This is a genomic window from Streptomyces sp. S186 (assembly GCF_051603415.1).
Lineage (GTDB): Bacteria > Actinomycetota > Actinomycetes > Streptomycetales > Streptomycetaceae > Streptomyces.
The window spans coordinates 1,818,583-1,875,750 of sequence record NZ_CP193932.1 but is presented as its reverse complement, the minus strand read 5'-3'; the positions used below and the strand labels follow the sequence as shown (position 1 = coordinate 1,875,750).

At 72.2% G+C, this 57,168-nt stretch carries 51 protein-coding genes and 3 pseudogenes (2 of these 54 cut by a window edge); 32 read left to right on the top strand and 22 right to left on the bottom strand.

The annotated features are described in order from the left end of the window. Positions 1-909 carry the 5' portion of an MFS transporter gene (locus tag ACRAS8_RS08050; protein WP_438485209.1) on the bottom strand. The gene continues 594 nt to the left of window position 1, outside the view, so only the first 909 of its 1,503 coding nucleotides appear in the window; it begins with the start codon at positions 907-909; the stop codon falls past the left edge of the window. Positions 910-1,000: 91 nt separating this feature from the next. Between ACRAS8_RS08050 and ACRAS8_RS08045 the strand changes: the two genes are divergently transcribed. Together ACRAS8_RS08045 and mgtA are read left to right on the top strand one after the other, a co-directional pair. Beyond that, positions 1,001-1,531 carry a winged helix-turn-helix transcriptional regulator gene (locus tag ACRAS8_RS08045; protein WP_438485207.1) on the top strand — a complete coding sequence of 177 codons (531 nt, stop codon included), beginning with the start codon at positions 1,001-1,003 and terminating at the stop codon, positions 1,529-1,531. A gap of 575 nt (positions 1,532-2,106) precedes the next feature. Then, positions 2,107-4,947, top strand: a complete 2,841-nt coding sequence (gene mgtA / locus ACRAS8_RS08040; protein WP_438485205.1) for a magnesium-translocating P-type ATPase — start codon at positions 2,107-2,109, stop codon at positions 4,945-4,947. Between the two features lie 46 nt (positions 4,948-4,993). On the opposite strand, the gene ACRAS8_RS08035 is transcribed toward mgtA, so the two are convergent. Next, complete coding sequence (locus ACRAS8_RS08035; RefSeq protein ID WP_438485203.1) at positions 4,994-5,581, bottom strand: GNAT family N-acetyltransferase; 588 nt, start codon at positions 5,579-5,581, stop codon at positions 4,994-4,996. Positions 5,582-5,793: 212 nt separating this feature from the next. Here ACRAS8_RS08035 and ACRAS8_RS08030 point away from each other — a divergent pair, with 212 nt between their 5' ends. Next, complete coding sequence (locus ACRAS8_RS08030) at positions 5,794-7,335, top strand: AMP-binding protein (protein WP_438485201.1); 1,542 nt, start codon at positions 5,794-5,796, stop codon at positions 7,333-7,335. A 46-nt stretch (positions 7,336-7,381) separates the two neighbouring features. Here the strand turns inward: ACRAS8_RS08030 and ACRAS8_RS08025 are convergent, their stop codons facing one another. Beyond that, positions 7,382-7,834: a winged helix-turn-helix transcriptional regulator gene (locus tag ACRAS8_RS08025; RefSeq protein ID WP_438490381.1), complete on the bottom strand. Its 453-nt coding sequence runs from the start codon at positions 7,832-7,834 to the stop codon at positions 7,382-7,384. A gap of 143 nt (positions 7,835-7,977) precedes the next feature. Between ACRAS8_RS08025 and ACRAS8_RS08020 the strand changes: the two genes are divergently transcribed. Continuing rightward, positions 7,978-9,255, top strand: a complete 1,278-nt coding sequence (locus ACRAS8_RS08020) for an MFS transporter (protein ID WP_438485199.1) — start codon at positions 7,978-7,980, stop codon at positions 9,253-9,255. 45 nt (positions 9,256-9,300) lie between these two features. Here the strand turns inward: ACRAS8_RS08020 and ACRAS8_RS08015 are convergent, their stop codons facing one another. Then, positions 9,301-9,708, bottom strand: coding sequence for a nuclear transport factor 2 family protein (locus ACRAS8_RS08015; protein WP_438485197.1), 408 nt, complete (start codon positions 9,706-9,708; stop codon positions 9,301-9,303). A gap of 538 nt (positions 9,709-10,246) precedes the next feature. Here ACRAS8_RS08015 and ACRAS8_RS08010 point away from each other — a divergent pair. Further along, positions 10,247-11,983: an AMP-binding protein gene (locus tag ACRAS8_RS08010; protein WP_438485195.1), complete on the top strand. Its 1,737-nt coding sequence runs from the start codon at positions 10,247-10,249 to the stop codon at positions 11,981-11,983. A gap of 247 nt (positions 11,984-12,230) precedes the next feature. Next, positions 12,231-12,908 carry a hypothetical protein gene (locus ACRAS8_RS08005; RefSeq protein ID WP_438485193.1) on the top strand — a complete coding sequence of 226 codons (678 nt, stop codon included), beginning with the start codon at positions 12,231-12,233 and terminating at the stop codon, positions 12,906-12,908. A gap of 18 nt (positions 12,909-12,926) precedes the next feature. Here the strand turns inward: ACRAS8_RS08005 and ACRAS8_RS08000 are convergent, their stop codons facing one another. The 7 genes from ACRAS8_RS08000 to ACRAS8_RS07970 all read right to left on the bottom strand — a co-directional run bounded on the left by ACRAS8_RS08000 (position 12,927) and on the right by ACRAS8_RS07970 (position 19,774). Beyond that, positions 12,927-13,304, bottom strand: a complete 378-nt coding sequence (locus ACRAS8_RS08000) for an MmcQ/YjbR family DNA-binding protein (protein WP_438485191.1) — start codon at positions 13,302-13,304, stop codon at positions 12,927-12,929. Beyond that, positions 13,301-13,852: a GNAT family N-acetyltransferase gene (locus ACRAS8_RS07995; RefSeq protein WP_438485189.1), complete on the bottom strand. Its 552-nt coding sequence runs from the start codon at positions 13,850-13,852 to the stop codon at positions 13,301-13,303. Before ACRAS8_RS07995 ends, ACRAS8_RS08000 begins: the two co-directional genes overlap by 4 nt. 76 nt (positions 13,853-13,928) lie before the next feature. Further along, the gene (locus ACRAS8_RS07990; RefSeq protein WP_438490380.1) at positions 13,929-14,678 is read right to left on the bottom strand and encodes a hypothetical protein; all 750 of its coding nucleotides are present in this window, start codon (positions 14,676-14,678) and stop codon (positions 13,929-13,931) included. 440 nt (positions 14,679-15,118) lie between these two features. Continuing rightward, the gene (locus ACRAS8_RS07985) at positions 15,119-16,591 is read right to left on the bottom strand and encodes a catalase (RefSeq protein ID WP_438485188.1); all 1,473 of its coding nucleotides are present in this window, start codon (positions 16,589-16,591) and stop codon (positions 15,119-15,121) included. 176 nt (positions 16,592-16,767) lie between these two features. Continuing rightward, positions 16,768-17,931 carry a thiamine pyrophosphate-binding protein gene (locus ACRAS8_RS07980; RefSeq protein WP_438485186.1) on the bottom strand — a complete coding sequence of 388 codons (1,164 nt, stop codon included), beginning with the start codon at positions 17,929-17,931 and terminating at the stop codon, positions 16,768-16,770. 10 nt (positions 17,932-17,941) lie between these two features. Next, the gene (locus tag ACRAS8_RS07975) at positions 17,942-18,838 is read right to left on the bottom strand and encodes a 2-hydroxy-3-oxopropionate reductase (RefSeq protein WP_438485184.1); all 897 of its coding nucleotides are present in this window, start codon (positions 18,836-18,838) and stop codon (positions 17,942-17,944) included. Between the two features lie 96 nt (positions 18,839-18,934). Further along, entirely contained in the window at positions 18,935-19,774 is an 840-nt protein-coding gene (locus ACRAS8_RS07970; RefSeq protein WP_438485182.1) for a TIM barrel protein, read from the bottom strand. Between the two features lie 136 nt (positions 19,775-19,910). Between ACRAS8_RS07970 and ACRAS8_RS07965 the strand changes: the two genes are divergently transcribed. From ACRAS8_RS07965 to ACRAS8_RS07930, 8 genes and pseudogenes are all read left to right on the top strand, one after another. Further along, complete coding sequence (locus tag ACRAS8_RS07965) at positions 19,911-20,195, top strand: thiamine-binding protein (RefSeq protein ID WP_438485181.1); 285 nt, start codon at positions 19,911-19,913, stop codon at positions 20,193-20,195. After that, positions 20,192-20,572, top strand: a complete 381-nt coding sequence (locus ACRAS8_RS07960) for a helix-turn-helix domain-containing protein (protein ID WP_438485180.1) — start codon at positions 20,192-20,194, stop codon at positions 20,570-20,572. The genes ACRAS8_RS07965 and ACRAS8_RS07960 overlap by 4 nt, the downstream gene beginning before the upstream one ends. A gap of 171 nt (positions 20,573-20,743) precedes the next feature. Further along, positions 20,744-21,256: a 2-oxo-4-hydroxy-4-carboxy-5-ureidoimidazoline decarboxylase gene (gene uraD / locus ACRAS8_RS07955; protein WP_438485179.1), complete on the top strand. Its 513-nt coding sequence runs from the start codon at positions 20,744-20,746 to the stop codon at positions 21,254-21,256. Next, positions 21,253-21,681, top strand: coding sequence for a hydroxyisourate hydrolase (uraH, locus tag ACRAS8_RS07950; RefSeq protein WP_438485178.1), 429 nt, complete (start codon positions 21,253-21,255; stop codon positions 21,679-21,681). The genes uraD and uraH overlap by 4 nt, the downstream gene beginning before the upstream one ends. Before the next feature lie 7 nt (positions 21,682-21,688). Beyond that, positions 21,689-22,507 (top strand): annotated as a pseudogene (pucL, locus tag ACRAS8_RS07945) (factor-independent urate hydroxylase); the annotation flags it as partial. Between the two features lie 30 nt (positions 22,508-22,537). Beyond that, a pseudogene (locus tag ACRAS8_RS07940) lies at positions 22,538-23,412 on the top strand (solute carrier family 23 protein); the annotation flags it as partial. A gap of 45 nt (positions 23,413-23,457) precedes the next feature. Continuing rightward, positions 23,458-24,566, top strand: a pseudogene (locus ACRAS8_RS07935) (amidohydrolase family protein). Between the two features lie 287 nt (positions 24,567-24,853). Continuing rightward, on the top strand, positions 24,854-26,287 hold the full coding sequence (locus ACRAS8_RS07930; RefSeq protein ID WP_438485177.1) for a nucleobase:cation symporter-2 family protein: 1,434 nt from the start codon (positions 24,854-24,856) through the stop codon (positions 26,285-26,287). 101 nt (positions 26,288-26,388) lie between these two features. Here ACRAS8_RS07930 and ACRAS8_RS07925 read toward each other — a convergent pair whose 3' ends face one another. Further along, positions 26,389-27,264 (bottom strand): chitosanase, encoded by an 876-nt coding sequence (locus ACRAS8_RS07925; protein WP_438485176.1) that lies wholly within the window; start codon positions 27,262-27,264, stop codon positions 26,389-26,391. A 346-nt stretch (positions 27,265-27,610) separates the two neighbouring features. On the opposite strand from ACRAS8_RS07925, the gene ACRAS8_RS07920 reads away from it, so the two are divergent. Continuing rightward, complete coding sequence (locus ACRAS8_RS07920; protein ID WP_438485174.1) at positions 27,611-29,140, top strand: YfcC family protein; 1,530 nt, start codon at positions 27,611-27,613, stop codon at positions 29,138-29,140. Between the two features lie 95 nt (positions 29,141-29,235). Continuing rightward, entirely contained in the window at positions 29,236-31,344 is a 2,109-nt protein-coding gene (locus ACRAS8_RS07915) for a tetratricopeptide repeat protein (RefSeq protein ID WP_438485172.1), read from the top strand. 52 nt (positions 31,345-31,396) lie between these two features. Here ACRAS8_RS07915 and ACRAS8_RS07910 read toward each other — a convergent pair whose 3' ends face one another. The 4 genes from ACRAS8_RS07910 to ACRAS8_RS07895 form a co-directional block, all read right to left on the bottom strand. After that, positions 31,397-33,070, bottom strand: a complete 1,674-nt coding sequence (locus ACRAS8_RS07910) for a translation initiation factor 2 (protein WP_438490379.1) — start codon at positions 33,068-33,070, stop codon at positions 31,397-31,399. Between the two features lie 274 nt (positions 33,071-33,344). Continuing rightward, entirely contained in the window at positions 33,345-34,985 is a 1,641-nt protein-coding gene (gene aceB, locus ACRAS8_RS07905; protein WP_438485171.1) for a malate synthase A, read from the bottom strand. Positions 34,986-35,301: 316 nt separating this feature from the next. After that, entirely contained in the window at positions 35,302-35,880 is a 579-nt protein-coding gene (locus tag ACRAS8_RS07900; protein ID WP_438490378.1) for a nucleotidyltransferase family protein, read from the bottom strand. A 138-nt stretch (positions 35,881-36,018) separates the two neighbouring features. Next, positions 36,019-36,252, bottom strand: coding sequence for a hypothetical protein (locus ACRAS8_RS07895; protein WP_438485169.1), 234 nt, complete (start codon positions 36,250-36,252; stop codon positions 36,019-36,021). A gap of 490 nt (positions 36,253-36,742) precedes the next feature. Here ACRAS8_RS07895 and ACRAS8_RS07890 point away from each other — a divergent pair, with 490 nt between their 5' ends. Further along, entirely contained in the window at positions 36,743-37,030 is a 288-nt protein-coding gene (locus ACRAS8_RS07890; RefSeq protein WP_438485168.1) for a DUF5955 family protein, read from the top strand. A 28-nt stretch (positions 37,031-37,058) separates the two neighbouring features. On the opposite strand, the gene ACRAS8_RS07885 is transcribed toward ACRAS8_RS07890, so the two are convergent. Beyond that, positions 37,059-37,862: an IclR family transcriptional regulator gene (locus tag ACRAS8_RS07885; RefSeq protein ID WP_438485167.1), complete on the bottom strand. Its 804-nt coding sequence runs from the start codon at positions 37,860-37,862 to the stop codon at positions 37,059-37,061. Positions 37,863-38,297: 435 nt separating this feature from the next. On the opposite strand from ACRAS8_RS07885, the gene allB reads away from it, so the two are divergent. Together allB and alc are read left to right on the top strand one after the other, a co-directional pair. Next, on the top strand, positions 38,298-39,638 hold the full coding sequence (allB, locus tag ACRAS8_RS07880; protein WP_438485166.1) for an allantoinase AllB: 1,341 nt from the start codon (positions 38,298-38,300) through the stop codon (positions 39,636-39,638). Continuing rightward, positions 39,635-40,765 (top strand): allantoicase, encoded by a 1,131-nt coding sequence (alc, locus tag ACRAS8_RS07875; RefSeq protein ID WP_438485165.1) that lies wholly within the window; start codon positions 39,635-39,637, stop codon positions 40,763-40,765. Before allB ends, alc begins: the two co-directional genes overlap by 4 nt. 39 nt (positions 40,766-40,804) lie before the next feature. Here the strand turns inward: alc and ACRAS8_RS07870 are convergent, their stop codons facing one another. From ACRAS8_RS07870 to ACRAS8_RS07860, 3 genes are all read right to left on the bottom strand, one after another. Further along, on the bottom strand, positions 40,805-42,730 hold the full coding sequence (locus tag ACRAS8_RS07870) for a beta-N-acetylglucosaminidase domain-containing protein (RefSeq protein WP_438485163.1): 1,926 nt from the start codon (positions 42,728-42,730) through the stop codon (positions 40,805-40,807). A 165-nt stretch (positions 42,731-42,895) separates the two neighbouring features. Further along, positions 42,896-43,087, bottom strand: coding sequence for a DUF6126 family protein (locus ACRAS8_RS07865; protein WP_438485161.1), 192 nt, complete (start codon positions 43,085-43,087; stop codon positions 42,896-42,898). A gap of 100 nt (positions 43,088-43,187) precedes the next feature. Next, positions 43,188-43,817: a helix-turn-helix domain-containing protein gene (locus ACRAS8_RS07860; RefSeq protein ID WP_438485159.1), complete on the bottom strand. Its 630-nt coding sequence runs from the start codon at positions 43,815-43,817 to the stop codon at positions 43,188-43,190. 201 nt (positions 43,818-44,018) lie between these two features. Between ACRAS8_RS07860 and ACRAS8_RS07855 the strand changes: the two genes are divergently transcribed. The 3 genes from ACRAS8_RS07855 (at position 44,019) to ACRAS8_RS07845 (ending at position 46,410) form a co-directional block, all read left to right on the top strand. After that, positions 44,019-44,450 carry a ribonuclease domain-containing protein gene (locus ACRAS8_RS07855; RefSeq protein WP_438485158.1) on the top strand — a complete coding sequence of 144 codons (432 nt, stop codon included), beginning with the start codon at positions 44,019-44,021 and terminating at the stop codon, positions 44,448-44,450. A gap of 343 nt (positions 44,451-44,793) precedes the next feature. After that, complete coding sequence (locus tag ACRAS8_RS07850) at positions 44,794-45,459, top strand: bifunctional 4-hydroxy-2-oxoglutarate aldolase/2-dehydro-3-deoxy-phosphogluconate aldolase (RefSeq protein ID WP_438485157.1); 666 nt, start codon at positions 44,794-44,796, stop codon at positions 45,457-45,459. Between the two features lie 108 nt (positions 45,460-45,567). Beyond that, positions 45,568-46,410 (top strand): transporter substrate-binding domain-containing protein, encoded by an 843-nt coding sequence (locus tag ACRAS8_RS07845; RefSeq protein ID WP_438485155.1) that lies wholly within the window; start codon positions 45,568-45,570, stop codon positions 46,408-46,410. A gap of 23 nt (positions 46,411-46,433) precedes the next feature. Here the strand turns inward: ACRAS8_RS07845 and ACRAS8_RS07840 are convergent, their stop codons facing one another. After that, positions 46,434-46,820, bottom strand: coding sequence for a VOC family protein (locus ACRAS8_RS07840; protein WP_438485154.1), 387 nt, complete (start codon positions 46,818-46,820; stop codon positions 46,434-46,436). 388 nt (positions 46,821-47,208) lie between these two features. On the opposite strand from ACRAS8_RS07840, the gene ACRAS8_RS07835 reads away from it, so the two are divergent. The 10 genes from ACRAS8_RS07835 (at position 47,209) to ACRAS8_RS07790 (ending at position 56,654) form a co-directional block, all read left to right on the top strand. Further along, positions 47,209-47,982, top strand: coding sequence for a GntR family transcriptional regulator (locus ACRAS8_RS07835; protein WP_438485152.1), 774 nt, complete (start codon positions 47,209-47,211; stop codon positions 47,980-47,982). 449 nt (positions 47,983-48,431) lie between these two features. Next, positions 48,432-49,406 carry a sugar ABC transporter substrate-binding protein gene (locus ACRAS8_RS07830; RefSeq protein WP_438490377.1) on the top strand — a complete coding sequence of 325 codons (975 nt, stop codon included), beginning with the start codon at positions 48,432-48,434 and terminating at the stop codon, positions 49,404-49,406. Then, on the top strand, positions 49,403-50,470 hold the full coding sequence (locus ACRAS8_RS07825) for an ABC transporter permease (RefSeq protein ID WP_438485150.1): 1,068 nt from the start codon (positions 49,403-49,405) through the stop codon (positions 50,468-50,470). Before ACRAS8_RS07830 ends, ACRAS8_RS07825 begins: the two co-directional genes overlap by 4 nt. Then, positions 50,467-51,279: an ATP-binding cassette domain-containing protein gene (locus ACRAS8_RS07820; protein ID WP_438485148.1), complete on the top strand. Its 813-nt coding sequence runs from the start codon at positions 50,467-50,469 to the stop codon at positions 51,277-51,279. The genes ACRAS8_RS07825 and ACRAS8_RS07820 overlap by 4 nt, the downstream gene beginning before the upstream one ends. A gap of 253 nt (positions 51,280-51,532) precedes the next feature. Next, the gene (locus tag ACRAS8_RS07815; protein WP_438485146.1) at positions 51,533-52,654 is read left to right on the top strand and encodes an ROK family glucokinase; all 1,122 of its coding nucleotides are present in this window, start codon (positions 51,533-51,535) and stop codon (positions 52,652-52,654) included. Beyond that, the gene (locus ACRAS8_RS07810; RefSeq protein ID WP_438485144.1) at positions 52,651-53,223 is read left to right on the top strand and encodes a hypothetical protein; all 573 of its coding nucleotides are present in this window, start codon (positions 52,651-52,653) and stop codon (positions 53,221-53,223) included. The genes ACRAS8_RS07815 and ACRAS8_RS07810 overlap by 4 nt, the downstream gene beginning before the upstream one ends. Before the next feature lie 76 nt (positions 53,224-53,299). Further along, complete coding sequence (gene pcaDC / locus ACRAS8_RS07805; RefSeq protein WP_438485143.1) at positions 53,300-54,571, top strand: bifunctional 3-oxoadipate enol-lactonase/4-carboxymuconolactone decarboxylase PcaDC; 1,272 nt, start codon at positions 53,300-53,302, stop codon at positions 54,569-54,571. A 77-nt stretch (positions 54,572-54,648) separates the two neighbouring features. Further along, complete coding sequence (locus ACRAS8_RS07800; RefSeq protein ID WP_438485142.1) at positions 54,649-55,290, top strand: MBL fold metallo-hydrolase; 642 nt, start codon at positions 54,649-54,651, stop codon at positions 55,288-55,290. Between the two features lie 30 nt (positions 55,291-55,320). Next, the gene (locus tag ACRAS8_RS07795) at positions 55,321-56,100 is read left to right on the top strand and encodes an exodeoxyribonuclease III (protein ID WP_438485140.1); all 780 of its coding nucleotides are present in this window, start codon (positions 55,321-55,323) and stop codon (positions 56,098-56,100) included. A gap of 113 nt (positions 56,101-56,213) precedes the next feature. Further along, positions 56,214-56,654, top strand: coding sequence for a DUF6278 family protein (locus tag ACRAS8_RS07790; RefSeq protein ID WP_438485138.1), 441 nt, complete (start codon positions 56,214-56,216; stop codon positions 56,652-56,654). Between the two features lie 182 nt (positions 56,655-56,836). Here the strand turns inward: ACRAS8_RS07790 and ACRAS8_RS07785 are convergent, their stop codons facing one another. Then, positions 56,837-57,168, bottom strand: the 3' portion of a protein-coding gene (locus tag ACRAS8_RS07785; RefSeq protein ID WP_438485137.1) for a pyridoxamine 5'-phosphate oxidase family protein. It continues 124 nt past the right edge of the window; only the last 332 of its 456 coding nucleotides appear in the window; its start codon lies off the right edge, out of view; the stop codon is at positions 56,837-56,839.

The window sequence follows — 57,168 nt, the reverse complement described above, 5'->3', positions numbered from 1 at the left end:
CGCGTAACTGGTCCGCTCGGCCGACCAGCCGCGCAGCTCCTGGAAGTAGAGCACCGCGACGAACTGGAAGCCGAAGAACCCCGCGGTGAAGAGCAGCGCCGTCACGTTCGCCCGCACCAGCGGCCAGGAGCGCAGCAGACCCAGCCGGACCAGCGGCGCCGCGGACCGCCGCTCGATCAAAACGAACGCGGTCAGCAGCGCCGCCCCCGTGGCCAGCACCGCCACGGTGCGCACCACGGGTGCGTGCGCGGCCTGTTCGACGGCCAGGACGAGCAGCAGCGCGGCGCCGGTCACGGTCAGCGCACCGGCCAGGTCGACCGACGGCCGGGCACCGCCGCGCACCGCGTCCCGCGGCACCAGGCGGCATCCGGCGACCAGCACCAGCAGCGCCGGCACCATCGGGGCGAAGAACACCCAGCGCCAGTCGACCGCGGTCAGCAGTCCGCCCGCGATCAGCCCGGCGGAGAACCCGCCGCCGGAGGTACCGGAGTAGATCAGCAGCGCCCGGTCGCGGCGCGGCCCGGCCGGGAAGCTCGTGGTGATGATCGACAGCCCGGCGGGGGCCATGAACGCCGCGCACACCCCGGTCACGAAGCGCGCCCCGATCAGCGTCCACCCCTCGGTCGCCAGCCCGCCCAGCCCCGAGAACACCACGAACACCGCGAGCGGCGCCAGGAACATCCGGCGCCGCCCGAACAGGTCCGCGGCCCGCCCGCCCAGCAGCATGAACCCGCCGTAGCCCAGCACATACGCGCTCATCACCCACGTCAACGCGCCGGTGGAAAGCCCCAGTTCGGCGCGGATCGGCGGCAGTGCGACATTCAGCATCCCGATGTCGATGCCCTCCAGGAAGATCGCCCCGCACAGGACGAGCAGCAGCGGCCAGGACGCTGCCGGGGACCGGGACACAGCGGTGCTCCTCACAAGACCTCACAAGACTCACAAGACCACGACGGTTACCTCTTGTTACTGACCGCATCGTGCGGCACCGTGAAGGATCATGGAAGAAGGCACTGTGAAGTCACCCGGTCACTTCGGGGGAACCATGCACGAGGAACGGACCACCGCCCCTGCCGGCGACATCGGCGGCGCCGGCGGCACTGATGGCGGCGCGGCCGACGCCGACTGCGACTACGACGCCCGCCAGTGGGACGTCCGGGAGGGCTGCGAGGTCCGGCAGATCCTCGACCGGGTGGCCGACAAGTGGTCGCTGCTGGTCATCGCCCTGCTCGACCGGCGGGTGCTGCGCTTCACCGAACTCCGCCGGGAGGTCGACGGCATCAGCCAGCGGATGCTGACCGTCACCCTGCGCCAGTTGGAGCGCGACGGCCTGGTCCGCCGCACCGTCCATCCGGTCGTCCCGCCGCGGGTGGACTACGAACTCACGCCGCTGGGCGCGACGTTGCACGACACCATTCAGTCCCTGGTGACCTGGACCGAGGAACATCAAAACGAAATCGCGACGGCCCGCGCCGCCTATGACGCGCGCCTCGCCCGCGAGCAGCGCGACGCACCTCACACCCCGCAATGACGGAATAGGCCGAAAGAATGACGGGCGAGCGGTGAACGTATGGCAGGATGGGGCAGCGAGGGAGCCCTTCCAAGGGGGTTCCCGGCGATGTCCGCGCGAGCAAGGAGGTGATCGGGATGAGTCCCGAAGGAAGTCCTTGCCGCAGCGCTGCCGCCGGCTGATCGCGCCGTTCTCCGCGTGACCGCGGCTTTTTCCCGCACTGCTGTGTGCTCTCACCGGTGAATCCCGGGCGCTTCGCGCTGCCCGTCGGACCCGGACCCGGACCGTCCACGCCGCGTGCCGGTCGTCCCGCGTTCCGTGTTCCGCACGTTTTCCGACGGTCCCACCGAGGGGCCCGGTTCACCGAAGAATGCCCTTACCGGTAATTTTCCATCATTCTCAGCGCCCGCGCGCACCGGATTTTCGGCCTGCCCGAAAACATTTCACGCCAGCGGTCCCAGGCTCTTTTTCGCATTCCGCCGTGGGGATTTTCTCGCGTTTCCTCGCGTATTTCTGCGGATCTCTGTGGATCCCTGCGGCTCTTTTCGGTGGCGGTCGGTTCCGGCCTGCCCGCGTGCGCGTCAGGAGGTTTCGCCATGACCACGATGACCCCGACCAGCCCGCCCACGAAGGGCACGCTCGCTCCGCCGGGCCGCCGCCCCCGCCGCGAGCGCCGGGCCGCCGAGCTGGAAGCCCGTACCCGGCGCGTCGCCGGCCGGCTCGCCGAGTACAGCGCCCGCCCCGCCGAGCAGGTCCTGTGCGACCTCGCCGCCACCCCGGCCGGCCTCTCCCACCGCGAGGCGGCGCTGCGCCGGGAGCGGGACGGCGCCAACGCCATCGCCCAGGAGCGCCCGGCCCGTTGGTACGTACAGCTCGCCAAGGCGTTCTGGAATCCGTTCATCCTGGTGCTCGCGGTGCTGGTCGTCGTGATGTACGGGCAGTGGCTGCAGGTCGCCGACACCGAGCCGTTCGACCCGAAGATCGCCATCCTCGGCGCGATGGTGCTGATCAGCGCCGGGCTGCGGTTCTGGCAGGAGTACCGCTCCGGGGCCGCGGCCGCCGCGCTGCGCGCCCTGGTCACCACGACCACCGCGGTGCGGCGCCGGGCGGGCCGCGGCCGGCTGCCGGCCACCGTGGAGGTGCCCATGGCCGACGTGGTCACCGGCGACGTCGTCAAGCTGGCCGCCGGCGACCTCGTCCCGGCCGATCTGCGGCTGCTGGACGCCAAGGACCTGATGGTCAGTCAGGCCGCGCTGTCCGGCGAGTCGCTGCCGGTCGCCAAGGACGACACCCGGCTGGCCACCGACCGTGGCCAGGACACCACCGCCGACCCGGTCGAGGCCGGCAACCTCGTGCTGACCGGCACCTCCGTCACCTCCGGCAGCGCCACCGGCGTCGTCGTCGCCACCGGCTCGGACACCTACCTCGGCTCGATGGCCGGCGCGCTGGTCGGCGAGCGCCCGGAGACCGGCTTCGACATCGGCGTCAAGAAGGTCAGCTTCCTGCTGATCCGCTTCATGATGGTGATGGTCCCGGTGGTGTTCCTCATCAACGGCCTCACCAAGGGCGACTGGGCGGAGGCGTTCACCTTCGCGGTGGCCGTCGCCGTCGGCCTCACCCCCGAGATGCTGCCGATGGTCGTCACCACCAACCTGGCACGCGGCGCGGTCGCCCTCTCCCGCCGCAAGGTCGTCGTCAAGCAGCTCAACGCCATCCAGAACCTCGGCGCCATGGACGTGCTGTGCACCGACAAGACCGGCACCCTCACCGAGGACCGGATCGTCCTGGACCGCTACCTCGACGTGCACGGCCGGCCCGACACCGAGGTCCTCGAACTCGCCTACCTCAACAGCCACTTCCAGACCGGGCTGCGCAACCTGATGGACCAGGCCGTCATCGACCGGATGCACGAGGCCGAGGAGGTTGTCGTCGACGCCCGCTTCACGCTGGTCGACGAGATCCCCTTCGACTTCGCGCGCCGGCGGATGTCGGTGGTACTGCGCCGCAACGACCTCGACGGGCCCGCCGCCGAGCACCTCCTGATCACCAAGGGTGCGGTGGAGGAGGTCCTCGACCGCTGCGACCGGGCGGTGTACACCGGTAACCCCGTCGAACTCACCGGCGCGCTGCGGGACATGGTGCTGCGCACCGCCGAGGACCACGCCCGCCAGGGGCTGCGGGTGCTGGCCGTGGCGACCCGCACCCTGCCCGTCACCGTCCCGGACGCCCCGGACGCCCCGGACGCCCCGGACGCCCCGGACGGCCCCGCTGGCACGGAAGGCATCCCCGCCGCCCCGGACGGCACCCCCGCCGGCTACACCGTCGCGGACGAGGACGGCCTGACCCTCATCGGCTTCCTCGCCTTCCTCGACCCGCCGAAGCGGGACGCCGCCGAGGCGCTCCGGGCGCTCGCCGACAACGGCGTCGCCGTCAAGGTCGTCACCGGCGACGGCGAACTGGTCGCCGCCCGGGTCTGCGCGCAGGTCGGCATCGACCCCGGCACGCCCGTCACCGGCGCCGAGATCGACACCCTCGACGACCTGGAGCTCCTCGACCGGGCGCGCACCGCGACCCTGTTCGCCAAGGTCAACCCCGTCCAGAAGGCCCGGATCGTGCGTGCCCTCCAGGCCGACGGGCACACCGTCGGGTTCCTCGGCGACGGCATCAACGACGCCGCCGCGCTGCGCGACGCCGATGTCGGCATCTCCGTCGACACCGCCGTCGACATCGCCAAGGAGTCCGCCGACATCATCCTGCTGGAGAAGGACCTCACCGTCCTCGGCCAGGGCGTGCTGCGCGGCCGGCTGACCTTCGGCAACACCATCAAGTACCTGAAGCTGACCGCCTCGTCGAACTTCGGGAACGTCTTCTCGGTGCTCGCCGCGTCCGCGTTCATCCCGTTCCAGCCGATGCTGGCGCTCCAGCTGTTGGTGCAGAACCTCCTGTACGACATCTCCCAACTGGCCACGCCCTGGGACCGGATGGACGCCGACTACCTGCGCACCCCGCGCAAGTGGGACGCCCGGGGCATCCGCCGCTTCATGCTCGTCCTCGGTCCGACCAGCTCCGTCTTCGACCTCACCACCTTCGCGCTGATGTGGTACGTCTTCGGCGCGAACAGCGAGGCGCACCAGGCGCTGTTCCAGTCGGGCTGGTTCGTGGAGGGCCTGCTCACCCAGACCCTGGTCGTCCATATGCTGCGGACCCGCCGGATCCCGTTCGTCCAGTCCCGGGCCGCCTGGCCGGTACTGCTGATGACTGCACTGGTCATGGCCGTCGGCCTGTGGCTGCCGTTCTCGCCGCTGGCCGGGGCGCTGGGCATGCAGGCGCTGCCGGCGGCGTACTTCCCGTGGCTGGCCGCGACCCTGGCGGCGTACTGCCTGCTCACGCAGGGCGTCAAGCGCTGGTACATCCGCCGGTTCGGCGAGTGGCTGTGAGGTGACCCGGGGACGGCCGGGCGTGGCTGGGGGTGCCTGGGGACGACTACTGGGTCGTGCGGGCCGGTCCCGACGGCCGCAGTGCCGCCATCAGCAGGACGTCGTGCCAGGCACCGTCCCAGTACAGCGCCTCGCGCATCCGGCCCTCCAGGGCGAAGCCGCACGCCTCGTAGGCGCGCCGGGCCCGCTCGTTGTAGGAGTAGACCTCCAGCTGGACGCGGTGCAGGCCGATCCGGTCGAAGGCGTGGCCGAGCAGCAGCCGGATCGCCTCCGGGCCCAGGCCGCGGCCGGTGGCGGCGGGGACCAGCGCGATCCGGAAGGAGCCGTGGGCGTTGTGCCGGTCGATGCCGCTCAGCGCCAGGTCGCCCAGATAGGCGCCGGTCTCCCGGTCCTCGATGGCCAGATCCAGCCGGTCGGTGCGCTCCGCGCACCGCGCGACCCAGGCCCCGATCTCGGCCCGCGTCCAGTCGTGGTGGGTGCCGGTCAGGCGCCTGGTCCCGGGGTCCTGGAAGGTGGCGTGGAAGGCGTCCGCGTGCCGTTCGGACAGCGGCACCAGCCGGATCCGGTCGCCTTCGAGGACCGGCTTCTCGGCGAGCGCGGTGGCATCGATCACGGAGGGATGATGTCCGATCATGGAGGGATGATGTCCGCGCCGCCGCCGGCGCGGCAAGGGATTTGACCGCCCGCCGGCAATGACGGGCAATGACGGCTGACCGCATGACGATTGCGGCCGCAAGAGCTGCCGGCGGCCGCGCCAACTGCCACACTCACTTCCACCTGCACACCTGACGCACTGCCACCTGCACACGTGATTGTCCCGGGCACGACCAGCACAGGAGAGAACGCATGCGGACACCGATGACGATCGCCGACTTCCTCGACCGGGCCGAGTTGGGGTTCCGCGACAGCCCCGGCGTCGTCGACGAGCCGCGGCAACCCGCCCCGCCGGTGCCCGAGGCGACCTATGGACGGTTCGCCGAACGCGTCCGCGCCTGGCAGGCGGGCCTGGACGCCCTCGGAGTCGGCGAGGGCGAACGCGTGGCAGTGGCCGCCCACAACTCCGCACGTCTGCTGGAGCTACTGTTCGCGGTCCCGATGAGCGGCCGCATCTGCGTCCCGATCAACTTCCGTCTCAAGCCCGAAGAGGTCGCCTACCTGGTGGAGCAGAGCGGCTCGTCCGTCCTCCTCGTCGACCCCGAACTGGACGACGCCCTCTCCGACATCAAGGTGCGCCACCGCTTCGTCCTCGGCGACCAGACCGAGACGGACCTGATGCGGTTCGGTATCGCCCCCCGCCCGTGGTCCCGTCCCGACGAGGACGCCACCGCCACGATCAACTACACCTCCGGCACCACCGCCCGCCCCAAGGGCGTCCAGCTCACCCACCGCAACATCTGGGTCAACGGCATGACCTTCGGCCTGCACACCCGTGTCTGGGAGCGCGACGTCTACCTGCACACCCTCCCGATGTTCCACTGCAACGGCTGGGGCATGCCGTATGTGATGGCGGGCCTGGGGGTGAAGCAGGTGGTCCTGCGCAAGGTCGACGGAGCCGAGATCCTCCGGCGCGTCGACGAACACGGCGTCACCGTCATGTGCGGCGCCCCCGCCGTCTGGAACATGGTGCTCGACGCCGCGACGACCTGGCAGGGCGAGATCCCGGGCCGCGACCGCGTCCGCGTCATCTGCGCCGGCGCCCCGCCGCCCACCAGGACCATCCAGCGGATCGAGGAGGAGCTGGGCTGGGAGTTCACCCAGCTCTACGGCCTGACCGAGACCTCCCCCCTCCTCACCTTCAACCGCACCCGCCCCGCCGACGTGGACCTCCCCGCCGAGGAAAGGGCCCGCAGGCTCTCCCGCGCGGGCGTCCCCGCACTCGGCGTCAAACTCAGGATCTCAGCGGCCGGCGAGGTCCTGGCCCGCTCGAACACGGTCCTCGACGGCTACTGGGAAAAGCCGGAGGAGACGGCACAGGCTCTGGAAGACGGCTGGTTCCACACCGGCGACGGCGGCACCCTCGACGAGAACGACGGCCACCTGACGATCTCCGACCGCAAGAAGGACGTCATCATCACCGGCGGCGAGAACGTCTCCTCCATCGAGGTCGAGGACACCATCTTCAGCCACCCGGCCGTCGCCGAGGTCGCCGTCATCGGCGTCCCCCACGAGAAGTGGGGCGAGACCATCAAGGCCCTGGTCGTCCTCGCCGAGGGCGCGACGGCCGGGGAATCCGACATCATCGCCCACTGCAAGCGGCACATGGCCGGCTACAAGGCCCCCACCTCGGTCGAGTTCCGCGACTCCATCCCCCGCACCGCCACCGGCAAGATCCAGAAGTTCAAACTCCGCCGGCCGTACTGGTCCGGCCTGGACCGAGGCGTCAACTGAGCGGACTTCAGCTCCTGGTTGGCCGTCGCCGTCCCGAGTGCTCGGGTCAGGGGGCGGAGACCTTGTGGACGGTGGTGTCGTCGGGGTCGAGTCGTTGCCCGTCGGCGGACAGTACTTCCAGGGTGCGCAGGGGGTGTCCCCGGCGGCGGTCGACCAGTTCCGAGTGCGGTTCGCCGGGGGCGAAGAAGTGCTGTTCGCCCCACTGTCGTAGTGCCACGATGACGGGGAAGAGCGCCCTGCCCTTCGGGGTCAGTACGTACTCGCGGTAGGCGCTGCCGTCCGAGGCGGGGACGGATTCGAGGACACCGCCGGCAACGAGGGTGCGCAGGCGCGCGGTGAGGATGTTCTTCGCCACGCCGAGGCTGCGCTGGAACTCCCCGAAGCGCCGGCTTCCGTCGAAGGCGTCCCGGACGATCAGCAGGGACCACCAGTCGCCGATCGCGTCCACGGACCGGGCGACGGGACATTCGCTGTCGTCGAAGCGGGTTCTGGTCACCATGGCGTCACTCACTCTCACGATGCTCACGATCTCGCGATGGTTGCAACATGCTACCAGGAGAGCTTACTGTCACGCTGGTTTCAAATTGAAACCGAGTGTCGAGACCTCCGACGAGTAAGTCGGTGGGGGAGTGGGGAGTGCTGATGCCCGGCAATCGTGCGGCCGTGACGCGAAGGACTGAGGCCCGGGGCGGGGAGGGGCCCGGGTTCGTCCTGTCCCGTGGCGTCGTCATACTCTTCGCCGTCGCCTGCGGGGCGGCGGTGGCCAACGTCTACTTCTCGCAGCCGCTCCTGGTGACCATGGGCCACGACCTCGCCATGAGCCCGGCACTCGTCGGCAGCGTGGTCACCCTCACGCACGTCGGATACGGGCTCGGGCTGTTCTTCCTGGTGCCGCTGGGTGATGTGGCCAACCGCAGACGGCTCATCGTGGCCCAACTGCTGCTTCTGGTCGTGGCGTTGGCCGTGGTGGCCGCCGCCCGTACGGCGGCGGTCCTGCTCGCCGGCATGGCCGCGACGGGGCTACTCGCGGTCGTCACACAGACGTTGGTGGCCTTCGCGGCATCCCTGGCGCCGCCCGCCGGGCGCGGACGGGTCGTCGGTCTGGTCACCAGCGGCGTGGTCACCGGCATCCTGCTCGCCCGGACCGCGTCCGGCCTCATCGCCGATCTCGCGGGCTGGCGCTCCGTCTACCTCGCCTCGGCGTCGCTCACCGCGCTGCTCGCCCTGGTCCTGTACCGCGTGCTGCCGCGGCACAGCGAGGCTCCGCCGACGACCCTGCGCTACGGACAACTCCTGCGCTCCACGCTCAGCCTGTTCGCGCGGGAACGGCTGCTGCGGCTCCGGGCCCTGTTCTGCCTGCTGATCTTCGCCGCCTTCAGCACCCTGTGGAGCAGTATCGCGCTGCCGCTCAGCGAGGCCCCGTACTTCCTGTCGCACAGCGCGATCGGGGCGCTGGGGCTGATCGGTGTCGCCGGCGCCCTGGCCGCGACCGTGGCGGGCCGCCTGAACGACCGCGGCCTCTCCCGGCGGACCACCGGCATCGCCCTGGCGCTGCTCGCCGTCTCATGGCTGCCCCTGGCCTACACCCGCAGCTCGCTGTGGGCCCTCTTCGCCGGGGTGATCCTGCTCGACCTCGCCGTGCAGGCGGTGCACGTCACCAACCAGACCCTGATCTACGCGCTGCACCCGGACGCGGGCAGCCGGCTGATCGGCGGCTACATGGTCTTCTACTCGGTCGGCAGCGCCACCGGCGCCATCGCCGCGACCTCCCTCTACACGGTGGCCGGCTGGGGCGCCGTCTGCGCCCTGGGCGCGACGTTCAGCTGCCTCGGGCTGGTGCTGTGGGCGTTCACCCGGCACAGCACGCCGGGCCCCGCCGCCGGGGCGACCCCCGGCGGCGAGGACGCCGTACGGGGCTGAGCGGCACGTCGGCGGCGGGCCGGGTCACGAGAGTGCCCGGCCCGTTCAGCCGGTCTGCGCTCCGGCCGGCTCGGGGGACGCCAGCGCGGCCTGCATCGCCACCCCGTCCACGTAGGAGTGCTTCTCCTTCACCGCGCCGTCCTCGACCAGTACGAAGTCCGCGAGATCGACCTCGAACGGGGCGCCGGCCGCGGACGTGCCGGTCAGCTTGAACTGGACGGCCCAGAAGTCCTCGCCGGTGCGGAGTGAGACGAACGCGAAGGCCAGGTCCGGGACGAGCGCGAACATCCCGGCCGCCGCCTCGCGAACGGCCGCGCGTCCCCGTGCCGGAGCCTGGCCGGAGTGCAGGTGGAACACCGAATCGGCGGTGTGGAGTTCGGCGATCCGGTCGGGGTCGCGGGCCTCCCAACAGGCGTGGTAGCGCTCGAACAGCTCACGGGTCGCAGCGGTCACGGCGGTTCTCCGTCTCGGGGGAGGGGAAGGACGCGGGTACACCGCATGCAACGTCCTGTGCGGTCCCGCGTCAAGGTCATTCAGCCACAAGTTCCCCGACGGAGCTAGCTGTTCGCCGGCGTCGGCAGCCGCACGAGCAACGGGCCGACGGCACACGCCTGTTGGCGACCGGGGTCACCATTCCGGGTGAGATCCCGCGGGTGGTCCGGTGCGGCGCCGGCGTCGGTGCGTGTTTCCGCGCGGGCGGCCGTCGCTCCGGCCGTCGCTTCGGTCGTCGGGCCAGTGGTCGGGCCGGTCGTCGCGGCGGCTGTGGTGTCCCGCGGCCGACCGGCTTCTGCTGAACGGATGACGCCTGGGCGAAGGTGGGAGCCGCACAGTGGCCGGGCATCGCGTCGGACCCCGGCGGACGCCATGCTGGGCAGGGCACGAACGGGATGTTCGTGGGAAGCCGTCTCCGGCGAGATCCGCCGTACCGCCCCGCGCGAGCGCACCGCGCGGGGCGGTACGGCGGTGCCGAGTACTGGGAGGAGAACCACCGTTGACCAGTCAGTCGCACACCGAACTGTCGTATGCGAGCGGGGCGGCGGACCGGCCGCTGCTCGGCCACACCATCGGCGCCGACCTGGCCCGCACCATCGCCCGCTTCGGCGACCGGGAGGCGCTCGTCGAGGTGGCCGGCGGCCGCCGCTGGACCTACGCCGAACTGGGCCGCGCCGTCGAGGAGGTGGCGCTCGGGCTGCTCGCCAAGGGCGTCGGCAAGGGCGACCGGGTCGGCATCTGGGCGCCGAACTGCGCCGAGTGGGTCCTCGTCCAGTACGCCACCGCCCGGATCGGCGCGATCCTCGTCAACGTCAACCCCGCCTACCGGGTCCACGAGCTGGCGTACGTCCTGAAGCAGGCCGGGGTGACCGTGCTGGTCTCCGCCATCGCCCACAAGACCAGCGACTACCGGCGGATGATCGAGCAGGTGCGGGCCGACTGCCCGGCGCTGCGCGACGTGGTCTACATCGGCGACCCGACCTGGGGCGGGCTGCTGGCCGCCGGCGCCGCCGTGCCGCACACCCGGCTCGCCGAGTGCGAGAAGGCCCTGACCGCCGACGACCCGGTCAACATCCAGTACACCTCGGGCACCACCGGCTTCCCCAAGGGCGCCACCCTCTCCCACCACAACATCCTCAACAACGGCTACTGGGTGGCCGAGACGCTCGGCTACACCGAGCACGACCGGGTGTGCCTGCCGGTGCCCTTCTACCACTGCTTCGGCATGGTGATGGGCAACCTCGGCATCACCTCGCACGGCGCCTGCATCGTCGTCCCGGGGCCCGCCTTCGAGCCGGCCGCCACCCTCCGGGCCGTCCAGGACGAGCGCTGCACCTCGCTCTACGGCGTGCCCACCATGTTCATCGCCGAGCTGAACCTCCCGGACTTCGCCGGCTACGACCTCTCCTCGCTGCGCACCGGCATCATGGCCGGCTCGCCCTGCCCGGAGGAGGTGATGAAGCGGGTGATGTCCGAGATGCACATGGCCGAGGTCGCCATCTGCTACGGCATGACCGAGACTTCGCCGGTCTCCACCCAGACCCGGCGGGACGACGACCTGGAGCACCGCACCGCGACCGTCGGCCGGGTGCTGCCGCACATCGAGGTCAAGGTCGTGGACCCGTCGAGCGGGGTGACCGTGCCCCGTGGCACCCCCGGCGAGCTGTGCACCCGCGGCTACAGCGTGATGCTCGGCTACTGGGAGGACCCGGAGCGCACCGCCGAGGCCGTCGACCCGGCCCGCTGGATGCACACCGGCGACCTGGCGGTGATGAACGACGACGGTTACGTGCGGATCGTCGGCCGCATCAAGGACATGATCATCAGGGGTGGGGAGAACGTCTACCCGCGGGAGATCGAGGAGTTCCTCTACTCCCATCCCAAGATCGCCGATGTGCAGGTCGTCGGGGTCCCGGACGCCAAGTACGGCGAGGAGATCGCCGCCTGTGTGATCCTCCGCGATCCCGCCGACACCCTGACCCGCGACGAGCTGGCCCGCTTCTGCCGCTCGCGGCTCGCGCACTACAAGGTGCCGCGCTATCTGGAGATCACCGACGCCTTCCCCATGACCGTCAGCGGCAAGGTCCGCAAGATCGAGCTCCGCGAGCGGCTCGCGGCGCAGTGGGGGACGCCGGCGCCGGGGGCGGCGGAGAACCGGGCGGAGACCTCGGCGGAGCGGCCGGGAAAACCCGTCGGGGCGGCGACGGCCCGCGAGGACAGTCTGGGGGCGGTGTGACGGGCTGAATCCTTTCCGGTGGGCGCGGTGGGGAGCCGGGGGAGCGCCCCCGGCAGGCGGGCCACGGCGGCGACACCCGGCCCCCGCGACCGGGTCGCCGTCGGTTCCCGCCCGCCCGGCCGATAGGGTCCTGAACCGGCCCGTTCTCCGTCGTCGGGAACGGGTGAAAGGCCGTCAACCAGGCCGAGCAGTACGGCCGTTAACCAGGCCGGAAATCCCGCGGGATTCCCGCCAAGAGGGGACATTCATGACCCGTATCGCACGTTGGGCGACCACTGCCGCCGCCGTGGCCGCCGCCCTGGGGAGCTTCGCCGCCCCCGCCTACGCCGACGTCGTCCAGCCCGGCACTCCGGACGGTCCCACCCGCGAGGTGCTCACCGCCGGCTGCGCGAGCGGCGAGGACGCGGCGACCGTGGCGCCGACCGTGGTGGACGCCGACAGCGCCGCGCGCTTCTACCGCTGCGACCCGGTCACCCACCGCGTCGCGACCGAGGACGGGCACGCGACCTGCACCCCCGGTGGTCTCTTCGACTGGAACCGGGGCCTGTGCGAACCGGCCGCCACGGTGCCCGAGATGGCGACCCGGCTGACCGCCGGCAAGGCCACGCTGTCCACCAGGCCGCTGAAGGTCGTCGGGCTGCACGCCACCCTGGTGCGGGCCCGCGCCGCCGGTCCGCAGGACGCCATCTGGAACGCCACCATCACCTTCAAGGACACCACCGGCAAGGTGCTGTGCGTGGCCCGGACGGACATCGCAGGCCAGGCGTCCTGTGACGCCGTGCGGCCGCGCTCCGGCGCCGAGGTGCTGCGCGGCGGCTACACCGCCGAGTACGCCGGCAACGGCGCGGTGAACGGCGGTTACGACACCGTCGCGCCGGCCACCGCACAGGGCGGCATCCGCGCCGTCCTGCCGCCGCAGGGCTGACCGCCGGCCCGGCGGGGGTCAGTGGCGCCCGCCGGGCCAGTCCAGGAGGAGTCGCCGGGCGCGCGGAAGCGAGGCGACGACCAGGTCGTAGGAGTCCTCGATCATCTCCCGGACCAGGCGGTCGGGCAGGCCGCCGGTCAGTGAAACGGTGTTCCAGTGGCGCTTGTTGAGGTGGTAGCCGGGCACCACCTCGGGGTGCGCCGCGCGCAGCCGTTGAGCCAGCTCGGGGTCGCACTTGAGGCTGACCGTCAGCGGCGTGGCGTCCAGCGACGTCAGCGCGAAGATCTTGCCGCCCACCTTGAACGTCGAGACCTCCGGGTGCCGGGGAAAGGGGTTCTCCTCGGTCGCGCCGTTGAATCCCAGGCAGGCGGCACGGAGGGCGTTGGCATCGATCACCGGCACATTATGTGTCGTACCGAGCGGCTTCGCCCGTGTGCTCCCGCCTCGCGGCGCATGCAGACCCGGGGCCAGCGGTCCAGTCCCAGCTCCGCCTCGTGCGCGCGGATCGCCCGCAGGCCCGGCGTCAGCGTGTCCGCGGCCAGCCGGCGGAAGCCGAGCCGGGCGTAGTACGGGGCGTTCCACGGCACGTCGGCGAAGGTGGTCAGGGTCAGCGCCGGCAGCCCGCTCGCCCGCTCCGCGCGGTCGATCAGGGTCCGGCCGATGCCGCGGCGGGCCCGCTCCGGGTGGACCGAGACCTGCTCGATATGGGCGCAGCCGTCGACCCGGTCCCACAGGAGGTAGCCGCGGGGCGGCTCGCCGGGCCGGTCGGTGTCGTAGGCGGCGAGGGCCCGGCCCGCCTGCTGATACTCCGTCAGCAACGCTGGCGACGGCGGCTCGTCGTCCGCGACCGGTGCCATGCCGAGGGCTCGGAAACCCTCTCCGGCGGCGCGTTCGAGGGCGCGCAGGGCGGGCAGGTCGGCGGGGTCCGGGACGCGGATGAGCATGCGGTCAGTGTCGTCGCCCGGGTGCCTCGGGGCGAACGGTTTTCGGGCGCCGGGCCCGGTCCGTCGGGCGGCGGGCTCAGCCGGTCGGCCGGTCCCCCGGGCCGATCAGCTCGTCGGCCGCGTCGTTGACCGGCTGCGGGGTGCCGGTGAGGTCCATGACGAACAGCGGGACGTGCAGGTCGTCGGCGCGCGAACGGGCGTCGCGGGCGTAGCCGGCCAGCGAGAAGAAGACCGCGACCGCGGAATCGGCCAGGCCGTTGAGCCAGAGGCACTCGATGTCGCGGAGGGTGGTGGCCCGGGTCGTCGGGTCGACCTGAGCCACCACGCCGGTGCCGCGCAGGTCCACGCCGGCGGCGGTCCGCTCCTGGGACCGGGCCACGTCGGCGAAGCCCAGCCACTTCAGGTACTGCGCGGCCGCGCTGACGCAGTCCCGCGCGGTCCGGATCGTCACCGGGCGGAACACCGGCCGCTGCGGCGGCGGTTCGGCGTCCGGCCCGGACCCCGGACGCGCGGCGGGAGAGGGGCGCGGGCCGGTGGGCGGTGTGGGCGCGGCCGGCGCCACGGGCGGCGGGTCGACCGGCACCCGGACGACGGTGCCGCAGGCGCAGCCGCTCTCCGGCGCCGGCCAGGCGTCCTGCCGTCCGCACACCTCGCACCGGACCTCCACCCAGGACGCCTCCCAGGTGCGGTGCAGTATCTCGACCGGCACCCCGCCGCGCAGCACCGGCAGGGTCAGCGGGGCACCGCAGGCGCAGGGGAAGGTCGGCGGGGTGAAGGCGTTCTCGCGGCGGCACGTGGGGCACCGCACCGGCACGCTGTCGGCCATGGTCGGCTCCGGGCAGGTCGGGCAGGCGGTCGGTCGGCTCTGCTGGGCGTCCATGGTGCCTCCAAACGCGCCCGTGCGGGGCGGGAATGCGCCGAGAGCCGCCGGTCGCAAGGGGGCACGGGGGAGCGCGGGCACGGCACAGGGCCCGGCGCGCGTGACCGTACGCGTACCGGGCCCTGTGAGTGGTTCCGTCCGGCGGTGCGGGAGATGGGCGCGACGGGACATCACACCGCCGGACGGCGCAGGAGGGGAGGGGTTTGTGGTGGGTGGCAGCAGGCGGGCTCCGCGGTGGGGAGGCGGCCCGCCCTCCTTGACGGGCGGGCCTGCCACCGCACTGGAATCTCCCCGCGTCCCGCGGAGCTCCGCGCTGCCTCCCCGTACCGGCCGACCACCCCTCAACGGGCCGGCCGGTACGGGAGCGCGGGGATGCCGACCTCCCGTCAGTCCTCGCGCAGCTCACGGACGCGCGCCTCGACGCGCTTGCCGTAGTCCGGGTCGGCGGCGTGGAAGTGCGCGAGGTTCTTCTCGATCACGTCGTCCCGGCCGACCTGGGAGAGGCCGCCGGCGATGTTCTCCACCAGGCGCTTCTTCTCGTCCTCGGACATCAGGCGGTACAGCTCACCGGCCTGGAAGAAGTCGTCGTCCTTGGTGTGGGCCGCGGCCGCGTGGGTGCCGACGTAGCCGGAGACGGCCAGCGGCGCGGAGAGCGGCCGGTCGGTCTGGACCGGGCCGTCGTAGGAGTTCGGCTCGTAGTTCTTGGCGTGACGGCCGTAGGCGTTGCTCGCCATGAAGCCGTCCCGGCCGTAGTTGTTGGCCGCGGTCGCCCTGGGGGCGTTGACCGCGAGCTGGGTGTGGTTGACGCCCAGGCGGTAGCGGTGCGCGTCGGCGTAGGCGAACAGCCGGCCCTGCAGCATCTTGTCCGGGGACGGGCCGATGCCGGGTACGAAGTTGTTCGGCGAGAACGCGGCCTGCTCGACCTCGGCGAAGACGTTGTCGGGGTTGCGGTCCAGGACCATCCGGCCGACCCGCTGGAGCGGGTAGTCCGCGTGCGGCCACACCTTGGTCAGGTCGAACGGGTTGAAGCGGTAGCCGGCCGCCTCGGCCGCCGGCATGACCTGCACGTACAGCGTCCAGGAGGGGTACACGCCGCGCTCGATGGACTGCAGCAGGTCGGTCTGGTGGCTGTTGGCGTCCTTGCCCACCAGCTCCTGGGCCTGGTCGGCGGAGAGGCTGCGGACGCCCTGGTTCGTCTTGAAGTGGTACTTGACGAAGAAGGCTTCGCCCTCGGCGTTGGTCCACTGGTAGGTGTGGGAGCCGTAGCCGTTCATGTGGCGGTAGGAGGCGGGGATGCCGCGGTCGCCCATGAGCCAGGTGACCTGGTGGGTGGCCTCGGGGGCGTGCGCCCAGAAGTCCCAGACGTTGTCCGGCTCCTGCTTGCCGGTGAACGGGTCGCGCTTCTGCGAGTGGATGAAGTCGGGGAACTTCAGCGGGTCCTTGATGAAGAACACCGGGGTGTTGTTGCCGACGAGGTCGTAGTTGCCCTCCTCGGTGTAGAACTTCACCGCGAAACCGCGCGGGTCCCGCACGGCGTCCGCGCCGCCCAGGCTGTCGGCCACGGTCGAGAAGCGGATGAACAACTCGGTCCGCTTGCCCACGGTGTTGAGGAAGTCGGCCCGGGTGAAGGCGGTGACGTCGTCGGTCACCTCGAAGTAGCCGTAGGCGCCGGAGCCACGGGCGTGCACGACGCGCTCCGGGATGCGCTCGCGGTTGAAGCGCGCGAGCTTCTCCAGCAGGTGCTGGTCCTGGAGAAGGATCGGGCCGCCGACGCCGGCGGTCGAGGAGTTCTGGTTGTCGGCGACGGGGGCGCCAGCCTCCGTGGTGAGAACGCGCGCCGTCGGCGTGGGCTTCGACATGGTGACCTTCCGTACGAGAGCGCGGAAGTTGGCTTCCGCATGTCGGAGCGTAGAAAGCGCTCCGACCAAACGTCAACAGTTTGTTGAAACAAAACCCGGGTGAGTATTCCGGGCGGCGGCCGCGCCTGGGCGCGACAGGACAGGTGTCAGCGCGACCGCCGCCCGGAAGCTTGGTTTCACGGCCCGGTGCGGACCTCCAGCAGGACCGGCCGCCGGGTGGAGACGGCCTCCTTGCGGGCCCACTCGACCGCCGAACGCAGCTCCGCCGGATCGCGCACGTCGCGGCCCGTGCAGCCGTACGCCTCGGCGAGCTTCACCGGATCCGTGAACGGGTCGGCGTCCTCGGGGCCGCCGAGCAGCACCACCACGAACGGCACTTCGTACTGCGCCGCCGCGGCCAACTCCCCGGCCGTCAGCGGGAAACCGCGGCCGTCGACGACCACCACGACCTCCGCCGCCCGCTCGCCCCGGGAGTCCAGCGCCTTGCGGACCCCGATCGCGGTCGGCACCTCCCAGCCGGGCGGGCCGTGCCGGCGCAGCACCCGGTGACGGCGCCGGGGAGGGCCGGCGTCAGCGGTGCACACCTCCGGCAGTCCGCCGACGACATGGGTGTCCGCCGGCGATCGCGCACCGAAGACCTCGGCCAGCTCCGCCAGGGCCCGGCGGACCCCGGGGGCCACCCGCTCCGCGGGCACGGACAGGGGTACCCGGGGTACCGCCGCTCCCGGCGCCGGGGACCGGTCGCCGTCCACCAGTACCGGTCCGGCGCCGGGAGCGGAGGGGGCGGCCGGCCCCGGGCCGCACACGATCTCCGCCGCGGCCAGGTCGGCCGGAACGTCGATCAGTACGGGCCCGGGCCGGCCCTCCCGCGCGATCCGGAACGCCTCACGGAAAGCGCCCGGGATCCGCGCGGGGTCCTCGATCCGCTCGGCACGCTTGGTGACCGCACCGGCCAGCCGGACCAGATCCGGCGGACGGTGGCCCGCGTGCCGCAGCGGTACGGCGGGGGCGGGCGGCACGGACGCCTCCCGGCCGGTGACGCACACCAGCGGGACGGCGTCCTGCTGCGCCGCGTACAGGCCGCTCAGCAGCCGGACCGCCCCGGGCCCGCCCGCCACCGCGGCCACGCCGGTCCGCCCGGTCGTCCGGGCCCAGCCGTCGGCCATGAGTGCGGCGCCCTCGGCGTGGCCCGCGGACAGATGGGCCAGGCCGCCGGTCCGCTCCAGCGCCGCGTACAGCGGCAGCAGCGCGGCGCCGGGGCAGCCGAAGACGGTGTCGGCGCCCTCGTCCTTCATGATCTCAACGGCCGCCTGTACGGCGGGAATCCGACGTGCCCCCATGATCCGGGTCTCAGTCCTTGAGGTCGTATCCGGAGAGGCGTTCGACGCCGCGGAGGAGGGCGGAGTGGTCCAGGCCGCCGTCGCCCTGGGCGCGCAGGGAGGCGACGAGGTTGGCGACGACCGTGCCGACGGGCAGGGCGGCGCCGACGGTGCGGGCGGCGTCGGTGACGATGCCCATGTCCTTGTGGTGCAGGTCGATCCGGAAGCCGGGCTGGAAGTCGCGGTTCAGGAAGTTGCCGGTCTTGCGGGTCAGCACCGTGGAGCCGGCCAGGCCGCCGTTCAGGACGTCGAGGGCGGCGGGCAGGTCGACGCCGGACTTCTCCAGGAAGACCACGGCCTCGGCGCAGGCTTGGATGTTGACGGCGACGATGAGCTGGTTGGCGGCCTTGACGGTCTGGCCGGAGCCGTGCGGTCCGCACCGCACGATGGTCCTGCCCAGTGCCTGAAGGATCGGCTGGGCGGCGTCGAAGTCGTCGCTGTTGCCGCCGACCATGATCGACAGGACGGCTTCGATGGCGCCGGCCTCGCCGCCGGAGACCGGCGCGTCCAGGACACGGATGCCCTGCTCGGCGGCCGCCTTGGCCAGGTCGATGGAGGTCTGCGGGGTGATCGAGGACATGTCGATCAGCAGCGCCCCCCGCCTGGCGTGGGCCAGGATCCCGTCGGGGCCGTAGGCGATGGCCTCGACCTGCGGGGACGCCGGGACCATGGTGACGATCACGTCGGCCTCCCGCACCGCCTGCGCGATCGAGTCCGCCGCGGTCCCGCCGGCCGCGGCCAGCCGCCGCAGCTTGTCGGCCTCCAGGGTGTAACCGGTGACGTCGTAACCGGCCTTGATCAGGTTCTCGGACATGGGCGAACCCATGATGCCCAGCCCGATCCAGGCGATCTTGGGGAGATTACTCATCGCAAAGCCTCTTTCACACACTCAGGACAAGGGGAGGGACACGCCCGGCCAGCAGGCCGACGGGGGCGGACAGGCCGGGGCGGGCCGCAACGGCGGTCAGCGGGCGGCGCGCAGGGCCGGCGGCAGCCAGGTGAAGCACTCGGCGCCGGTCCGCTCACCGGGCTTGTACTCCAGGCCGACCCAGCCCTCGTAGCCGTTCTTCCGCAGCCGGCCCAGGAGTTGCTCCAGCGGGAGCGAGCCGGTGCCGGGGGCGCCGCGGCCGGGATTGTCGGCGATCTGCACATGGCCGGTCCACGCGGTGTAGCGGTCGATGACCTCTTCGAGGTCCTCGCCGTTCATCGACAGGTGGTACAGGTCCATCAGGAACCGGGCGTTGTCCAGGCCGGTGGCGGCGTTGACCGCGTCGACCACCTCGATCGCCCGGGGCGCCGAGACGATCGGGCAGGCCGGCGACTCCGGCGCGTTGAGCGCCTCGACCAGCAGCGTCCCGCCCACCGCACCCACCGCCCGCGCCGCGAAGACCAGGTTCTCCAGCGCGAGCGCGTCCTGCTCCTCGGGCGTGGCGTGCTCGACGCGGTTGCCGTAGAGGGCGTTGAAGCTGGTGCACCCCAGCGAGGCGGCGAAGTCGATCGCCACCGGCACGTTGGCGCGGAACCGCTCCGACTCCTCACCCGGAATCGACAGCGCACCGCGATCCGGGCCGGGCAGGCGGCCGGCGTAGAAGTTCAGGCCCGTCAGCTGCGTGCCGGCATCGTGCAGGGCGTCGCCCAGCGCCGTCAGCTCCGCCCGCTCCGGGGTCGGGGCGTCCACCCACGGCCACCACAGCTCCACCGCCGTGAAGCCCGCCGCCCGCGCGGCCGCCGGCCGCTCCAGCAACGGAAGCTCGGTGAACAGGATCGACAGATTGACGTTGAAGCGCGTGTCCGTGAAACCCATGAGGCCCGGCGCTCCTTCCGGATAGCGGAACTTAGTTTCTGCGTAATGGAACACTGCCGGGAGTGCGGCAAAGCTGTCAAGGGGGGTCCCGGGCAATTTCTGGTCGACGGGGCCAACCGCGCGTAGGTTGAACCGCGTGCGATTGAGAGTTGAGTTCACAACGGAGCCGTTCGATCTGGACGAGGCGCCGGCCCATGCCGTGGTGGCGCGGGAGATCGTCACGAGTGCCGAGCTGGACGCCGTCGACGTCGGCCCCTTCGGCAACACCGCGGAGGGCGACGCGGACCGGGTGCTGACCGCGGTCGGCGCCCTGCTGCGGCAGTCCCTGGAGGCCGGCGCCACCCGCGTCTCGCTCCAGGTCAATGTGATCGCCGACGGCCCTCAGGGCGACGCGGCGGCGCATCGGGGGGACGCGTCGTGAGCGAGCCCGCCGAGCACCCCTTCGTCCGGGCGGTCAAGCCCCTGGTGGACGCCATGGGCGGCCGGATGGTCGCGCCCGAGCAGGCCCGGGGTGACGACGTCGTGCTGACCTGGGAGGGGCAGGAGCGGGTGGCCGTCCGGCTCCCGCACCTGTCGGAGTCGCTCGACCACATCCTGGCCGAGCTGGAGCGCCGGCACGGCATGCCGCTCGCCGAGCTGGACCGCAAGACCAAGCAGTCGGTGGTACGGATACTGGAGAGCCGGGGAGCCTTCTCGGTCCGGCACGGGGTCGAGACCGTCGCGGGCGCCCTCGGTGTCAGCCGTTTCACCGTGTACAACTACTTGAATCGGGAAAGCGCCGCGAAGGATGCCGACTGAGGCGAAGCGGGCGCAATCCGCCCTCCCACGGCCGAAGCCGTCGCTCGGAGACCCCGGGCGGCGGCTTTTGTGTTGCCGACTTTTCAACAAAGTGTTGACGTGATGTTGCCGGAGGTCTTAGCTGTTTCCAGCCAAAGAGAGCTGTCCAGCACCAGGCCACGGAGGCTTCCCGTGTCTTCGAGTACGCCCCAAGGACTTACCCGGTTCAACACCGCCGATGCCGGCGAGGCCCAGGCCGCCCTGCACGAGGTGTGCGCCAGCCGGGCCTGGGGGAGCAGGATCCTCGCCCGGCGCCCCTACGCCACCGCCGACGCCCTGTTCGCCGCCAGCGACGCCGCCATGGCGGAGCTGACCGCGGACGACCTGGCCGAGGCGATGGCCGGGCACCCGCCCATCGGGCGGCCCAAGCCGGGCGACGCCACGTCCCACCGCGAGCAGAGCGGTATGGCCGGCGCCTCCGACGAACTCAGGACGGAGCTGCTCGAACTCAACCTGTCCTACCAGGAGAAGTTCGGCCACGTCTTCCTGATCTGTGCCTCCGGTCGCACCGGGGAGCAGATGCGTGACGCGATCCGTAACAGGATCGACAACACGCCGGAACAGGAGCGCGAGATCGTCCGTGTGGAGCTCGGCAAGATCAACCGCATCCGCCTGAACCGCATCGCAGAAGGAGACCCGGTATGAGCAGCGAGACGGCCGCACCGGCGTCGGTGTCCACGCACATCCTGGACACCAGCGTGGGCCGCCCCGCCGAGGGCGTCGCCCTCACGCTCTCGGTGCGCTCCGGCCGCGATGCCTGGACCGTCCACGGCACGGGCCGGACCGACGCCGACGGACGCTGCAAGAACCTGCCGGCACTGCCGGAGGGCACCACCCACGTACGCATCGAGTTCGAGACCGAGGCGTACTTCGTGTCGAGCCGACCCGGCTCTTCCCACCAGCACAGCGTCAACCAGCAAGCCGAGGAACAGCAGGACGCCCCCGCGCTACGGGACAGCGGAGCCTTCTTCCCGGAGGTGGCAATCACCTTTGCCGTCAAGCCGGGCGAGCACTACCACGTACCGCTGCTGCTCAACCCGTTCGGCTACTCCGTATACCGAGGGAGCTAGCACCGACATGCCCACGATTCTCGGCCAGAACCAGTACGGCAAGGCGGAAAACCGCGTCGTCAAGATCACCCGCGACGGCACGACCCACCACATCAAGGACCTCAACGTCTCGGTCGCGCTCTCCGGCGACCTGGAGGAGGTCCACCTCTCCGGCTCCAACACCAACTGCCTGCCCACCGACACCACCAAGAACACCGTGTACGCCTTCGCCAAGGAGTACGGGATCGAGTCGGCCGAGCAGTTCGGCATCCACCTGGCCCGGCACTTCGTCACCAGCCAGGAGCCGATCAAGCGGGCCCGGATCCGGATCGAGGAGTACGCCTGGGAGCGCATCGAGAGCTCGGACGCCAACTCCCGCTTCATCGGGGCCGACGAGGTCAAGCACTCCTTCGTCCGCAAGGGCCAGGAGGTCCGCCTGACCGAGATCACCTACGACGGTGAGAACTGGCAGGTCATCTCCGGTCTGAAGGACCTGATCGTGATGAACTCCACCAACTCGGAGTTCTGGGGATACATCAAGGACAAGTACACGACCCTGAAGGAAGCGTACGACCGCATACTGGCCACGCAGGTGGCCAGCCGCTGGCGCTTCAACTGGACCTCCGACGAGCAGCGGATGCCCAACTGGGAGCGTTCGTACGAGCAGGTCAAGAAGCACATGCTGCAGGCGTTCGCGGAGACCTACAGCCTGTCGCTCCAGCAGACCCTGTACCAGATGGGTTCGCGCATCATCAACAACAGGTCCGAGGTGGACGAGATCCGTTTCTCGCTCCCGAACAAGCACCACTTCCTCGTGGACCTGGAGCCCTTCGGGCTCAAGAACGACACCGCCGAGGGGGCCGACAAGGGCGCGATGTCCGACTTCGGCTCGCTCAAGAACCTCGCGCTGGCCGGCTTCACCCTCCTCGTGGTGCTGCTCGTCCAGCGCTTCGCCAAGGGCTTCGTCAAGCAGATCGCGCTGCTGATCGGCCTGGTCGCCGCACCCTCCCCGCCATCCCGCTCGCGATGACCAACTTCGACGAGCTGCGCTCGGCCCCGATCGCCGCGCTGCCCACGCCCTTCGCCTTCGGACCCCCGGAGTTCCAGCCCGCCGCGATCCTCTCCCTCTGCATCGTGATGCTGGTGCTGATGACGGAGTCGTCGGCCGGGATGCTCGCCCTCGGCGAGATCTGCGACCGGCCGACCACCAGCGCCACCCTCACCCGCGGGCTGCGCACCGACGGCCTCGCCACCCTCCTCGGCCCGGTCTTCGGGTCCTTCCCGACCAGCGCCTTCGCGCAGAACGTCGGCGTCGTCTCGCTGACCCGGGTCCGCAGCCGCTATGTCGTCGCGCTGGCCGGCGCGGTGCTGCTGGTCCTCGGCGCCTTCCCCATCCTGGGCGCGGTGGTCTCGCTGGTGCCGATGCCGGTCCTCGGCGGCGCGGGTATCGTCCTGTTCGGATCGATCGCGGTCAGTGGCATCCGCACGCTCTCCGAAGCCGGACTCGAAGACAGCTCCAACATCATCCTGGTGGCCGTGTCGCTCGGCGCGGGAATCATCCCGCTCGCCGCGCCGACCTTCTACGCCGGGTTCCCCGCCTGGGCACAGACCGTGCTCGGCTCCGGAATCAGCGCCGGAGCCCTGGTCGCGGTCGCGCTCAACCTGTTCTTCCACCATCTCGGCACCCGGGGCACTCCGCGGGCAGCGGTACTGTCAGCCGCCTCGCCCGGCTCCGGCACTCAAATCCCGTAGGGCCATGCCGTGCCCAAACCGCCACGAAAGAACGAGGAAAGCACCATGGCACCAGCACCGGCATCCCCTGACAGCGCGGTGAGGCAGCGCATCGTCATCGAGAACTGCGCCATCGCGACCGTCGACGCCGACGACACCGAGTACGCGAGCGGCCATGTCGTCGTCGCCGACAACGTCATCGAGTCCGTCGGCGCCGGCAAGGCCCCCGAGGGCCTGGCGAACGTCGTCCGGCGCGTCGACGGCACCGGCCACCTCGTCACCCCCGGCCTGATCAACACTTGCCCCCGGACTTCGCCGTCGAGACCACCGAGGGCGCCCTGCTCGGCACCGAGGAGGCCATCGACAGGCACCACGACTCCTCCTTCGGTTCGATGGTGCACATCGCCGCGGCCCCCTGCTCGCCGTTCTCCATCTCCACCGAACTCCTCCGCGAGGGCGCCGCGCTGGCCCGCCGCAAGGGCGTACGGATGCACACCCACGGCTCGGAGACCGTGGAGGAGGAGAAGTTCTGCCACGAGCTGTTCGGCATGGGCCCGACCGACTACTTCGAGTCCACCGGCTGGCTCGGCGAGGACGTGTGGATGGCGCACTGCGTCCACATGAACGACTCCGACATCGCCGCCTTCGCCCGCACGAAGACCGGCGTGGCGCACTGCCCGTCGTCCAACGCCCGCTTGGCCGCCGGCATCGCCCGCGTCCCGGACATGCTCGCCGCCGGCGTCCCGGTCGGCCTCGGCGTCGACGGCACCGCCTCCAACGAGTCCGGCGAACTCCACACCGAGCTGCGCAACGCGCTCCTCATCAACCGCCTGAACCCGGTGCACCGCGAGGCCGCGCTCAACGCCCGCCAGGCGCTGCGCCTGGGCACCTTCGGCGGCGCCCAGGTCCTCGGCCGGACCGCCGAGATCGGCTCCCTGGAGCCGGGCAAGCTCGCCGACCTGGTCCTGTGGAAGCTCGACGGGCTGGGCCACTCCTCGATCGCCGACCCGGTCACCGCCCTGGTCTTCGGGCCGGCCGCCCCGGTCACGCTGTCGCTGGTCGACGGCAGGCCGGTGGTCGAGGACAACCACCTCACCACCATCGACGAGGACGCCATCGCCCGCTCCACGCGGGCCGAGGCCCGGCGTCTGGCCCGTATCGCGGCCGAGGGCTGATCCCCCGGACGCGGCACACCCCCAACTCGGCCGGGAGGGACGGCTCCCGGCTGAGCTTGCGGACCCGAGCAGGGTCCGCAAGCGCCGGTCCCCGGGGGTGCGGAACACTCCGCACCCCCGGGCCGGTCACCCCCACAACCCCCGCCCAGGCGCCACAAGCGCGGCCATCCGTCATCCGTACGCTCACCAGCGCGACTTCGGCATCCCGCACCACATCGCACGCCCTCCGTGACAGGCTCGCCCCGCCAACTCCCCCCGGCGGAGCAGAAATCGACAGGAGGCCCGCAGTGGCCGCACCTACCGGGCAGAAGCCGGAGGCGGACCGGAAGCATCCGGTCGACCAGACCCTCCCGCCCTTCAAGATGTTCACCAGCGGCCTCCAGCACGTGGCCGCCATGTACGCGGGCGTGGTGGCCCCGCCGATGATCGTGGGGCCCGCCTGCGGGCTCAGCCCCACCGAGACCGCGTTCCTGATGGGCGCCGGCCTCTTCACCGCGGGCATCGCCACCCTGCTCCAGACCCTCGGCTTCTGGAAGGTCGGCGCCAAGCTCCCCTTCGTCAACGGCGTCTCCTTCGCCGGTGTCACCCCCATGGTCGCCATCGCCAAGGAACACCGTCCGCACGACGCGCTGCCGGTCATCTTCGGCGCGGTCATCGTCGCCGGCGTCCTCGGCTTCCTCCTCGCCCCCTACTTCTCCAGACTCGTCCGCTTCTTCCCCCCAGTGGTCACCGGCACCGTCATCACCCTGATCGGTGTCTCACTGCTCCCGGTCGCCTTCCGCTGGTCCCAGGGCGGCGACGAACAGGCTGCCGGCTACGGCTCGTTGAAGAACATCGCGATGGCCGCGGTCACCTTCCTGATCGTGCTGGTGCTGCGCCGGGTGCTGCGCGGCTTCCTCCAGCAGATCGCCATCCTGCTCGGCCTGGTCGCCGGCACGCTGCTCGCCATCCCGGCCGGCCTCACCGACTTCTCGGTGCTGACCAGGGCGCACCTGATCGGCTTCCCGACGCCGTTCCACTTCGGCACCCCGCGGTTCGACCTCGCCGCCATCGTCTCGATGTGCATCGTGATGCTGGTCTGTATGACCGAGTCCACCGCCGACATGCTCGCCCTCGGCAAGATCGTGGGCCGCCCGGCGGACGCACGCACCATCGAGGGCGGACTGCGCGCCGACACCCTCGGCACCGCGATCGGCCCGCTCTTCAACGGCTTCGCCAACAGCGCCTTCGCCCAGAACATCGGCCTGGTCGCGATGACCAGGGTGCGCAGCCGCTTCGTGGTGGCCACCAGCGGGGCGATCCTGCTCGTGCTCGGCCTGAGCCCGGTCGCCGCCTCGGTCATCTCCCTGGTGCCGCTGCCGGTCCTCGGCGGCGCCGGCATCGTCCTCTTCGGCTCGGTTGCCGCCAGCGGTATCCAGACGCTGGCCGGCGCCGCCATGGAGAAGGGGGAGAACGCGCTGATCGTGGCCGCGGCGCTGGGCATCGGCCTGATCCCCATCGCGGCGCCGGAGTTCTACCACAACTTCCCCAAGGACCTCCTGGTCATCCTGGACTCCGGCATCAGCACCGGCTGCCTGGCCGCCATCGTCCTCAACCTGGCCTTCAACCACTTCGGCGCGAGGACCGCATCCGACCCGGCGGCCGTCCCCGAGATCCCCCAGCAGCCCGACCGCGGCCGCATGGACGACGGCGAGGCCGCCACCTCGCCCACCAACCACTGAGGCTCCACCCACCGACAACGGCCCGTACGGACCCGGCAACCGCCGTTTCCTTACGGGCCGTTGGGATGCCCGGGCTAGGGACCACGGACCGCTGCGGGGGCTCAGCCGATGTGGTAGCTGTCCCCGTACACCTTCCAGTCCAGCGGTGTGTGCAGATCCAGGTTGCCGTCCCTGAGGAACACCCGCTGCTCGGTGTCCACCCTGCTGGTGTCGCTGTGTGCCGGCTCCTGCTGCATCGCCCACACCCGGGCGTCGAGGAAGGCGTTCAGATACGTCCGCTCGTCGCCTCCCTGGGCCGGCGGCTTCGCGTTGGCCAGCGCCCGCTCGCGGATCTTGGGGAAGCTCGTCCGGTCGTCGCCGGCGCCGTGCATCACGATCGCGTCGTAGTACGCGAACTGCCCCAGTACGCCGACCCCGTCGGCCTTCCCCTGTTTCACCGCCGGGTCGAAGTACACCCGGTCCCGCTCGTCGTCCTGCGCCTTCCGGAAGGCAGGGTCCTGCGCGGCCGTCCGCCAGTCCTTCGGGTAGTCCGGGTCCAGGCCGTCGTGCGAGTCGCTGCCGTCCACCTTGCGCAGCGCCGGGAGGTACTTGGCCAGGACGTTGTCCGGCTGCCGCTTCGTGTACAGCTCGACGAGCTCCAGCATGTCGTGCGTGCCGGAGGTGAAGCCGATGATGCCGCCGGTGTAGCCGCGGCCGTCGCCGATGTCCTCGATGTACGCGTACTGGGCCTTCCAGTCCAGCGAGGAGTTCTCCGCACTGGACACCAGCTGCATGGCGATCTCCTTCTTCGCCGGGTCGTCCAGCCCGATGGCGGCCCGCGCGGTGCGGGGTGCGGTGGGGGACGGGGCCGCCGCCCGGCCGTCCGGTGCGGCGGTGACGGCGACCGCGGTCGCGGGGACGGCGGTCGCGGGGACGGCGAGCAGTGCCACGCCGAGCGTGACGCGGGCGGCGGCTCTGGCTATCGATCGGGAGCGCATGGAGTCCTCCTGTGTCGGACTGGCCGTGGGGGTTCCCGTGGGGGTTCACCAATCGTTAGGAAGCTTTCCTACCAGACTCCGAGGGCGCCGCATAGCCGTCGAAAGCGCCAATGTGCGTTGCTTTCCGCCCAGTTGAGCCGTCAGGGCCGGTCGGGCGGTACGCGGATCGGAATGGAGTTTTGGAAGGGGGCTGGGCCGGATATCGGAAGCCGGATGCCGGACGCCGGAACCGAAGTCGCCAGCCCGGACGCCAGCAAGATGCCCTATATGCTGCGGTCTGCGGAAAATTGACTGTTATTCAACGTGTGCGTCCACGCAGCCGGGCGCCGCAGAGAGGGGGCCCTCGGTGCCCCACGAAGCCCACACCTCGGAACCCGAGGGGGAGAAGCGGCGCCGCTTCGCCTTCCCCAGTGCCCTCACCGTTCTCGTCCTGGTCACGGTCGTCATCTGGGCGCTGGCGTTCGTGCTGCCCTCCGGCACCTACGTCCGCAACGCCGCCGGCCGTCCCCTCCAGGGCTCCTACCACCGCACCCCGTCCGGCCGCACCTTCCCCGAGCGGCTCGGCGACCTCTTTCTCTCCCCGGTCAACGGCCTCTACGGAGTCAAGGACGCCCGCACCGGCCTGGTGGGCCCGGACCTGAGCGGCGAACTGTACGGGAGCGCCGGTGTCTTCCTCTTCGTCCTGGCCATCGGCGCCTTCATCACCGTCGTCTTCGCCACCGGAGCCCTGGACCGCGGCATCGGCCGCCTCGCCCACCGGCTCCGCGACCGCGGCGCCCTCCTCATTGCCGGAGTCATGGCCGTCTTCTCCCTCCTGGGCACCGTCGAGGGCTTCGCCGAGGAGACCCTGGGCTTCTACGGCCTGATCGTCCCCCTGATGCTCGCGCTCGGCTTCGACCGCCTGGTGGCCACCGGCGCGATCATCCTCGGCGCCGGCATCGGCGTGCTGTGCTCCACCGTCAACCCGTTCGCCACCGGCGTCGCCTCCTCGGCCGCCGAGATCTCGCTCGGCGACGGCATCCCGCTCCGGGTCGCGATGTGGCTGGTACTCACCGCCGTCACCATCGCCTACGTCATCCGCTACGCCCGCCGCGTCCGCGCCGACCCCGACCGCTCGCTCTGCGGTTTCCTCCCCGGCGACCGCGAGCACGCCCAGACCGCCCCCGACGTCTCCGAACCGCCGCCGCTCACCGCCCTCCACAAAACGGTCCTGGTCGCCGTCGCCCTCCTCTTCACCTTCATGATCTTTTCGGTGATCCCGTGGTCCGGCGCCGTCACCGGCCGCGCCGACGCGCCCCCGTACGCCTGGGAACTCGACTGGTCCTTCCCGCAGTTGGCGGCGATGTTCCTCGTCGGCGCGGTGCTGGTGGGGCTGCTGGCACGGATGGGGGAGCAGCGGCTCAGCGCGACCTTCGTGCAGGGCGCCGCCGACTTCATCGCGCCCGCACTGGTCATCGTCCTGGCCCGCGGCGTCACCGTCATCATGAACAACGCCAAGGTCACCGACACCGTGCTGCACTCCATCGAGGGCGTGGTCTCCGGCACCCCCGCCGCGCTCTTCGGCGTCATCGTCTTCATCGTGAACCTCCCCCTGGCCTTCCTCATCCCCTCCACCTCCGGCCACGCCACCCTCGCCATGCCGATTCTCGCCCCGCTCGCCGACTTCGCCGGCGTCACCCGCGCTGTGGTCGTCACCGCCTGGCAGGCCGCCAGCGGCTGGATGAACCTCTGGGTCCCCACCACCGCCGTCATCATGGGCGGCGTCGCCCTCGCCAAGGTCGGCTACGACACCTATCTCCGCTTCATCGCCCCCCTCCTCGCCCTCCTCTTCGTCCTGATCTGCGTCTTCGTGGCCCTGGGGGCGGCGGTGACGTGACGGGGCGCGGCAGGGCCGGGTGGGCCGACCCCGCCCTCCGGCCAGGTGGCCACCGGCCACTGCCCACTGTCAGTGCCCGCCCATAGAGTTGACCCATGGCCGAAGAGACGGGGATGACGCGGAACAGCGTGGCGGGGAAAGCCCGGGTGGGGAGCCTGGTGCAGGCCGAGCACATCGGATCGGTGCATCTGCACGGGCCGCCATCGGGTGCGCAAGGCCGGACGCCCTGTCAGTTACCGGTGGAGATCCAGCACTTCGAGAACCGCGAGGGCGAACAGGCGCGGGTCCACCGGGCCACCGAGGACTGGTGCGCGGGCGGCCCGGATCCGGCGCGTCCGCTGATCGTCAGCGTCAGCGGACTGGCGGGCGTGGGAAAGACGACCCTCGGCTTCCGGATAGCCCGACGGCTGTTGGAGAGCTGCCCCGACGGCGTGCTCTACGCGGACCTCGACGAGGGACGGCGCGACGGTACCGCGGACATCGCCGATGTGCTGCGCCAGATGCTGCGGTCGCTGGACGGTTCCGGGGACGAGGTCGGGCTCTCGCTCGCCGAGCGCCGCCGGCAGTATCTGGACGAGACCCGGCACCGACGGCTCGTCGTCGTCCTCGATAACGTTCGGCGCTTCGAGGGGGAGGCCGAGCTGCTGATGCCCGCGTCGGCCGGCAGCGCGGTCGTCCTCGTCGGCCGGCGCACGCCCGCCGACCTCGATCCCGGCGTGGCGGTCGAGCTGCCACTGCGTCCGCTCACCGAGGAGCACGCGGTGCGGCTCCTGCTCCGCATCGCCGGCGATCCGGCACCGGCCGCCGATCCGGAAGCCGTCGCCGAACTCGCCCGGCTGTGCGCCGGTCTGCCCGCCGCCCTGCGCGTCGCGGGCCGGTGGGTTCGCAGGCACCGGCGGCGCGGCTGGGCGCGGATGCTCGCCGGCCTCACCATCGAACTGCAGCAGAACGGCGTGCCGGAGACGGAGCCGGTGTGGAACGCGACCTACCACGACCTCGGCGCCCCGGCCCGTACGCTCTACCGCCTGCTCGCCGCCGAACCCGGGCCGGGCATCAGCCCGCAGGCCGCGGTCGCCCTCCTGGGCGCGGGGGAGGACACCGCCGAGGAGGCACTGGAGGAGCTGGAGGACGCCGGACTGCTGGACATCGTCCCGGATCTCGACGACGACCGGGCCGTCCGGCTGCGGATGCACTCCCTGGTCCGCGCCCATGCCCTCCGCCGCGCGGCGACCGACGCGGCGGACGGGGAGGCGGCCGGCGGGCGGCAGCGGAACATCCGCTGGCATCTGCGCCAGGCGCAGCGCGCCGACGAACTGTGGGCCGGTGAGCGGATGACCCTCGCCGCACGCGTCGCGGCACTGCCCGACGCCCCGGACGTCGACTTCCGCGGCAAGCCGGCGGCCCTGCACTGGCTGCACAGCGAGCGGCGGGTGCTGCACTCCTGCGTACGCGTCGCCTACGACGCCGGGCTCTACGCCGAGTCCTGGGCGCTGTGCGAACCCCTGTGGACGCATCAGCTCGACCACCCGGGCAGCGCCGACGACATCGACTCCTTCACCATCGGCCGGGACGCCGCCCTGCGTGCCGAGGACCTGCCGGCCGCGGTCCGGATGCGCTGCCAGCTCGCCCGGAAACTGTGGGAGAGCGAGCGGTTCACCGAGGCCGGGGAGGAGCTGGAAACCGCGGTGAGCGCGGCTGCCCTGCTCGTCGAAAGAGAGGACAAGCACCGCAAGCTGTACGCCTCCGCACTCGAATTCCGCGGCCGGCTCCAGGCCGAACGGGGCAAGTGGACCGAAGCGGTTCCGGACTACCGACGCTCTCTGAGCCTGCACCAGCAGATCGAGAACCCCTACGGCGAGATGCTGCTGACCTATCTGCTCGGGCAGGCGAGCGCGGGGATGGACGAACTCGACCGTTCGGTGGAGGAGTTGCGGCGCGCCCACGCGATGGCGCGGGAGCTGCAGCGCGAGCGCATGACCGCGCGCACCGGATTCGCCCTCGGCCGGGTGCTGCTGCGGCTGGGCCGGGCCGCGGAGGCCCGACCGCTGTACGAGGCCGCCCTCGACGCGGCACGGGAGCGCCGGTCCCCCTCCGAGCAGGTGCGGGTGCTGGAAGCGCTTGCCGGACTGCACCGAGAGGAGGGGGACGAGGAGGCCGCCGAGCAGTGCCTGGCCGCGGCCCGCGCCCTCCGCTCCCGGCCATGACCCCACGGACGACGGGACTTCGGACTCACTCATCCAGTTCCTGCCGCGGCTCTCAGAACGTGTGAGCCGCCTCGTCGTCCGTGGCCGGCGCGACGCGGACCGGATAACTCCGGTCCCCGATGCGGCAGTCGAGGGTCGCCGGCAGGGACGGCGCGCCGGTCGCGGCGAGCCAGCAGTGCACCGCCGACACCACCGCCGCCGGATCGGGCCGGAACACCCGGCCGCCCTCGGTGGCCGCCCCGATGCGGGCTGACAGCAAGGGCCCGCCGCGTCTGCGCAGCACACAGTGGGAGGCGGAGAGCACCACGGCGGCGGTCCGGCGGCCCGGGTACCGGTCGAGTGCCCAGGCGATCCAGCCGTCCACCGTCCAGCCGTCCACGGCCCCCGGGGCATCGGCCGGAGCACCGCGGGCGCGGCGGAAGAGGACCGCCGCGCTCCGCGCGTGCCGCACGCTCGCCGCGTTCTCCTCGGCGGCGAGGTGCGCGGCCGGCCCGTCGTAGTGCGGTGGACGGCGTTCGACGCATACGCGGTCGCCGTCGACGGTGGCGGACACCGCGTGGACGGCCGGCGCGCCCGCCGGGACGCGGGGGACCGGCAGCAGCCGGGGCTCGGCCGGTATGCCCGGTGGCGTCAGTCCGAGGCGCGCGTACAGCTCCGTGCGCAGCAGCGCCAGGGCGCGCCCCTGTTCGGCGAAGGCGGGCTCGGCCAGGGCACGTACGGCCCCCGGCCGGTGTTCCGCCACGACTCGGGCGATGTCCTCGGCGATACGGGCAGTGCCCGCCCATTCTTCCGGTCCCTGCGAGGGGAGGCTCAACGCCGGTACGGCATCGAGCAGTCGGGCCATCGGGCTGCCGGGTATCAGCTCGTCCCCGCCGTCGCAGACGGCCAGCAGCGGGCGGTCCAGGGCGGCCGCGTACAGCGCCGTCGAGCCGTGGTCGGTGAGCACCGCGTCCGCGGCCACCAGCACCGCCGCCCACTCCTCGTACGGCCGGGGCGTCAGGAGTCCGGCGTCGCGGGCCGGGGCGAGGCGCTCGGCGAGATCGTGGAGCCCGCTGCGGCTGTAGTCGTTCGGGTGCATGATGAGCGCCAACTGGTAGGAATCCGCCGGGAGTTCCGTGCGGAGGCGGGTCGGCAGGTGCGGGTGCCGGGCGAGCAGCGACTCCGGGCCCCAGGTCGAGGTGAGGACCACCAGCCGGCGGCCCCCGGTGCCCAGCGCGGCGCGGTATCTGTCGCGCAGTCCCGCTGAGGCGAGCAGCCGGTCGAGGGTCGGGTCGCCGACCACCGTGGCGCGTTCGGCCGCCGCGGGACACCCTGCGGCCAGCTCGGCGACCTGGCGGGGGTGGGCGAGGGCGTGCAGCGCGGCCAGCGGTGCGCCCCGGCGCAGCAGATAGGCGGCGTCCAGGCCGGAGGCGGAGTCCGCCGTGCCCTCCTCGGGGAGCGCCTTGCCGAAGCCCGCTCCGTGCGGCAGCAGGACGAGCGGCCCCCGGAGCCGGTCGAGTTGGCCCTTGGGGCTCGCCGCGAGCGTCAGGTCGTACGGAGTGCGCAGGGCCTCGTCCCAGGGGACGCAACGGGCCCCGATGGCGTCCAGGGCGGCCAGGGCTTCGATGCCGAACTCGGAGCCGGGGACGAGCGTGAAGCGGCGCTCGATGCGGTCGTCACCGGAGAAGACGGGCAGGACGTCCAGGAGCCGGTGCAGCGCGACCGCGGAACGCGCCGCGAAGAGCACCACCCTGCGGCCACCGGACCCGCTGCCCGCTGCCCGCTGCCCGCTGCCCGCTGCCCGCTGCCCGCTGCCCGCTGCCCGCTGCCCGCTGCCCGCTGGCGCAGGGTCCATCCTAGTGCCGCCGGTCGCCTCCTGTACGCCGTTTCCGCAGTTCGGAGCGGGTTCCGGCAGGGGTATCGGCGGCATGCCAGCGATGGTACCCGGGGCGTGCCGGAGGGCCGGTACGCACCCGGTGCCTACCGGCCCTCCGGCCTCCTCGAGGAATCGACGACCCGGCTCAGCCCAGCAGCTCGTACGCCGGCAGGGTCAGGAAGTCGGCGTAGTCGGCGTCCAGGGAGACCTTCAGGAGGAGGTCGTGGGCCTGCTGCCACTTGCCGGCGGCGAAGGCGTCCTCGCCCACCTCGGCGCGGATGGCGGCCAGTTCGTCGGCCGCGACCCGGCGGACGAGGTCGGCGGTGGCCTTGGTGCCGGCGTGCTCGCCGTCCTGGAAGACGACGCCGGCGTTGACCCACTGCCAGATCTGGGAGCGGGAGATCTCGGCGGTGGCGGCGTCCTCCATCAGGCCGAAGATGGCGACCGCGCCGAGGCCGCGCAGCCACGCCTCGATGTAGCGGGTGCCGACCCGCACGGCGTCGACCAGGCCCTGGTAGGTGGGCTTGGCGTCCAGCGAGTCGACGGCGATGAGGTCGGCGGCCTCGACGTGCACGTCCTCGCGGAGGCGGTCCTTCTGGTGGGGCTTGTCGCCGAGGACCGCGTCGAAGCAGGCGCGGGCGACCGGGACCAGGTCGGGGTGGGCGACCCAGGAGCCGTCGAAGCCGTCGCCGGCCTCCCGGTCCTTGTCGTTCTTGACCTTGGCCAGGGCCTTCTCGTTGGCCTCGGGGTCACGGCGGTTGGGGATGAAGGCCGCCATGCCGCCGATGGCGTGCGCGCCGCGCTTGTGGCAGGTGCGGACCAGGAGTTCGGTGTAGGCGCGCATGAACGGGGCGGTCATCGTCACCGCGTTGCGGTCCGGGAGGACGAACTTGGCGCCGCCGTCACGGAAGTTCTTGACGATGGAGAAGAGGTAGTCCCAGCGGCCGGCGTTCAGGCCCGAGGCGTGGTCGCGCAGCTCGTAGAGGATCTCCTCCATCTCGTACGCGGCGGTGATGGTCTCGATGAGGACCGTGGCGCGGATGGTGCCCTGCGGGATGCCGACGTAGTCCTGGGCGAAGACGAAGATCTCGTTCCACAGGCGGGCTTCGAGGTGCGACTCGGTCTTGGGCAGGTAGAAGTACGGGCCCTTGCCGAGGTCCAGCAGCCGCTGGGCGTTGTGGAAGAAGTAGAGGCCGAAGTCGACCAGGGCGCCGGGGACCGGGCGGCCCCCGAACTGGAGGTGGCGCTCCTCCAGGTGCCAGCCGCGCGGCCGCATCACGACGGTGGCGAGCTCCTCGGCCGGCCTGAGGGCGTAGGACTTGCCGGAGCCCGGGTCGGTGAAGTCGATCCGGCGCTCGTAGGCGTCGATCAGGTTGAGCTGGCCGCCCACGACGTTCTCCCAGGTGGGAGCCGAGGCGTCCTCGAAGTCGGCGAGCCAGACCCGGGCGCCGGAGTTGAGCGCGTTGATGGTCATCTTGCGGTCGGTGGGGCCGGTGATCTCCACCCGGCGGTCGTCGAGCGCGGCCGGCGCCGCGGCCACCCGCCAGCTGTCGTCCGCGCGGATGTGCGCGGTCTCGGGGAGGAAGTCCAGCGTGCTGGTGCGGGCGATCTCGGCACGGCGCTCGGCGCGGCGGGCGAGCAGCTCGTCGCGGCGGGGGGTGAACCGCCGGTGCAGCTCGGCGACGAAGGCGAGCGCGGCGTCGGTGAGGACCTCGCCCTGCCGTTCCGGGGTGTGGGCGGGGTCGACTTCGACGATGGCCAGCGGGGACGGCGCTGGTGCGGACATGAGCTGTCACTCCATTCAGCGGCGGTGCCTGGCGGCCGACGGGCACCTGGGCGGCACGGGGTGCCGCGGGTTCCTGGATACGGTCGCGGGCGCCGTTCGGGTACAGGGCGCTTCTGACCAGTGGAGACTAGTTTCCTTATCGCGGAACTTCAATGGTTTGTTGATGTCGAGATTCTCCGAGTCGACACAAGTGCTGATCGAATGGCTCTCGGTGCCACACCGCTCACTCTCCATTACCCCGACTCCGGGGTGGCGGACACCGGCGCGGCCCGGCTCGCACCGTCCCGACGTGGCCCGGCCGGCCGCCGGCCGCCCCTCACTCCAACCGTCGCAGATCGTCCGGTGTGTCGATGTCGTACGCCTCGGCCACATCCCCGCACTCGACGAGCGCGAGGTCCCCGGCGTGCTGCCGCAGATAGGCCCGCGCCCCGCGGTCACCCTCCGCGCCGGCCGCGATCTCCGCCCACCGCTCGGCGCCGAACAGCACCGGATGCCCCCGCTCGCCCCCGTACGCCGCGGCCGCCAGAGCGTCCCGTCCCGTGTACGCGGCCACCACGCGGGCCACCGCGGCGGCGCCGATGCCCGGCTGGTCGACCAGGGACACCACCACCGCGTCCGCCCCCGAACCGGCCAGCGCGGCCAGCCCCACCCGCAACGACGAGCCCATGCCCCGTTCCCAGTCCGGGTTGACCGAGACGCCGTAGGGCGCCAGATCGGCCCGCTCCCGGACGGTCTCCGCGGCTGCGCCGAGCACGATGTGCACCGGTGCGCAGCCGCCGTCCCGCAGGACCCGCGCGGCATGCTCGACCAGCGGGTGCCCCCGGTGGTCGAGCAGTGCCTTGGGCCGTCCCCCCAGCCGCCGTCCGCCGCCCGCGGCGAGCAGCAGCCCGGCCACCTTCCCCTCGGGCCGTACGGCCCCCGCCTTCCCCCCGGCGCCCGCGCTCTCCCCTGGATGTGCCATGGGATCTGCTTACCTCATGGCGTCACGCGGCGCCCTGTGCCGTCCGGAATCGCCGTCCTGTGCCGTCCGGAATCAGGCGGCGCCCCCCGATGTCCGCTGCCGTGGGATCCTCGGCCGTGGCCGGCCCCGTGGCTGCTCGGCCCGCCCGTCCGTGTGCGGATGCTCGGCGACGTAGCGGTGTATGTGCTCCTCGGTGATCTCGGAGGCGTCGGCCAGGCCGTACGCCCGGCAGATGAGCCGGATGACGCTGAGGCGCCGGGGGTCGGGGCCGGGACGGTCGGGGTCGGGGCCTGGGTTGGGCTCCATGGCGTTCTCCGATCCAGTGGTCCAGTGGTGTGCGATTCAGTGATATGCCGGACATTTCCCGGAAGGGAGGATGCTCCATCGCGTGGCGCCGTACGCCTTGTACGGGATACGCCCACGCCAACGGGTGCCAGAGGGAACGCACGTACTGACGCATGCTCAGAAGGCCGGCGGGTATTCGCGCGTGGCGTTCGCCGGTACCCCTGGGACGTGAGATGCCCAAGAGGCGGACGAGGTCGGCGTGGAACCGGCCGTGCGGTCGGGAAAACGAGGGCCGGGAGGCGAAAACCGGCCAGGGGGCACGGGTGGGGAGGGAGTCGGGTCATGACGCGGCCGAGGGTCCGGCCCGGGACCGTTCCCGGACCGGCGACCGGTATTTCGGCTCTCCGTATGGCGCTCGGCACACACCGTGGCGTTAACTGTCCCGCATTGCGGAACGGGCAACGGCCGGGGAGGCGCCGTCGTTGGGGAACAGGTGCGAAGGGACAGCCGCGTGACCGGGGGCGGAAGCGACCCGCAGGTCCGCGAACTGCGCGTGGCGGTGGCCCGGCTCCGCCGTCAACTGGCCCTGTTGCCGGGGGAGTTACCGGACCGGACGGCCGCCGACGAGGAACTGGCGGCACTGGACGCGATGGTCGGTCACGGCGCGCCCGAGGTGCCCCGGCTGCGCCGTTCGCTGCTGCTGATCGCCGGGGCGGTGGGGTCGGTGAGCGCGCTGTCGCCGGCGCTCTCGGAGGTCCGGAAGCGGATCGACGGCTTCGGCGAGCTGCCGCGGGGATGAGGCGGCGCCGGCCGCCCCATCCGGGACGTCACGCCGGCGTCTGGCTGGCCAGCGCCACCGACAGCTGGGCCGCGACCTCCTGGAGCACCGGGACGATCTTGTCCGTCGCGGCCTCCGTCACCCGGCCGGTCGGCCCGGAGATGGAGATCGCCGCGGAGGTGGGGGAGTTGGGGACCGGGACGGCCAGGCAGCGGACGCCGATCTCCTGCTCGTTGTCGTCGACCGCGTAGCCGAGGCGGCGGACGTCGGCGAGGGCGTCGAGGAAGCGGTCCGGGTCGGTGATGGTCTTCTCGGTCGCGGCGGGCATCCCCGTACGGCCGAGGAGGGCCCGGACCTCCTCCGGCGGGTGGTTGGCCAGCAGGGCCTTGCCGACGCCGGTGGAGTGCGGCAGCACGCGCCGGCCGACCTCGGTGAACATCCGCACCGCGTGCCGGGAGGGGACCTGGGCGACATAGACGATCTCGTCGCCGTCGAGGAGGGCCATGTTGGCGGTCTCGCCGGTCTCCTCCACCAGGCGGGCCAGATACGGGCGGGCCCAGGTGCCCAGCAGCCGGGAGGCGCTCTCGCCGAGCCGGATCAGGCGCGGGCCGAGGGCGTACCGGCGGTTGGGCTGCTGACGGACGTAACCGCAGGCGACGAGCGTGCGCATCAGGCGGTGGATGGTCGGCAGCGGGAGCCCGCTGCTCCCGGAGAGCTCGCTCAGACCGACCTCGCCGCCGGCGTCGGCCATCCGCTCCAGGAGGTCGAAGGCGCGCTCAAGGGACTGGACCCCACCGCTGGCGCCTGCGGGCTTGGCATCGGTGGCGGAGGTGCTGGCGCTGGACGACGGCACGTCGCGTTCCTTTCGGGCGGGTCGGATCGGTCTCGGCTCTACGCCTTGCGGGCGCCGGGCCCGACCGGAGCAGCCTACCGGTCACACCGCGCCGGCACAGCGCGTATCGCACAGTCGTTCCTGCCGGTCAGCGGCTGTATGCCCGCCGGGGCGGGCCGCATGCCCGAGATCTCCCGACGGTGCCAGTGGCCGTAGCTACGTTCTGCTGCGCGAAATCTACTGTCCATTCTATGGAATCCTCCAAATCGCCGGAGGGGCATGCGCGCCGGCCCGGCCGCCGCGCCGGGGTCTTGACTGGCCGTGGCCCGAAGTGAAGACTCATTCAACAGACTGTTGAATTCCGGTAGAGGTTCGCTGAATTCCGTAGGGGTCCGCGCCCGCCGCGCCCCGCATGCGCCGGTCCGCGACCATGAAGCAACGACTGGGAGGTACTGGGTGTCCGAAACAGAGCTGGTGCTGCGCTCCACGCGCGTCGTCACCCCGGAGGGTACGCGGGCCGCGTCCGTCGCCGTCCGGGACGGGAAGATCACCGCCGTCCTGCCCTACGACGCCACGGTCCCGGCCGGCGCCCGGCTGGAGGACTTCGGCGACGACGCCCTGCTGCCCGGCCTCGTGGACACCCACGTACACGTCAACGACCCCGGCCGCACCCACTGGGAGGGCTTCTGGACGGCCACCCGCGCGGCCGCCGCCGGCGGCATCACCACGCTCGTGGACATGCCGCTCAACAGCCTCCCGCCCACCACCGACACCGCCGGCCTCGACACCAAGCGCGCGGTCGCCCGCGGCAAGGCCCATGTCGACGTCGGTTTCTGGGGCGGCGCCGTCCCCGGCAACGTCAAGGACCTGCGCCCGCTCCACGAGGCCGGCGTGTTCGGCTTCAAGTGCTTCCTGTCGCCCTCCGGCGTCGACGAGTTCCCCCAGCTCGACCAGGAGCAACTGGCCGCCGCGCTCGGCGAGACAGCCGGCTTCGGCGGGCTGCTGATCGTGCACGCCGAGGACCCCGGCCACCTGGCGGCCGCCCCCGAGGCACACGGCCCCAGGTACGCCGACTTCCTCGCCTCCCGCCCCCGGGCCTCGGAGAACGACGCCATCGCCGGCCTGATCGACCTCGCCCGCGGGCTGGACGCGCGGGTGCACGTACTGCACCTGTCCTCCGCCGAGGCGCTGCCGATGATCGCCGCCGCCCGCGCCGACGGCGTACGGATCACCGTCGAGACCTGCCCGCACTTCCTCACCCTGACCGCTGAGGAGATCCCCGACGGCGCCACCGAGTTCAAGTGCTGCCCGCCGATCCGCGAGGCCGGCAACCAGGACGCCCTCTGGCAGGGCCTGGCCGACGGCACCATCGACTGCGTCGTCTCCGACCACTCGCCCTCCACCGCCGACCTCAAGACCCCCGACTTCGGCACGGCCTGGGGCGGCATCTCCTCCCTCCAGCTCGGCCTGCCGGCCATCTGGACCGCCGCCCGCGAGCGCGGTCACGGCCTGGAGGACGTGGTCCGCTGGATGTCCGCCGCCCCCGCCGAGCTGGTCGGCCTCGACGCCAAGGGCGCCATCGCGCCCGGCCGGGACGCCGACTTCGCGGTGCTGGCGCCCGACGAGACCTTCACCGTCGACCCCGCCGCACTCCAGCACCGCAACAAGATCACCGCGTACGCCGGCAAGACCCTGTACGGCGTCGTCCGCTCCACCTGGCTGCGCGGCCGAAGGATCAACGACGGCACCACCCTCGCCGAACCCACCGGCGAACTCCTCGAAAGGCCGCGCGCATGACCACCGGCGACCTCCCGCGCTACACCGGGGACGCCGGTCCCTACGGCGGCGGCGACCCCTACGCCGACTACCGCACCCCGGGCCCGGCCGGCTTCCCCTTCTCCCACCTGCCCGACCTCGCCGACCGGCGGCTCGGCGCCGGCGTACTCGCCGCCAACGACGAGTTCTTCGCCGAGCGCGAGAACCTCCTCAAGCCCGAGGCCGCCCACTTCGACCCGGAGGCGTTCGGCCACAAGGGCAAGATCATGGACGGCTGGGAGACCCGGCGCCGCCGCGGCACCGACGGCGACCACCCCTTCCCGGCCGCCGAGGACCACGACTGGGCGCTGGTCCGGCTCGGTGCCCCGGGCGTGATCCGCGGCATCGTCGTCGACACCGCCCACTTCCGCGGCAACCACCCGCAGTCGGTCAGCATCGAGGGCGCCTGCGCCGAGGGCTCCCCCTCGCCGGACGAGCTCCTCGGCGACGGTGTGAAGTGGACCCCGCTCGTCCCGCGCACCGCCGTCGCCGGGCACGCCGCCAACGGCTTCGCCGTCCACGCCGAGCGGCGCTTCACCCACCTGCGGCTCAACCAGCACCCCGACGGCGGCATCGCCCGCCTCCGGGTCCACGGCGAGGTCGTCCCGGAGCCCCGCTGGCTGGCCGCGCTGGGCACCTTCGACCTCGCCGCGCTGGAGAACGGCGGCCAGGTCGAGGACGCCTCGGACCGCTTCTACTCCTCGCCCACCCACACCATCCAGCCCGGCCGCTCCCGCAAGATGGACGACGGCTGGGAGACCCGGCGCCGCCGCGGCGGCGGCAACGACTGGGTGCGCTACCGCCTCACCGGGCAGTCGGTGATCCGCGCGGTGGAGATCGACACCGGCTGCCTCAAGGGCAACGCGGCCGGCTGGGCGGCGCTCTCCGGGTGCGACGGCGAACACGGCGACTGGACCGAACTGCTGCCCCGCACCCGGCTCCAGCCCGACACCGTCCACCGCTTCCTGCTGGACGACGCGCCCGCGCTGACCCATGTCCGGCTGGACATCTTCCCCGACGGCGGCATCGCCCGGCTCCGGCTGCACGGCTCGCTCACCGAGGAGGGGGCCGCCCGACTGGCCGCCCGCCACCGGGAACTCAGCGACTGACGGGGCGTCAGGACAGGAAACAGATGTGACGGCACCACCTCATTGCCCGCGCCGCCCGGCCAGTGCGTCCGCGACGAAGGTGTCCAGTACCCCGTCGCCGACCACCACCGGGATCCGCTTCCCCTTCATGTCCACATAGACGTACGACTTCGCCTTCGTCACCAACCCCGGGATACGCGCCCGCAGTTGCCGGGCGGTCGCCGCGTCGCCGGACCGGTCCGCCCCGATCAGCCGCAGCGCGTCGCGGGCCGCGACCGCCCAGGCCCGGGTGGCGTCCAGCCATGGCGCGGTCTCCCGGGCGAAGGCGCGCCCGGGGAGCCGGTCGCGCAGCACCCCCGGCGCGTCCCGCAGGCCGCGCAGTACGGCGTCCAGCCGCCGGGCGTCGCCGTCCCGGCGGAACCGTTCGAGCGCGGCGGAGAGTTCGGGCGCCTGACGCGGGTTGATGGCGGAGGTGTAGTTGACGTCCGCGAAGGCCCGCAGGGCCCGGGCGGCCCGGGCGTCGCCGCCGGCCAGCTCGTCGATGGCGATGTTCCAGGAGGCCCGGGCGTCGTACGCCCGGTCGTTCCAGCTGTAGTCGGCGACGGTGGCCAGCGCCAGCTTGGACGCGGCCGGCTGGATCATCGGGTTCGCGGTGATCCCGGCCAGCCGTTCCGGCACCCCGGGTTCCCGCGCGTTGTACGGGCCGAGCATCAGCCGCTTGCTGACATAGTCGTTGACCGGGTAGTTGTCCCAGAGCAGGATCGGGTGCCCGTAGAGCTCGCGGGCCCGCCGGGCCTGGTCGGCGGACATGGTCGGCGCGATCACGCCCACGCCCGTCCACTCCACCAGCACATTGGCGTCCAGCTTGGCGGCGAGCGCCGCCTTGTACGGCGTCGCCTTGAGGTCGGAGTACTCGGTCGGCACCATCTGGAGCGGCCGGGCGCCGGGGTGGCGGGCGATGAACTCACGGTTGACGCGGTCGAGCAGCTGCGCCTGCGCGGTCCCGGCCGCCCCGCCGCCGGTCCCGAACTTCTCCTTGTCCGCCGCGCAGTTCCACTTGGTGTAGCTGATGTCGTCCAGCGGCACCGCGAAGGTCCGCACCCCGATGTCCCACAGCGTCTGGAACTTGGCGGTCAGCGCCCGGACGTCGGAGGCCGAGCTGTAGCAGACGGACAGGCCGGGGGAGAGGGCGTAGGTGAACTCCACGTGCCGCGCCCGGGCCCGGTCCACCAGCTCCTTGATCTGGTCCAGCCGGTCCGCCGGGTACGGGTCGCGCCACTTCTCCCTCAGGTAGGCGTCGTCCTTGGGGGAGTAGACGTAGATGTTCATCTTGTGCCGGGCCGCGAAGTCCAGCTGGTCGAGGCGGGCGGCATGCGACCACGGGGTGCCGTAGAAGCCCTCGACGATGCCGCGCAAGGGGGTTGCCGGCCAGTCCCGTACGACGGTGCCGGGCACCCGGGCGCCCGGACGGTCGCGGTGCGGCAGCAGCCGGCTCAGCGTCTGGGCGGCGTAGTACGTGCCGGCGGCGTCCTTTCCGGCCAGCGCGATCCGGCCACGGGCCACGGCCAGTGTGTAGCCCTCCGCGGGGAGTCCGGCGGTGCCGCGCGCCCCCAGCGCCGCCAGGGCGTGGTCGGCGGCCGGCCCGTTCACGTAGACGGTCAGCCGTCCTCCACCGGGGGCGGCGCGCGCGGTCCGTTCGACGTGCTGTGCGCCGGCGTCCTTCAGGGCCCTGGTCACCAGTGCCAGCGCCGGGGCGTCGGTTCCCGGCCCGGCGACCAGGGTCACGGTCCGGGTGAGCGTGAGGTGGTCGGAGCGGTCGTGGACGGACTGCGGGGCGGGGGAGAGGGAGGCGACGGCGGGCCGGGTCCGGTCGCCGCCGGGCCCATGGGCCGGCGCGGCGCCGGACGGCCCCGCCGTGCCCGCCAACGGGATCACGGCGAGGGCCACGGCGAGGCCGCCGGCGGCCGTGGTGCGCGTACGGTGCATCCTTCGGTCCTCCTCGGTGCAGCGAGGTTCACGGACGAGTCTGGAGCGTGCGTCGCGCCGAGGGCCCGCTGCCGGGCGCGCGTCGGGCACGGTGCGGCAGCAGGGTTCACCCGATCGCCGGGCCGGGGCAAGAGGGCCGGAGCAGGCGGGCGGAGCGTCCGGTGGCTAGCGGGACTTGGCGAGGACCACCAGCAGGCTCATGAAGGCCAGCAGCACGTGGGTGGCCACGACGTAGACGAAGACCCGTACGTACATGCCGCGCGGTGGCTTGTTCTCGACGTAGCGGCGCGAGGTCGGGGCGTCGGGCACGCCACTGGCCTGGGGAGTGGACGGGGCGGAGGTGGTGTGGTCGGGCACGGCGAACGGTCCTTCCCTTCCGGGACGGTGGACGGGGCGGTGGCTGGCGGAACGGTGGACGGGGCGCAGTGGCGGGCGCAATGGTGGCGGACGGTGCGGCTCAGCCCGGGCGGCGGTGCGCGGCGCGGTCGCCCAGACACAGCTCGGCGGCGCCGCTCTGCAGCAGCGTGTGGACGAACAGCAGCTCCGTGCCGCCGCGCGAGACGGCGGCCAGCCGGTGCGGGACGAGCGAGTCGAAGTGCGCGGCGTCCCCCGGCTCCAGTACGTGCACCGCCTCGCCGAGGGTGAGCCGCAGCCGTCCGGTGAGGACGTAGAGCCACTCCTCGCCCGGGTGCACCCGCACCAGATCGCCCTGCGCCCGCTGCGGCACGTGCACCCGCAGCGCCTGGAGGGCGCGCCCGGCCCCGCCGACGGTCCAGTACGTCCAGCCGCCGGCCTCCGAGGGCTCGGCGCGGCCGGCCCGCACGATCGGATCGCGCTCCGGGGCGGTCTCACCGAGCAGGTCGGATACCGTGGTGCCGTACGTGCGGGCCAGGGCCAGCAGCATCGGGAGCGACGGCTGCCGCTGACCGGTCTCCAGCCGCGACAGGTGCGCGGGGGACAGCCCCACCCGCCGGGCCGCGGTCTCCAGCGTCAGCCCGCTGCGCCGCCGCAGCTCGCGCAGGCGCGGGGCCACGGTGGTCAGCTCTTCCGGGGCGGTGCCGGAGGGCGGATCCGGGAACTCGGTCATGTCACCGGTATAGCCAGCCTTCACCTCTCAGGCAAAGTTTTTGCCTGAGAGGCAAAAACGCACGGGCGCCCGGAGGGGTGGGCGGGGCGGCGGAACATTTCGGATGTTTGCGCCGACCGTGCGCGACCTGTGTGAACTCCCGGGAAACATCGGCCCGTTGGGATTGACAGGGGCATGTCTACGCGCGTCATGCTGATGCGCATGAGAATCCCCCCACGGATGACCAGGATCGGCGCCGCAGGCGCCCTCGTTTCGACCCTCCTCCTCGGTGGCACGGCGGTCGCCGCGACACCTGCCGCCACGGCGCACCCGGCCGCGGTGCGCACCGCGACCGTCCACCTCACCTCGGTCGGCAGCGTCTGCTACTCCAAGCTGCCGTCCCAGGCCCACGACACCCTCGACCTGATCGACAAGGGCGGCCCCTTCCCGTACCCGAAGGACGGCACCGTCTTCGACAACCGCGAAGGCGTCCTGCCGTCCCAGAGCACCGGCTACTACCACGAGTACACCGTGGTCACGCCGGGCTCGCCGGACCGCGGTGCCCGACGCATCGTCACCGGTGAGAAGCAGAAGGAGGACTACTACACCGCCGACCACTACAAGACCTTCGACCTCGTCGACTTCGGCTGCTGAGGCCGGCGCACGACACCACCGCACGAGCGGTTCACACGGCGGCCGGGGTGCCCACGCACCCCGGCCGCCGTTGTGCTCCCCCGGACACCCCGGCCCCACCGGCCACTTCCCCCTCTCCTCGGCCCATTCTCGGCAGAAGGGGCGCACAGGGGCGCACCCCGAGAGAGGATTGTCAGTGGTTGGCGGTAGCGTTTCGGCAGAAACGAGGAATGGGCGGGCATCGGCGGCAAAGGGGCCATGAGCGGTCGGCCGGCGCTGCACGCCCCCGGAGAAGTGCTGGGTCAGTCGTGAGCCGCGTCACCGCGGCGAGGCGTCGGAGAAGAAGGAAGGACGGCGAACTGCCGTGTATCGCTGGGAGATCACCCGGGCCGCACTGGCGCAGCGCGTTTTCGCCATCGTCCGCAGCAGGACCTACGACGAGGCGAGCGCCACCGCCGACACCCTGCTGTCGGCCGGCATCACGAGCCTGGAGATATCCCTGACCACGCCGTTCGCCCTGGAGGCGGTCACCACCCTCACCCGCGAGCTCGGCGACGACGCGGTCATCGGCGCCGGCACCGTCCTTGACGCCGCGTCGGCCCGGATGGCGGTGGACGCCGGCGCCCGCTATCTGGTCTCCCCGAGCCTGGACGCCGAGGTCATCCGCACCGGCCACCGCTACGGCGTCCCCGTCTTCGCCGGGGTCTCCACGCCCACCGAGATCGTGCGCGGCCTGGAGCTCGGCGCCGACGCCCTCAAGCTCTTCCCCGCTGCCGGCCGCCACCCGTCCTGGATCGCCGACGTCCGCGCCGCCCTGCCGCAGGCACCGCTGGTGCCCACCGGCGGTGTGACGCCCGAGACCGCCCCGGAGTGGATCGCGGCCGGTGCCGTCGCGGTCGGCATGGGCTCGGCCCTCTCGGAGGGCGACCGCGAGACGGTGGCCAAGCGCGCCGCGGATCTCCTGGCCCGGCTCGCCGACGCGGTGCCCGAGCCGGGCGAGGCCCACCCGACGGACCCGTACGGGGCCTGACCGGCCGGCCTCGGCCGACGCCGTCCACGGGCCGGGCGGGGGCTTCACCCGGCGGCCGGGCTCTGCCACCCTGAGCGCTTCGGTCACCTGATCAGGAGTCAGCCCACGATGAAGCGCGCCGCGATCCTCCCCGCCCTCGCCTGCCTGCTCGCCGTCACCGTCGCGGCCCCGGCGGCCTCCCACGCCCCCGCCAGGGCCGCCGGCGCCGCCACCGCGGCCGCCGCCCAGCGGGACCGACGGCCGGCCACGCTCCTGGACGCCGTCCCGCACCGCGGCGTGCTGCGGGTCTGCACCACCGGCGACTACCGCCCCTTCAGCTACCGCGACCCCGCCACCGGCAGCTACCGCGGCGTGGACATCGACATGGCCCGGGACCTCGCCAAGAGCCTGGACGCCACGCCCCGTTACGTCCCGACGACCTGGTCCGGACTGGTCGGCGATCTGACGGCCGGCCGCTGCGACATCGGCATGGGCGGCGTCTCGATCACCCTGGCCCGCGCCCGCTCGGTCTACTTCAGCGAGCCGACCCGCACCGACGGCAAGACCCCCCTCGTCCGCTGCGCCGATCAGGACAAGTACCAGAGCCTGGAGCAGATCGACCGCCCCGGCACCCGTGTCGTCGTCAACCCCGGCGGCACCAACGAGCAGTTCGCCCGCGCCCACATCAAGCGGGCCACCCTCATCGTCCACCCGGACAACACCACCATCTTCGACGAGATCGTCGCCGGCCGTGCGGACGTGATGATGACCGACGCGAGCGAGACCCGCTACCAGGCCAAGATCCACCCCGAACTGTGCGCGGTCCATCCCGACCGGCCGTTCACCTTCTCCGAGAAGGCGTACGCGCTGCCCCGCGGCGACGACCAGTTCAAGGCGTATGTGGATCAGTGGGTCCACCTCGCCACCCACGACGGCACCTACCGGAAGTACGAGGACGCGTGGATGAAGTAGCCCGGCCGCGCGGGCGGCGCGGCTCAGTCCTGGGACACCGCCGGCCGGCGATGGCCCAGGACGTTGACCACCCGTCCGTCCGGGTCCTCGACGAAGAAGCGGCGCACCCCCCACTCCTCGTCGCGCAGCGGGTGCACGATCCGCGCGCCGGCGGCCCGGACCGCCGCGTACGCCGCGTCCACGTCCGAGACCTCGACGCTCAGGTCCGGGTTGACCGGGGCGGTCGCGTCGTGCGTCATGAAGGTCAGCTGTGCGGTGGGGTTCTCGGGGGAGGCCAGCGTCATCACCCAGCCGTGGTTCATGACCTCCTCGAAGCCCAGCAGCCCGTAGAAGGCCCGGTGACCGGCCATCGCCTCCGGGGCGCCGTCGGGAGAGATATGGAGATCGGGGACGACGCGGCGTACGGACACGGAGGCTCCTTGGTGGGCAGGTGGGCAGGTGGGCAGGCGGGGAACGGCGGACCGGTGGCCGGGAGCGGTGGCGGACCGGCTGACGGGATGGTACGTGCCGGACCGGGTCGGGCGGGCCGGTTCGGCACCAACTGGCATGGACCGGGATCGTGTTGGGCGAGGGGCCCCGGCGTCGCCCGAGTGGCCCGGCGGCCGGACCGCCCGACTGTGTACGCGTCGCCTACGCAGCGTGGCGCGCGCCGCGGCCCGCTGCCAGGCGTCGTAGGTGATCGCCGCGTCATCGACCAGGACGCCCACGACATTGACCAGGACGTCCACGACCCCCCTTGTCCGGACAATGTGACCTCCGGACTTCCCGTCATCTGTGCGGGCGGATACGCTCGCGAGCGTGGGGAAACGCGAGAGAGATGCCGGGGGCGCCGAGAGCCCCGTCCAGTTCAGCGTGGACCGGAACAGTCCGGTCCCGTTGTATTTCCAGCTGTCGCAGCAGCTGGAGGCCGCGATCGAGAACGGCAGGCTCGCCCCCGGCAGCCTGCTGGGCAACGAGATCGAACTGGCCGGCCGGCTCGGCCTGTCCCGGCCCACGGTGCGCCAGGCGATCCAGTCGCTGGTCGACAAGGGCCTGCTGGTCCGTCGCCGCGGCATCGGCACCCAGGTCGTGCACAGCCAGGTCAAGCGCCCGCTGGAGCTCAGCAGCCTCTACGACGACCTGGAGGCGGCCGGGCAGAAGCCGGCCACCCGCGTCCTGCGGAACACCACCACCGAGGCGGACGCCGAGGTCGCCGCCGCGCTGGGGATCGCCGAGGGCGCGGAGGTCGTCCTGATCGAGCGGCTCCGGATGACCCACGGCGAGCCGGTCGCCCACCTGCGCAACCACCTCCCCGCCGGGCTGCTGCGGCTGGAGACCGCCGACCTGGAGCAGACCGGCCTCTACCGCCTGATGCGGGCGGCCGGGATCACGCTGCACAGCGCCCGCCAGGCGGTCGGTGCCCGCGCCGCGTCCCCGGAGGAGGCCGCCCGGCTCGACGAGCCCGAGGGCGCCCCGCTGCTCACGATGCAGCGCACCACCTTCGACGACACCGGCCGCGCGGTGGAGTTCGGCTCGCACGTCTACCGCGCGTCCCGCTACGCCTTCGAGTTCCAGCTGCTGGTCCGGCCCTGACGAGCTGCTGGTCCGGCCCCTGGTCAGCTGCTGGTCCGGCTCTGAGCCGCGAGGCCGTACGGTGGAGCGGGACCGGCGCGCGTCGGCCCCGCGTCGTCAGAATGTTCTGACAAACCATTGACGCGGCTCGGCGGGCGCCGCTAGAACTCCTCCAGCCGCAATCCGGCGGCGGGGGAGCGAAGGCGGTCCACCATGATCAGCGTCAGCACGGCCCGGCCCGGAAGCAGCCGGTCCGGAACTCTCCGAACCCCTACCGTCCCGCCCGTCCCGGTCGGGGCCGGGACCCCATGAAACGGCACAGAACGCCGGTAACGGATACTTGGAAGGTTGCCCGGTCCGGTAGCCGGCCGGCTCCGCGGCGACACCAGACAGACCCGGGACAGCGACAAGAGCGGGAAAGGCAAGTCCTCGTGGCAAGGGTTCGAAGAAGAGGACGCATCGCGGCCGCCGTGTTGGCGGCGCTGCTCGGCGCCTCCCTGGCGGGATGCAGCAGCACCGGAGGCAAGCGGGCCGAGGAGGAGCGCGCGGCGCAGACCGCCGGCGGCAAGGCCGCCGTGCACACCCCCCGGTGGACCTTCGCGATGGTCACCCACTCCGGAGACGGCGACACCTTCTGGGACATCGTGCAGAACGGCGCCCGGCAGGCCGCCGTCAAGGACAACATCAACTTCGTCTACGCGCACGACAAGGAAGCCCAGCGGCAGAGCCAGCTGGTGCAGTCCTACATCGACCAGAAGGTCGACGGGCTGATCGTCTCGCTGGCCAAGCCGGACGCGATGAAGGACGTGGTCCTCAAGGCCGAGAAGGCCGGCATACCGGTGATCACGGTGAACTCCGGCGCCGAGGTGTCCAAGGCGTTCGGCGCGCTCACCCACATCGGCCAGGACGAGACGGTGGCCGGCGAGGCGGTCGGCGAGGAGCTGACCAAGCGCGGCCGGAAGAAGGCGGTCTGTGTCCTGCACGAGCAGGGCAACGTCGGTCACGAGCAGCGCTGCGACGGCGCCGCGAAGACCTTCAAGGGCGACATGCAGAAGCTGTACGTGGACGGCACCAACATGCCCGACGTGGAGGCGTCCATCGAGTCCAAGCTCCAGGCCGACCCGTCCATCGACGCCGTGGTCACCCTCGGCGCGCCCTTCGCGCCCACCGCCGTCCAGGCCAGGCAGCAGGCCGGCAGCAAGGCCGAGGTCGACACCTTCGACCTCAACGCGCAGGTCGCCAAGGGTCTGAAGGACGGCTCCCTGGGCTTCGCGGTCGACCAGCAGCCGTACCTCCAGGGCTACCAGGCGGTCGACCTGCTGTGGCTCTACAAGTACAACGCGGACATGCTCGGCGGTGGCAAGCCGGTGCTCACCGGGCCTCAGGTGATCACCAAGAAGGACGCCGCGGCGCTCCAGGAGTACACGCAGCGGGGGACCCGATGAGCGCGGCCGACGCCCCGACCCGGAAGCCCGCGCCCGCCGGCGAGGCGGGCGACGAGCGGCTGCTGCACCGCTCCCTGGCGCGCCGGCTGATGGGCCGCCCCGAGCTGGGCTCGGTGGTCGGCGCCCTCGCGGTCTTCGTCTTCTTCTCGCTGGTCGCCGAACCGTTCCTGCGGCCCGCCAGCCTCTCCACGATCCTCTACGCGTCCTCGACGATCGGGATCATGGCCGTGCCGGTGGCGCTGCTGATGATCGGCGGGGAGTTCGACCTGTCGGCCGGCGTCATGGTCGTCAGCTCGGCGCTGGTCTCGTCGATGTTCAGCTACCAGATGACCGCCAACACCTGGGTCGGCGTCGGGGTCTCGCTGCTGGTCACGCTGTGTTTCGGCGTCCTCAACGGAGTGCTGCTGACCCGGACGAGGCTGCCCAGCTTCGTGATCACGCTGGGCACCTTCTTCATGCTGACCGGCCTCAACCTGGGCTTCACCAAGCTGATCGGCGGCACCGTCTCGACCAAGTCCATCTCGGACATGGAGGGCTTCGCGTCCGGCCGCGCGGTCTTCGCCTCGCACCTGACCGTCGGCGGCGTGGACATCCAGATCACCATCGTGTGGTGGCTGGCGCTGGTGGCCCTCGCCACCTGGATCCTGCTGAGGACCCGGGCCGGCAACTGGATCTTCGCGGTGGGCGGCAACGCGGACGCGGCCCGGGCGGTCGGCGTCCCCGTGACCCGCACGAGGATCGGCCTCTACATGGGCGTCGCGTTCTGCGCCTGGATCTCCGGCCAGCACCTGCTGTTCTCGTACGACGCGATCCAGTCCGGCGACGGCGTCGGCAACGAGTTCCTCTACATCATCGCGGCGGCGGTCGGCGGCTGCCTGATGACCGGCGGCTTCGGCTCGGCGATCGGCGCCGCGGTCGGCGCGTTCATCTTCGGCATGGCCAGCAAGGGCATCGTCTACGCGCAGTGGAACCCGGACTGGTACAAGTTCTTCCTCGGCGCGATGCTGCTGCTCGCCACGCTGCTGAACGCCTGGGTCCGCAAGCGGGCGGAGGCCGCCACATGACCGCACCACTCGTCGAACTCCGCGACATCAGCAAGTTCTACGGCAGCGTCAAGGCCCTGACGGGCGTGTCACTGGAGGTGCACGCGGGCGAGATCACCTGCGTCCTCGGCGACAACGGCGCCGGCAAGTCCACCCTCATCAAGATCATCGCGGGGCTGCACCGGCACGACGCCGGCACCTTCACCATCGAGGGCGAGGAGACCCGGCTCGGCTCCCCGCGCGAGGCCCTGGACCGCGGCATCGCCACCGTCTACCAGGACCTGGCCGTGGTGCCGCTGATGCCGGTGTGGCGGAACTTCTTCCTGGGCTCCGAGCCCACCACCGGCGTCGGCCCGTTCCGCCGGCTCGATGTGCGCACCATGCGCGAGACCACCCGCTCCGAGTTGCTGCGGATGGGCATCGACCTGCGCGACGTCGACCAGCCCATCGGCACCCTCTCCGGCGGCGAGCGGCAGTGCGTCGCCATCGCCCGCGCCGTCTACTTCGGCGCCAAGGTCCTCGTCCTGGACGAGCCGACCGCGGCGCTCGGCGTCAAGCAGTCCGGGGTGGTGCTCAAGTACGTCGCGGCCGCCCGGGACGCCGGCCTCGGCGTGGTGTTGATCACCCACAACCCGCACCACGCCTATCTGGTCGGCGAACGCTTCGTCCTGCTCAAGCGCGGCACGATGGCCGGCAGCCACCTCAAGTCGGAGATCGCGCTGGAGGAGCTGACCCGGCAGATGGCGGGCGGCAGCGAGCTGGAGCAGCTCAGCCACGAGCTGGCTCGCGGCGGCCCGGCGGAGTTCCCCGGCGGTCACCGGCCGGAGTGAACGCGCACGGCGCGCCCCGGCCCGGCTCCCGGCCGGTACGGGGTGCACCACCCGGCACCGCGGTGCGCCGGACGGCCCGGGTGATGCACAATCGCAGCGGACCATCCACCGAGGCCCCGGCCTCCCCGAGACCCGCAGGGACGAGACGACTCTTGCGCGCACGCAGCCGTCGAGACCGTAACGGCAGCCGCCACGGCTGTCCCGGCCGCCGCCCCGGCAGCCGTACCGGCGACGAGGTCCGAGGGGTGATCCGATGAGCGTCTACCGCGACCGGGCGCACCGCGGCACCGCCCGCGCCACCGTCCTCCGCACCGTCGGCGCCAGGGAGCGCCGCTCCCACCTGACCGCGCCCCGGGTGCCCACGGTCGGCATCGACATCGGCGGCACCAAGGTCATGGCGGGCGTCGTCGACGCCGACGGCACCCTCCTGGAGAAGGTCCGCACCGAGACGCCGGACAAGTCCAAGAGCCCCAAGGTCGTCGAGGACACCATCACCGAGCTGGTGCTGGACCTCTCCGACCGGCACGACGTGCACGCGGTGGGCATCGGCGCGGCCGGCTGGGTCGATGCCGACCGCTCCCGGGTGCTCTTCGCCCCGCACCTGAACTGGCGCAACGAGCCGCTGCGCGACCGCCTCGCCGAGCGCCTCGCGGTCCCGGTCATGGTCGACAACGACGCCAACACCGCTGCCTGGGCGGAGTGGCGGTTCGGCGCCGGCCGCGGCCAGGACCACCTCGTCATGATCACGCTCGGCACCGGCATCGGCGGCGCGATCCTGGAGGACGGCGCGATAAAGCGCGGCAAGTACGGGGTGGCCGGCGAGTTCGGCCATATGCAGGTGGTGCCCGGCGGCCACCGCTGCCCGTGCGGTAACCGCGGCTGCTGGGAGCAGTACAGCTCCGGCAACGCCCTGGTCCGCGAGGCCCGGGAGCTGGCCGCCGCCGACTCCCCGGTCGCGTACAACATCATCGAGCGGGTCGGCGGGCGGGTCGGCGACATCACCGGTCCGCTGATCACCGAGCTGGCCCGGGAGGGCGACGCGATGTGCGTCGAGCTCCTGGAGGACATCGGCCAGTGGCTCGGCGTCGGCATCGCCAACCTCGCGGCCGCCCTCGACCCGTCCTGCTTCGTCATCGGCGGTGGCGTCAGCGCCGCCGACGACCTGCTGATCGGCCCGGCCCGGGACGCCTTCCGGCGCCATCTCACCGGCCGCGGCTACCGCCCCGAGGCCACCATCGCCAAGGCCCAGCTGGGCCCCGAGGCCGGTATGGTCGGCGCCGCCGACCTCGCCCGGCTGGTCGCCCGCCGCTTCCGGCGCGCCAACCGCCGCCGCGTGGAGCGCTACGAACGCTACGAACGGGCGGGCCGCCGATGACCGAACCGGACCCCTCACCCATGCACGACGAACTCCAGCCGGTGAGCGCGCCGCGCACCCGGCCCCGCCGGCCGTTCCTCTTCGCCCTGATCGTCTTCCTGCTGATCACGATCCCGGCCGGCTACTTCGTCATCTCGGCCGAGCAGAGCCGCGACAGCGGCGAGGACAAGGAGGCCGAAGCCGCCGCCACCGGCCTGACCAACGCCTTCCCGTCCCGTCTGCAGCAGCGGATCTACGACGTCCCGGTGCCCATCGGCTCCACCCCCGTCTACTACTACGAGACCAACTCCTGGAAGACCAGCTCGCTGTTCGTGCAGTTCCGCACCAACGACTGGGGCCTGACGCAGTTCCTCGCCGCCATCGGCACCAGCACCGCCGCCCTGAAGCAGGGCGCCGCCACCATCCCGCCGGACCAGGCCGCCGAGGTCGGCTGGGACTTCAGCGCGGACTGGCCCTGGCGGGGCGTCGAGATCGACCGCCCGGCACCGCAGCCCTCCCAGCGGATCGTGGTCAGCTACGACGAACCCGGGCACCCGGTCGTTTACACCGTTTCGACCGTGCGGTTCTGAATGTGACCACGGGGGAGACGGCGGCTTCCTGACCCGGGTGTCAGGACCGCGTCACGGAGTCGGTTAGCGTGTCGGGGTGAGCGAGAAGACCCTGCAGCACCGGATCGACGGCCCCGATGGCGCCCCCGCGCTCGTTTTGGGCGCCGCTCTCGGGACGACCTGGCATATGTGGGACCGGCAGGTCCCCGAGCTGGCCCGCCAGTGGCGCGTCATTCGCTTCGACCTGCCCGGCCACGGCGGATCGCCCGCGCACGCGGCGAACTCCGTCGCGGAACTCGCCGACCGCCTGGTGGCCACCCTCGACGCGCTGGGCGTGGAGCGGTTCGGCTACGCCGGCTGCGACCTCGGCGCCGCGGTCGGCACCCAGCTTGCGCTCACCCGCCCGCACCGCGTCACCTCCCTCGCGCTGGTGTCCTCCTCCCCGCGCTACGGCACCGCCGACGCCTGGCGGCAGCGCGGGGTGGTGATCCGCACCAACGGACTCGACCCGATCGCCCGCACCTCGCCGGAGCACTGGTTCACCCCGGGCTTCGCCGGCGCCCAGACCGCCATCGTCGAATGGGCCGTCCAGATGGTGCGGACCACCGACCCCGGTTGCTACATCGCCGCCTGCGAGGCGCTCGCCGCCTACGACGTGCGCTCCTCCCTGGGCCGGGTGGGCGTGCCCACGCTCGTCGTCGTCGGTGCCGAGGACCAGGTCACGCCCACCACCGACGCCCGCACCCTGGTCGCCGGCATACCCGACGCCAGCCTGGCGCTGATACCCGGCACCTCGCACCTGGCCCCCGTCGAGCAGCCCGCCGCCGTCACCGAGCTGCTCATCCGCCACTTCAGCACCGCCTGGCACGACAAGCCCGGCCCGGCCGCCATCGGCGCCGCCGCGCCCAAGCCGCAGATCGCGCCGCCCATGCCGACCCACGCCCCGGCCGCCATCGAGTCCGGCCTGACCCAGCCCGACCAGGTCCGCGGCGGCACCTACGAGCAGGGCGTCAAGGTCCGCCGCGAGGTCCTCGGCGACGCCCATGTGGACCAGGTCGAGGCCGACACCGACGACTTCACCGCCGACTTCCACGACTTCGCCACCCGCTACGCCTGGGGCGAGACCTGGACCCGGCCGGGCCTGGACCGCCGCACCCGGAGCATCATCACCCTCACCGCGCTGGTCGCCCGCGGCCACCGCGAGGAGCTCGCGCTGCACACCCGCGCCGCCCTCCGCAACGGCCTGACGCCCGCGGAGATCAAGGAGATCCTGCTGCACACCGCCGTCTACTGCGGGGTCCCGGCCGCCAACTCCGCCTTCGCGGTGGCCCAGAAGGTCATCCAGGAGGAGACGACCCCGGAGGCGTGAGGGGCGCGGGGGCCAGTTGGGTCGGCCGTTGTCCACAGCCGTCGGCCCCGTACGCCGCCGCGCGGCAAGATGGCCGCATGGAACTCACCAAGAAGACCCACTCCTGCGTCCGGATCGAGAAGGACGGGCGGACGCTGGTCATCGATCCGGGCGTGTTCAGCGAGGCGGACGCGGCCGTCGGCGCGGACGCGATCCTGGTGACGCACGAGCACCTGGACCACTTCGACGAGGAGCGGCTGCGCCGGGGCATGGAGGCCAACCCCGCCGCCGAGATCTGGACGCCGGCCAGCGTCGCCGACCAGATCTCCGCGGCCTTCCCGGGCCGGGTGCACACCGTGGGCGAGGGCGACGCCTTCACTGCCGCCGGCTTCGAGATCGAGGTGCACGGGCAGCTGCACGCGGTGATCCACCCGGACATCCCGCGCATCACCAACGTCGGCTTCCTCCTGGACGGCGGCGCGGTCTTCCACCCCGGCGACGCGTTGACCGTCCCCGAGGGCCGCACCGTCGACACCCTGCTGCTCCCCGTCCACGCGCCGTGGAACAAGGTCGGCGAGATCATCGACTACGTCCGCGCGGTCGCCCCGCGCCGGGCCCTGGACATCCACGACAGCCTGCTCCAGGACCACGCCCGCCCGGTCTACGACGCCATGATCGACAAGCTCGGCGGGACCGACCACGGCCGCCTCGCGCCGGGCGCCCGCACCGAGCTCGGCTGACTGTCGGTGCCGCGCGGTAGGTTTGCAGACATGCGCATCGCGACCTGGAACGTCAATTCGATCACCGCCCGCCTCCCGCGGCTGCTGGCCTGGCTGGAGAAGTCCGGCACGGACGTGCTGTGCGTCCAGGAGACAAAGTGCTCCGCCGAGCAGTTCCCCTACGACCAGCTCCGCGAGCTGGGCTACGAGGCCGCGGTCAACGCCGACGGCAGGTGGAACGGCGTCGCGCTGCTGTCCCGGGTGGGCCTGACGGACGTGGTCATGGGCCTCCCCGGCGGCCCGGAGTACGACGGCGCCCAGGAGCCCCGCGCCGTCTCCGCGACCTGCGGCCCGGCCCGCGTCTGGTCGGTCTACGTACCCAACGGCCGCGAGGTGGACCACGCGCACTACGCCTACAAGCTCGGCTGGTTCGAGGCTCTGAAGACGGCCGTCGCCGAGGACGCGGCGGGCAGCCGCCCGTTCGCCGTCCTCGGTGACTTCAACGTCGCGCCGACCGACGAGGACGTCTGGGACCCGGCCGTCTTCGAGGGCCTGACCCATGTCACCCCGGCCGAGCGCGCCGCCCTGGCCGCCCTGCGCGAGGCCGGCCTGTCGGACGTGGTGCCCCGCCCGCTGAAGTACGACCGCCCCTACACCTACTGGGACTACCGCGCACTCTGCTTCCCCAAGAACCGCGGCATGCGCATCGACCTCGTCTACGCCAACGCGCCGTTCGCCAAGGCAGTCTCGGACGCCTATGTCGACCGCGAGGAGCGCAAGGGCAAGGGCGCCTCGGACCACGCGCCGGTGGTGGTGGACCTCGACGTCTGAGCCCGTCGCGCGCCGGCCGCCCCCTTGGTGCGGCGCACGCGGAGCCGAGGAGCCCCCGGCGCCGCGCCGCGCGCCTGTGGCCGTGGCGCACGGGCGGGTGGGACCCTCGCAGCATGAAGCTGTCTTTCCTGGACAAGTGGCGTAGGCGCATCGACGCGGCCGGCTCGGTGCCGCTCGCCGAGTCGGTGCGCGCGGATCCCGAGAGCGTCGTCGAGCTGCTCTCCGAGTGCGAGCTGCTGCGCGACCAGGCGGCCACCGCGGGCGTCGAACTCGACGACTCCGTACGGTCGTTGGAGGAGCTGGACCAGCTCCAGCCGGTGTGGCGCGACGACCCGGAGGTGCTGTCCTGGCTCGGCAACGACGCCGGGCTCTACCTCGGCACGGTCCTGGTGCGCACGGTCCGCGACGCGGTCTGGTACGTCTGGCCGGACGGGCAGCCGGTGGTGCGGCTGGCCTCCGGCCGGGAGGTCGACGTGGTGGCGGCCGGCCACGCCTGGGCCGACGACGGCGCCCCCGAGCTCTCCCAGGTCTACGCGGAGGTCGCGGAGGGCTGACCGGCCCGTCCGGACGGCCCGGCTCGCTGTCCTGCTGCTCGCCCTCCTCCAAGCGGAACCAGCAGGTCGGCTTCGCCGGCCCGTATGACATGGCGGGCCAGTCGCTCCTGGTGTGCCGGGGACGCTCCGGGCGGAGGGCCACCGGACGGACGGCCACCGGACGCACGGCTGAGCGGCCGGTGTCAGACCCGCCAGACGCCGTCCCGCATCAGCACTCGCCCGGCCAGCTCGTTCTCCTCGCGCCAGACCAGCAGCCGGTGCGGGGTGAAGCGAAGGAAGACCCAGGAAGCGTAGCCGCGCGGGTTCCAGCCGAGTTTGGCCGCGAGGGCGTCCGCGGCGTCCTGCGGCAGCGCGTCGTTGGCGAGGACCTCCACGGTGCAGTCGGCCAGCACCACGTCCCGGGTGGTCCCCAGCGCCACCCGGCTCTCCGGGCGGGCGGCGAGGTTGCGGGCCGTGGGGTTGGTGCCCTTGGTGGACATCACCAGGCGCTCGTCGTGCCAGACGAACGACAGCG

Coding starts and splice junctions, on each gene's coding strand:
- ACRAS8_RS07975 (WP_438485184.1), bottom strand. CDS start 18,838: ATGAGTAATCTCCCCAAGATCGCCTGGATCGGGCTGGGCATCATGGGT.
- ACRAS8_RS07925 (WP_438485176.1), bottom strand. CDS start 27,264: ATGCGCTCCCGATCGATAGCCAGAGCCGCCGCCCGCGTCACGCTCGGC.
- ACRAS8_RS08005 (WP_438485193.1), top strand. CDS start 12,231: ATGACCCGTATCGCACGTTGGGCGACCACTGCCGCCGCCGTGGCCGCC.
- ACRAS8_RS07815 (WP_438485146.1), top strand. CDS start 51,533: ATGAGCGTCTACCGCGACCGGGCGCACCGCGGCACCGCCCGCGCCACC.
- ACRAS8_RS07845 (WP_438485155.1), top strand. CDS start 45,568: ATGAAGCGCGCCGCGATCCTCCCCGCCCTCGCCTGCCTGCTCGCCGTC.
- ACRAS8_RS07790 (WP_438485138.1), top strand. CDS start 56,214: ATGAAGCTGTCTTTCCTGGACAAGTGGCGTAGGCGCATCGACGCGGCC.
- ACRAS8_RS07895 (WP_438485169.1), bottom strand. CDS start 36,252: ATGGAGCCCAACCCAGGCCCCGACCCCGACCGTCCCGGCCCCGACCCC.
- ACRAS8_RS08035 (WP_438485203.1), bottom strand. CDS start 5,581: ATGATCGGACATCATCCCTCCGTGATCGATGCCACCGCGCTCGCCGAG.
- ACRAS8_RS07795 (WP_438485140.1), top strand. CDS start 55,321: ATGCGCATCGCGACCTGGAACGTCAATTCGATCACCGCCCGCCTCCCG.
- ACRAS8_RS08020 (WP_438485199.1), top strand. CDS start 7,978: ATGCCCGGCAATCGTGCGGCCGTGACGCGAAGGACTGAGGCCCGGGGC.
- uraH (WP_438485178.1), top strand. CDS start 21,253: ATGAGCAGCGAGACGGCCGCACCGGCGTCGGTGTCCACGCACATCCTG.
- ACRAS8_RS07995 (WP_438485189.1), bottom strand. CDS start 13,852: ATGCTCATCCGCGTCCCGGACCCCGCCGACCTGCCCGCCCTGCGCGCC.
- ACRAS8_RS07970 (WP_438485182.1), bottom strand. CDS start 19,774: ATGGGTTTCACGGACACGCGCTTCAACGTCAATCTGTCGATCCTGTTC.
- ACRAS8_RS07810 (WP_438485144.1), top strand. CDS start 52,651: ATGACCGAACCGGACCCCTCACCCATGCACGACGAACTCCAGCCGGTG.
- ACRAS8_RS07990 (WP_438490380.1), bottom strand. CDS start 14,678: ATGGCCGACAGCGTGCCGGTGCGGTGCCCCACGTGCCGCCGCGAGAAC.
- ACRAS8_RS07915 (WP_438485172.1), top strand. CDS start 29,236: ATGGCCGAAGAGACGGGGATGACGCGGAACAGCGTGGCGGGGAAAGCC.
- ACRAS8_RS07985 (WP_438485188.1), bottom strand. CDS start 16,591: ATGTCGAAGCCCACGCCGACGGCGCGCGTTCTCACCACGGAGGCTGGC.
- ACRAS8_RS07980 (WP_438485186.1), bottom strand. CDS start 17,931: ATGGGGGCACGTCGGATTCCCGCCGTACAGGCGGCCGTTGAGATCATG.
- ACRAS8_RS08030 (WP_438485201.1), top strand. CDS start 5,794: ATGCGGACACCGATGACGATCGCCGACTTCCTCGACCGGGCCGAGTTG.
- mgtA (WP_438485205.1), top strand. CDS start 2,107: ATGACCACGATGACCCCGACCAGCCCGCCCACGAAGGGCACGCTCGCT.
- aceB (WP_438485171.1), bottom strand. CDS start 34,985: ATGTCCGCACCAGCGCCGTCCCCGCTGGCCATCGTCGAAGTCGACCCC.
- ACRAS8_RS07825 (WP_438485150.1), top strand. CDS start 49,403: ATGAGCGCGGCCGACGCCCCGACCCGGAAGCCCGCGCCCGCCGGCGAG.
- ACRAS8_RS07855 (WP_438485158.1), top strand. CDS start 44,019: ATGAGAATCCCCCCACGGATGACCAGGATCGGCGCCGCAGGCGCCCTC.
- ACRAS8_RS07820 (WP_438485148.1), top strand. CDS start 50,467: ATGACCGCACCACTCGTCGAACTCCGCGACATCAGCAAGTTCTACGGC.
- ACRAS8_RS07860 (WP_438485159.1), bottom strand. CDS start 43,817: ATGACCGAGTTCCCGGATCCGCCCTCCGGCACCGCCCCGGAAGAGCTG.
- ACRAS8_RS08025 (WP_438490381.1), bottom strand. CDS start 7,834: ATGGTGACCAGAACCCGCTTCGACGACAGCGAATGTCCCGTCGCCCGG.
- ACRAS8_RS07800 (WP_438485142.1), top strand. CDS start 54,649: ATGGAACTCACCAAGAAGACCCACTCCTGCGTCCGGATCGAGAAGGAC.
- ACRAS8_RS07870 (WP_438485163.1), bottom strand. CDS start 42,730: ATGCACCGTACGCGCACCACGGCCGCCGGCGGCCTCGCCGTGGCCCTC.
- alc (WP_438485165.1), top strand. CDS start 39,635: ATGACCACCGGCGACCTCCCGCGCTACACCGGGGACGCCGGTCCCTAC.
- ACRAS8_RS08045 (WP_438485207.1), top strand. CDS start 1,001: ATGGAAGAAGGCACTGTGAAGTCACCCGGTCACTTCGGGGGAACCATG.